We start from the raw sequence: 55,504 nt of genomic DNA on the forward strand, positions 1-55,504 counted from the left end.
GCCGCCTGGCGCGATCCCTGGCCCGTCAACGGGCTGGCGGCGGCGGGCCGGTTCCTGCTGGCCGATCAGGCCGGCCTGCGGCGCTGGCAGGGGCGGGTGCAGCGCTGGGTAGCCGGGGAGGGGGCCTGGCTGGCGGCCCGCCTGGCGGCGGTGCCGGGCCTGGAGCCCCTGCCTTCGGCCGCCAACTACCTGCTGGTGCGCAGCCGCCCGCCGGCCGCCTCGCTCCAGCCGCTGCGGCTGGAGCTGGAGCGCCGCCACCGGATCCTGGTGCGCGACTGCCGCTCCTTCGAGGGTCTGGGGGAAGACTGGCTGCGGATCGCCGTCCAGGACAGGGCCGGCAACCGGCGTCTGCTGGCGGCCCTGGAGCAGATCAGCCGCGGCCGATGAGCTGCTCCAGCACCTGCACCAGCCGGCGGTCGGCGTCCCGCACCGCCAGGGTTCCCATGCCGTCGCCCATGGCCACCAGGGGGTCGGCGGCGGCGGCGCTGCCCCGCAGGCGGGGCCCCAGCAGCCGCCAGACGGCCCGCTCCAGGGCGGGCTCCCCGGGGTCGTGCTGCCAGACGATCACCGCGGCACCCACGGCGGCGGCGGCGGCGGCGTTGGCGTCCTGATGGTGGTCGGCGGCCTGGGGGAAGGGCACCAGGATCGCCGGGGTGCCGCAGACCGCCAGTTCGCTGAGGCTGCCGGCGCCGGCGCGGCTGATGGCCAGGTCACAGTGCTGCAGCAGGCCCGGCAGCTCATCGCTGAAGGCCCGCTCGACCACCCCGTCGAGGCGCAGCTGGCCGGCGTCCGGATCCTGGCTGCCGGTGAGGTGGACGACGCGGCAGCCGCTGGCCGCCAGCAGGGGCAGCAGGGGCCGCACCATGCGGTTGAGGCGCAGGGCGCCCTGGCTGCCGCCCATCACCAGCAGCAGGGGGCCGGCGCCCCGGGGCACCCACGCCGGCAGGTCCGCGGGGGTGAGGAACGACCGCCGCACCGGCGTGCCGCACACCAGGGGACGGCAGCGGGGCAGCCGTTCGACCGCCTGGGGCAGGCCCACCGCCACGCGCGTGCACAGGGGCCCCAGCAGCCGGGTCACCCGGCCCGGGACGGCATTGCTCTCATGCAGCACCACCGGCACCCCGCACCAGCGGGCGGCGAGAATCGCCGGCGCGGCGATGTACCCGCCGCTGCTGAACACCGCGCTCACCCCCTCGCGCCGGATCAGGCGCCGCACCGGCATCACGGCCAGCAGCAGCTGGAGCAGGTTCCAGAGCTTGCGCAGTCCTTTCCCCTGCAGCCCGCCGGCCCGAACCGTGTGCAGGGGGTAGCGGCTGGGCACCAGCTCGGTCTCCAGCCGGTCCGGCACCCCCAGCCAGTGCACCTGCCAGTCGTCCGGCAGGGCCTCGGCCACCGCCAGGGCCGGGAACAGGTGGCCACCCGTACCGCTGGCGGCGATCAGCAGGGTCGGCATGGGCGGGTGGGACGAGCGCGCCTAACTTAAAAGCCGACTCCGGTCCGCCCACCGCCGCCCCGGATCCCTCCCCCTCCATGGCTCCGCCCTGCCCGCTGTACGCCCCCCTGCCCCCGGTCCGGACGCCGCAGCTGCTCGGTGCCTGTCTGGCCGGCCTGGCGGTGGTGGCCAGCGTTGGCGTGGCCCCCGCCCTGGCGGCACCGCCTTCGGCGGCCCAGCTGCAGGCCCTGGAGAGCGCCCTCAACAGCAGCTCCGACACGGCCCTGGCCGGCCTGCTGCAGGCCGGTCCCGGTCTGGATCCGGCCCAGCTGGAGAACCGTCGCCGCCTGCTGCGCCAGCAGTTCCCCGATGCCCGCTGGCAGCTGAGCTCCGGCAGCCAGCTGCGGGACGGCCAGCCCACGGTCACCCTGCGGGTGGAGGGCACCCGGCGCCAGGGCGGCACCACCTACCGGCTGGAGGCGGAGCAGCTGCTTGCCCTGCAGAGTGACGGCACCCGTATCAACGGCCAGACGGTGCTGCGGGAGAAGTCCCTGCTGCGCAGCGGTGACAAGCCCGTGCCGGTGAGCCTGCTGATCCCCGATGCGGTGCTGACCGGCCAGCGCTACGACGTCGACGTGATCTTCGACGAACCCCTCGACGGTGCCCTCGCCGCGGGCGGCATCGCGGCCATCACCCCCCAGCAGCAGGCGTCGATGGCCAGCCCCAGCATGGAGCTGGGCGCCCTCGGCGGTGGTGGCCTGTTCAAGATCGTCCAGGCCCCCCTGTCCCCCGGTTCCCAGACCTGGGCGGTGCTGCTGGTCCATCCCGACGGCATCGTCAGTGCCACCAAGCGGGTGCGGGTCGTCGCCGACCGCAAATCGCTCGAGCCCTGAGCCATGGGCCGACCGCATCGGATCTGGGTGGTGGATGACGATCCGGAGCTGCGCCAGCTGCTGGCCACCTATCTGGGCGAGCAGGGCTACGAGGTCCGTTGCATGGGGGATGGCGCCCAGCTGATGGCCCGGCTCGAGGGCCAGCGCCCCGATCTGCTGGTGCTCGACCTGATGCTCCCCGGCGACGACGGCCTCACCCTGCTGCGGCGTCTGCGGGACGGGGCCGATGACCTGCCGGTGCTGATGCTCACCGCCCGGGCCGATGCGGTGGATCGCATCATCGGCCTGGAGCAGGGGGCCGACGACTACCTGGCCAAGCCCTTCCTGCCCCGGGAGCTGACCGCCCGCATCGAGGCCGTGCTGCGTCGCCGCGGCACCCTGCCCGGTGGATTGCCCCAGCCCGACGGGGCCCGGATCGCCTTCAGCGACCTGGAGGTGGACCTGGCGGCCCGCACCCTGGAGCGCGACGGGGAGGCGCTGACGATCACCGGCGGTGAATTCGCCCTGCTGGCGGCCTTCGTTCAGCACCCCCACCGGCCCCTGTCGCGGGAGCGGCTGATCGAGCTGGCCCGGGGCCCGGGCAGCGACACCGACAGCCGCAGCATGGACGTGCAGGTGTCACGGCTGCGGCGGCTGATCGAACCGGAGCCGGCCCGGCCGCGCTACGTGCAGACGGTCTGGGGCTACGGCTACGTTTTCGTCCCCGATGGCAAGCCCCGTCAGTCCTGAGCGGGCCTGGCGGCCGCCGCTGGGTCGCACCCTGGGGTATCTGCTGGCGGGCACCGGTGCCGCCGCCTTCTGCCTGCTGCTGCTGCAGCTGCTGCTGGGTCGCCGGCTGGCCCAGCAGCAGCTGGTCCAGACCGGTTCGGAGGTGGCGGCGAACGTGGTGCTGGGGGAGGTGGCCCTGGAGCGCTTCAGCCCCGAGGTGCTGGGCCAGATCAGCGGCATGCAGCTGGTGGTGGGCCAGCAGCCGGAGCCGGGGGCCAGGCCTCGCCTCAGGGGGGACCGGCGGCTGCGCTGGCAGACCCTGCGGCTGCAGTCGGAGCTCTGCCACCGCCTGGCGCGCTGTCCGGCGGTGCGGCCGGCCTCCTCGCCGCGGCGGGGGGTATGGGTGGAGATGGCCTCCCCCCTGGAGCCGGTGTGGCTGTTCGTCTCCCTGCCCTCCCCCCGAGGCTGGCCGCCCGATCCCCTGCTGCTGACCCTGTCCGTCGGCCTGGGGGCCCTCGGGGCGGTGCTGCTCTATCTCACCCTGGAGATCCAGCGGCCCCTGACCCGCCTGCAGGAGGCCCTGGCCGACGTGGGCCTCGAGGCCCTGCCCAGGGCCCTGCCGGACCAGGGGGCCCCGGCGGTGCGCCAGCTGATGGCCCGCTTCAACGCCATGCTGCTGCGGCTGGAGGACGCCGGCCGGGAGCGCACCACGATGCTGGCCGGCATCGCCCACGACCTGCGCAGCCCCCTCACCCGGCTGCGCCTGCGCCTTGCTCTCGCCGCCGAGGGGCCGATGGCGCCGCAGGAGCTGGAGCGGGCCCAGGCCGACATCCGCTCGATCGAGCGGATCACCCGCCAGTTCATGATCTTCGCCGGCGCCGAAGCTGACGAGACACCGGTGCTCGTGCCCCTCGATGCCCTGGTGGCCGAGGCGGCGGCGGCGGTCGGAGACGTGCCCCTGGAGCTGGATCTGGAACCGCTGGTGCGGCGGGTACGCCCGACCGCCGTGGCACGGGCGGTGGGCAACCTGCTCGACAACGCCCTCACCTACGGCCGGCCGCCCCTGCGGGTGGTGCTGCGGCCCCTGGGGCCGGGGGAGGGTCGGCCCCACGAGGAGGCTGCGGCGGTGGAGAGCGGTTTCGAGATCCAGGTCTGGGACTGCGGCGAGGGCATCGACCCGCAGCAGTGGAGCAAGGCCATGACCCCTTTCCAGCGGCTCGACCGGGCCCGCGGCGGCGAGGGGCACTGCGGCCTCGGCCTGGCCATCGCCGCCAAGGTGGCCCGCGACCATGGCGGCGACCTGCGCCGGCTGGAGGCCACCGCGACCGCCGAGGCGCTGCCGGGGCGCTTCGCCGTGGCGCTGCGGGCCTGGCCCCTGGCCGGGGGGTGAGGGGGCTTCAGTTGCATCCGGTCACATCTCGCCGGTGGCCAGTCTGATCGCCGTCACACCTGCCGGTCACGATGGAGACGTTCATGAAAAGTCCTCCCATGCCCTTCCCCCTGCTCCAACCCCTACGCGCCGCCGTGCTGGCGATGGTCCTGGGGTCCACCGGTGCCGCCATGGCCCAGAGCGGGCCCACCCCGGCCGGCCGCCCCACGCCGGCCCAGATGCAGAAGATCTTCCCCGAACAGAAGCGGCTGGCGCTCAGCGATCAGCAGGCCCGCATCGCCATCCTTCAGCGCGGTGAGCGCTGCCTGTCGGCCGCCGGCAGCAGCGAGGCCCTGCGCACCTGCATGAAGGAACAGCGCAGCGCCAGCCAGGGCCAGCGGGAGCAGCACCGGGCGGCCATGAAGGCCCTGTTCGAGCGCAACGGCATCCCCCTGCCCCAGTGGGGCAAGGGGGACCGCAAAGGGGGCTGGGGAGAGGGCCGTGGCCCCGGCTCCAGCAGCCTCTGAGGCCGGCCAGAGCCGGCCCTGAAGACGGGGCCTCAGGCCTCGTCGAGGGCGGCCACGCCGGGCAGCACCTTGCCCTCCAGCAGCTCCAGACTGGCGCCGCCCCCGGTGGAGATGTGGCTCATCTTCTCGGCCACGCCCACCTTCTCCACCGCCGCCACGGAGTCACCGCCGCCGATGATCGTGCAGCAGCCCTTGGCGCTCAGATCGGCCAGGGTGTGGGCGATGGCGTTGGTGCCGGCGGCGAAGGCGTCGAACTCGAACACGCCCATGGGCCCGTTCCAGATCACGGTCTGGCAGTCGGCCAGGGCGTCCTGGAAGGTCTTCACCGAATCGGGGCCGATGTCGAGGCCCATCCAGCCATCGGGGATGGCGTCAATCGCCACGGTCTGGCTGTTGGCGTCGGGGGCGAAGTTGTCGGCCAGCACCACATCGGTGGGCAGCAGCAGCTGGACGCCCTTGGCGGCCGCCTTGGCTTCGAGTTCCTTGGCCAGTTCCAGCTTGTCCTCCTCCACCAGGGACTTGCCCACCGCCAGGCCGCGGGCCTTGTAGAAGGTGAAGATCATGCCGCCGCCGATCAGCACCTTGTCGCACTTGTCGATCAGCGACTCGAGCACGCCGATCTTGCTGCTGACCTTGGAGCCGCCCACGATCGCGGCCAGGGGACGCTTGGGCTCATCGATGGCCCCCTGCAGGTACTGGAGCTCCTTCTCCATCAGGAAGCCGGCCACGCTGGGGCTCAGATACTTCGTCACGCCCTCGGTGGAGGCGTGGGCCCGGTGGGCGGCCCCGAAGGCGTCATTCACATAGACGTCGGCCAGGGCGGCCAGCTTTTCGGCGAAGGCGGCGTCGTTCTTCTCCTCCTCGGCGAAGAAGCGCACGTTTTCCAGCAGCACCACGTCGCCATCGGCCATGGCGGCCACCTTGGCCTCGGCGTCGGGGCCGATGCAGCTGTCGGTCTTGGTCACGGGCTTGCCCAGCAGCTCGCTGAGGCGGGTCGCCACCGGGGTGAGACGCATGGCCTCGTTCACCTGGCCCTTGGGCCGGCCGAAGTGGGCGGCCAGCAGCACCCGGGCGCCGTGGTCGATCAGGTGGCGCACGGTGGGCAGGGCGGCCCGGATGCGGGTGTCGTCCGTGATCGCCCCGGCCTCATCGAGGGGCACGTTGAAGTCGACCCGAACCAGCACCCGCTTGCCGCGGAGATCGTCGGCACTGAGGCTGGAGAGGGATCGCTTCGCCATGATTACGGATAAGGAAAGGCGGGGGGAGATTAGCCTCCGGCGCCTCCCGCCCCGCCGCCGCCGCGATTCGGTTCTTCCCACCCCCGCTCCCTGGCGGCCGCAACGGTCAGCGCTAGGACAAGAGGGCCGGGCCTTCCGCCATGTTCGACACCGTCCTGTTCCCCATCGACCAGAGCCGCCAGACGATGGAAACGGCGGCCGTCGCCCTGCAGCTCGCCCAGCGCCACGGCAGCCGGGTGGTGCTGCTCTCGGTGGTGGAGGCCGAAGAAGGGGTGATGCACGATCCGGCCGATGTGGCCCGCCTGCTGGAGCAGGCCCGCGCCAGCTTCACCCAGGCCGGTGTGGCCTGCGAGGTGCTGGAGCGGGAGGGAAAGCCGGCCTTCGTCATCGGCGATGTCGCCGATGAGATCAACGCCGACGTGATCGTCATGGGCACCCGCGGCATCACCCTCGACGGCGACCACCAGAGCACCGCCGCCCGGGTGCTGCAGCTGGCGCCCTGTCCGGTTCTGGTGGTGCCCTGATGGCGGACGTCGGCGACACGGTCCGACTGAGCACCGCCGCCCCACCGATCCAGTGGTACCCGGGCCACATCGCCAAGGCGGAGAAGGCCCTCAGCGCCAACCTGGAGAAGGTGGACCTGGTGATCGAGGTGCGCGATGCCCGTATCCCCCTGGCCACCGGGCACCCGCGGCTGCAGCGCTGGATCCGGGGCAAGCAGCATCTGCTGGTGATCAACCGCCGCGACATGGTCAGCCCGGCGGCGCGCCTGGCCTGGGATGGCTGGTTCCGCCAGCGGGGGGAGGTGCCCTGGTGGTGCGACGCCAAGGTCGGCACCGGCGTCAAGCAACTGCAGCAGGCGGCGATCCGGGCCGGCGAGGCGCTCAACGCCCGCCGGGCCGGTCGGGGCATGAAACCGCGCCCCGTGCGGGCCCTGATGCTCGGCTTCCCCAACGTGGGCAAGTCGGCGCTGATCAACCGGCTGGTGCGCCAGAAGGTGGTGGAGAGCGCCCGTCGTGCCGGGGTCACCCGCAGCCTGCGTTGGGTGCGGCTGGGGCAGGACCTCGACCTGCTCGATGCCCCCGGCGTGCTGCCCCCCCGCCTCGATGACCAGCTGGCCGGGCTGCGGCTGGCCCTCTGCGATGACATCGGCCAGGCCTCCTACGACGGCGAGGCGGTGGCCCAGGCCTTCCTGCGCCTGCTGGCCCAGCTGGAGCCGGTGGCGGCGGCCGGGGTGGCGCCCGGACTGCTGGAGCGCCGCTACGGGGTGATGGTGCCGCCGTTGCCCGGATCGGACCCCGAGCGGCCGGTTCCGGATGCGGAAGCCTGGTTCGCCGCGGCCGCGGCCCGCCACACCAGCGGTGACACCGCCCGCATGGCCCAGCGCCTGCTCGATGATTTCCGCCGCTCCCTGCTGGGGCCGATCTCCCTGGAGCTGCCCGCGGCACACGCGGTGGACACGGTCAGCAGCCCCCAGGGCTGATCTGGAGCTTCCCGTAGGGCATTCCCCAAGGAAGACCTCTGCGGCGATAGGTCAGGCATAGGGGCGTGTCTTCTCGACGGGAAAAGGCCGCCATCGAGGCAATCTTCGGGGAGATCTTCACGTCATACATGGTTCCCATGGAGGGTGAAATAGCCCGATAAGCCATCCACGTTTCCAGCCACTCCTGGGAGACATGGATGGATCCAGTCACGTAGTGATAGCCGGCACTGCGGAGGGCCTGCCGCTGGATCAGCAACACTCCGATGCCAATGTAGGACACCAGGAGCATGCTCATCAACGGGGTGAGATGGTTGCGATGTCCAGATGGAATGATGGTCGCAGAAGGGGAGTGGAAGATGACTCTGTACCCCTGCTCTGCTGCGAGCATCAGTAGCAGAAATGGAAAAGCACTGTAGGGAACAGATGGCCTCAAGCCTGCCTCGCCGAAGAAGATGATCTGAAAGGCGATGACGCTGAGGCTGCCGCAGGCGGCCAGGCCTGTGATCAGATGGTTTCCGGGGGGATCCTCTGTCCCGTCCCGTCTGTGCCGCCAGACGCGTCGGGCTGCCAGGCACACCAAGCCCCCAAGGGCCACGAGTCCCAGTTCCAGGGACGGTACTTGCAGGAGCTTGATCGTGTTGCGTCCGAGAAGATTCAGAAACGGAAGTGGGTTGGTTCGGATGCGCTCAATGGCGATGTCCGTCTGCTTTCTCGAGAGGGCTTTCCCGCATCCCGTCAATCCGATCTCCTTGGTCTCCTGCATGCCTTCGCGCCAGGTCTGACCGGTGGACATTCCCATCAACGAACCGCCCGAATTGGCGCCGATCGATCCGCAGGCGGATTTGGCCAGGGAGCGCTCAAGGGCCAGCTGCCCTCCCGAAATCAGCATCCAGCCCAGAACCGCGAGGATCACGATGGAGACGGCACGGCGCCATCGCCATGGGGACCGCTTCCCCTGGAAGCCTCCGCTAGCGGCGGCAGCGGCCACCAGGACCGTCAGGGCCGGGAGCAGACCCAGAGTCCCCGGGCGTTCCTGAAGCGCCAGACACAGGAAAGCAAAGCCGGCCGTGTTTTGAAGGGCACTACTGCGGAAGCGGCCGGCGTCCAGAGCATCGACCCCCAGCACCAACCACGCGAGGGCCACATTCACGAAGATGAAGGCATTCAGCTCGGAGCCGTGGGTGTGGCCAAGGCCCTGACCGATGAGCTCATGGAGTGGCGATTCCCCCCACCTGGGCAGGGTGCTGAACAGGAGGACGCCGAGCCCTGCTGTGGAGACCAGGCTCAGGCGTGGCCGGAGTGCCGTCAGCAGGGTGGCGATGCTCGCCCAGGCCAGCAGTCGTTTGACCGTCAGGGCGCTCACCAGGGGATCCGGTCCGATCCGCTGCCCGAGCCAGAGAGAGGAAACATTGAACGGCAGATTCCAGGGTCTTCGGACCCCGTAGTCCGTCAGGTAGCCACTGGCTGCGTCCAGGGACGCCTTCAGCCAGTCAAAGCCGTCCGCGACTGGAAACCGCCCCCCGAGGAAGTCATGAAAACTGCTGTCGTTGCTGCTGACAGTCAGGCTGATCAGGGTCAGGACGCCGATGGCTGTCCAGAACAGAACCTCGGGCCTGCGGCCAGCCGATCGGCTCCGCCTTTCGTGACGCCACGATGGGAGGCTGCGAGGTTTCATGACGCTGGCCTGAGGGGTGGTGGGTCATCGAGACGGCGCGCGGCTCACCGCTGATCGGGGTTCGCCGGCCGCTGGGGCCACCCCATCCAAGCCCCGGACCGGTGTTGGGACAGGTGGCCATGAACCCTTCGATCAGGTCCCGGCCCCGCTGTCCCTACCGTCGTCCTGCGGCTCTTCATGGGGAGAGGCATTCCAATGGGGTTCTCATGGCTGGCTTCGGGGAAGGCGAAGGGGAGCTGCTGACGCTCCATTACCCGAAGCCGCTGCCGATGCGGCTGGATCGCTGGCTGGTGTCCCAGCGGCCCGAGCAGAGCCGGGCCCGCATCCAGAAGTTCATCGATGCGGGCTATGTGCGGGTCAATGGCGTCACGGGCCGGGCCAAGACGCCCCTGCGCACCGACGACACCGTCGAGCTGTGGATGCCGCCGCCGGAGCCCCTGCCCTACCTGGTCCCCCAGCCGATGGCGCTGGAGGTGCTGTTCGAGGACGAGCATCTGATCGTGATCAACAAGCCCGCCGGGCTCACGGTCCATCCGGCCCCCGGCAACAAGGACGGCACCCTGGTGAACGGCCTGCTGCACCACTGCCCCGACCTGCCGGGCATCGGCGGCGAGATGCGCCCCGGCATCGTGCACCGCCTCGACAAGGACACCACCGGCTGCATCGTCGTCGCCAAGAGCCAGGAGGCCCTGGTGAAGCTGCAGGTGCAGATCCAGAAACGCATCGCCTCGCGTGAGTACCTGGCGGTGGTGCACGGCCAGCCCGCGGCGGACAGCGGCACGATCGTGGGCGCCATCGGCCGCCATCCAGCCGATCGCAAGAAGTACGCCGTGGTGACCGACAGCACCGGCCGCCATGCCTGCACCCACTGGCGCCTGATCGAAACCCTGGGCGACTACGCCCTGCTGCGCTTCAAGCTCGACACGGGCCGCACCCACCAGATCCGGGTCCACTGCGCCCACACGGGCCACCCGATCGTGGGAGATGCCACCTATGGCCGCTGCCGCAAGCTGCCGGTGGCGCTGCCCGGCCAGGCCCTGCACGCGGTGCGGCTGGCCCTCGACCACCCGATCAGCGGCGAGCGGCTGGTGTGCGAGGCGCCCCTGCCGGAGGTGTTTGAGAAGCTCCTGCTGGCCCTGCGGCGGCGGTCGTCCTGAGGGCGTTGCTGCGGCAGACTTGAAACCCTGGATCCCGGTGTCATGGCCCCGCCGCCACGACGGCTGTTCGTCGACCAGTTCTTCGTCGGCTGGGTGTATGGCCCCTGGGTGGTGGCCGGCCTGCTGGTGATCCTGGCGCTGCGGCTCCTGCTGGCGGAGGACTTCAACCTGCACAGCCACGCCTGGGGGCTGTTCGGCAACGCCGCGATCTGCTTCTCGATCGGCTGCGTCTGCAAGCTCTCCTGGGCCATGGCGCGGGTCGGCGCCGTGCGCCAGCTGGAGCTGCAGCTGCGCCGGGAGCTGGGCCTGCGCTGATGGCGATGACCCGATCCCAGCTCGGCCTGGTCGTCACCCTGCCCTGGCTGGCCGCCGGAGTGGTGCTGCTGGCGATGACGCGCATCGAAGGGGAGACCAGGGAGGCGCAGCTGGGGCTGTTCGGCAGTGCCGCGATCTGCTTCTCGATCGGCTGCCTGGCCCGCACCAGCCTGGGTCTCCACGATCTGATGCAGGCCCGCAGCACGGGCGCCCCGCCGGAGGCACCCCCTGTCGCCCCGCCGGGGGCCTCCGGCGGGGCCCGACCGTCGTGATCCGGCGTCAGGTCCGACGCTGCCTGGCCCCGGTCCTGGGCCTGGCGCTGGCGGCACCGCTGGCCCAGGCCTGGGGCCAGGAGCTGATCGCCGCCCCCCGGCCCCGGCGCCTGCCGCCCCCCTCCCCGGCGCTGCTGCGCAGCCTCCAGGGGTTTCAGGAGGATCTCGAACGGCTCGACCGCACCCTGCTGCCCGCCGCGCCCGAGGCCGACGCCACCGGGGGGCCGGACGCCACCCTCCCCGGCCTGCCCGATCCGTCGCTGCCGGCGCCGGCGGCGACGGCCCTGCCCCAGGTGCCCGAGGCGGTGCGGATCGAGCGGCGCCAGCGGCTCAGCCTGGCCGAGGCCCTGGCTGTGGCCGTGCGCAACGATCCCGATCTGGCCGCCACCGTGCTCGGCGTGCGCGAGCAGCAGGACCTGGCCGGTTCGGCCCGGGGGCGCCGCTGGCCGGAGCTGGGCCTGAACCTGGCGGGTGGCTTCAGCCAGCAGCGCTCCTACAATCAGGTCTGGACCGACAACGCCGGCATCTATCCAGCGGGCTCCCCGTTTCTGGTCCGCAACCAGGGCTGGAATGTGGTCCAGTCCAACGTCGGGGCGGCCGCCGCCCGGGTGGAGCTGGCCTGGGAGCTGCTCAGCCCCTACCGCGCCGCCGCCATCGCCGAGGCCGACGACAGCCTCAAGGCCTCCCGCCAGCGCTACGCCGACCGGCTGCGCCAGCTGCAGCTGGATGTGAGCATCGCCTACTACGGCCTGCAGCTGGCCGACCAGCTGCTGCGGATCCGCCGGGCCGTCGTCGAGAGCGACACGGTGGTGCGCGACCAGGTGGAGGCGCTCCAGCAGGCGGGCCTGGTGCCGCGGCTCGACCGGCTCCGCGCCGAGGCCGCCCTGCAGCAGAGCCGCTATCGCTTCGAGCAGGCGGAGGCCCTGCAGCTGAGTCGCCAGCGCCAGCTCAGCAACCTGATCAACGTGCCCTTCGACGTCAGCCTGCGGGCCAGCGATGCGGTGCGGCTGCAGCCCCCCTGGCCCCTCGATCTGGAGCAGACGATCGTGCGCGGCTGGCAGGACAACCCCCAGCTGCGGGCCCTGCAGGCCGCCCGCGACGCCCTGCTGCGCCAGGCCGACCGCCGCGCCGCCGAACTGCTGCCCAGCCTGCGGCTGGTGGCCACCGGTGGCTACGGCCAGGGGCTGATCACCCAGCCCGTGATCCAGCTGGAGGGCTGCTGCAGCTCGGCCCTCATCCCCCAGCTGCTCAACCAGCGCGCCGACTGGGCGGCGGGCCTGCAGTTGCACTGGCGCTTCTTCGACGGCGGCGTCACCGCCGGCGCCGTGGCCGCCAGCCGCAGCGCCGCCGCCCGCACCGACCAGCAGCTGGCCCGGGAGCGCAACGCCATCCGCCAGCGCCTCGAGGCCGCCTTCTACGACCATCGGGCCGCCCTGCGCCAGATCGTGGCGGCCCGCGCCTCCTACAGCGCCTCCCGCGAGGCCTTCCGTGACGTGCGGGCCCGCTACCAGCTGGGGCTGGCGGACTACAGCGATGTGGCCGACACTGTCGCGACCCTGACCGGGGCGATGGAGGGGGTGGCCGAATCCACCACCCTGGCCAATGTCAGCTACGCCCAGCTGCTGCGCGAACTGCTGCCGGTGCCGGACCGGCCCGATCAGCCGGTGGCGCTGCCGCTGGTGCTGGGCGGCTCCTGAGCGTCGCCCTGGCGTTCCTGCAGCCGCTGCCAGCGGCGCTGACGCCAGGCGAAGGAGCGCCACAGCAGCAGCACCAGCAGGGCGGCGAACCAGAACCACACCTCCGGGGCATTGGCATGAAGGAGCACCACCAGCAGGGCCCCCTCCAGCACTAGCCAGGGAAGTTCGCGGGTCATGGCAGGGCGTCCCGCTGCCGCAGGGCCGGCTGGTCCTGGCGCTCCTGCTGGCGCAGGGTTCGGTAGCTGCCGGTGAGGTCGCGCAGCAGCGGCAGCAGGTAGCTGACCGGCGGGCGCCATTCGACGTAGCCGTGGGCCTTGAGGGTCAGCCCCTCGCGGATCGGAAAGACGCTGCTGCCGCGGCTGAGGGTCCAGCGGTAGCCGTCGCGGCCGGAGCCGCCGGCTGTGGGCAGCAGGGCGATCTCGGTGCGCATCACCGGCCCGTTGCGCACCAGGGCCTCCGCCAGCTGGGGGTTGCCCATGGTGGTGTTGACGTCCTCGCGGGTGGCGGGCAGCAGGTTGATGTTGCGCACACGCCCGCGGATGCCGCCGAAGCGGCCCCGCTCGTTCCAGTCCGGCACCACCTCCATGGCCAGGCCGGGGCGCAGGCGGCGGGCATCGGCCGGGGCGAAGTAGGCCACCGCCTGCAGGGCCTGGCCGCCGCCATCGGCGTTGCCGCGGTCCGCCCGGGGGCTCCCCAGGGTGCCGAGACGCTGCCCGGGCTTCACCGTCTGGCCCCGCACCACCTGCAGATCGAGCAGCCGCCCGTCCCGGGTGGCGGTGAGGGTGCCGTCGTAGGCCAGGCGGGTCTGGGTGACCCGGACGGCGCGGCGGGCGTCGTCGATGGCGAAACGCCGCCGCTGGGCTTCGGTGTCGATGGCGAGCCGGACCTTCTCCCAGGCGTCGATGGCCTCCCGCTGCCGGATGCCCAGCTCGGCGACGCTGTTGTCGAGCTGGATGGCCCGGTCCTCGCTGGCCACCACTTCCGCGGCCAGGGGGGCCACCACCTCGCGGCGGGCCAGATGGCGGAAATCGGCCACCTTCTGGTCGTAGACCCGACGCAGGGCGTCCAGGCGCTCGCGGTTGCCCTCCAGCTTGGCCAGGGCGGTGTCCCGCAGGCGCCGGGCCGAGGCCAGCCGCGCCCGGTCGCGGCGGTCGAGATCGGCGTTGATGCGGATCAGTTCGGCCAGGTCCTTCTCCTGGCGGCGCAGCTGCTGCTCCAGGGTGGGCAGGTAAAGGCGGATCAGGGTCTGGCCCCGGCTCACCCGCTGGCCCTCCCGCACCGGCAAGCTGAGGATCTGGCCCTCGGCCCGGGAATCGATCACCGTGGCGCCGCCGGGCACGATCACGACCCCCCGGCCGACCACCTCGGTGGGCACCGGCCAGAACAGGAACCAGCCGGCCGTCAGGGCCCAGGCGCTGCCCAGGGCCACCAGCACCCGCCGTTCCGCCGCTTCCTCCGACGCTTCCATGGCCACCCTCAGCCCCGCAGCCGTTCCACCAGGTGGGTGCCCACCCGCAGGGCATTGGCGATGGCGGTGAGGGAGGGGTTCACGGCGCCGATGGTGGGCATGAAGCTGGTGTCGACGACGTAGAGGTTGTCGAGCTCGTGGGCCTTGCAGTCGAGGTCGAGCACCGAGGTGGCCGGATCGCTGCCGAAGCGGCAGGTGCCGGCCTGGTGCCCCACGGCGGCGATGCCCATGCTGTTGGCGATGTAGAACTGGCGCTCCACCAGGTGGTTGCGGAGATAGAGGCGGTCCAGCAGGCCCTCCAGGCGGCTCACCAGGCGCGCCGAGGCGGTGAGGTTGTTGGGGGTGTAGCTGAGCTGGATCTGGCCCGAGCTGGTGACGGTCACCCGGTTGTTCGGATCGGGGAGATCCTCGCTGGAGATCCAGAAGTCGAGCGCATGTTCGGCGATCTTGTCCATGCTCCAGCCGGGCATCAGGAAGGTTTCCAGTGGCGCGTAGCCCTTCATGATCGTGCCGTTGGTCTTGCCCGTCATCTGGATGTTGCCCATCGGGTAATCGAAGTCGGCATCCCCGAGATACCAGTCGTTGATCGACACCGTTTTCTGGAAGATGGTGCGGTTCGGCTCATGGGCCAGGGCCACCATCGCCTTGCTGTTGTGGAACATGTAGTGGCGGCCCACCTGGTCGGAGCCGTTGGCCAGGCCCCGGGGATGGCGGTCGTTGGCCGACAGCAGCAGCAGCCGGGCGCTGTTGGCGGCGCCGCAGCTCACCACCACCACATCACCGCTCACCGTCAGCGGCTCCCCGTCCCGCTCCAGTTCCACCGCCTTCACCGTGCGGCCGGATTCATCGGTGATCAGGCGCTTCACCTGGGCCCGCGTCAGCAGGGACACGTTCGGCTGCGCCAGGGCCGGCCGGATGCCCAGCACCTCCGCGTCCGACTTGGCGTGCACCAGGCAGGGGAAGCCATCGCAGCAGTTGCACTTGCGGCAACGGCTGAAGGCCATGTGGGCTTCATCCAGCTGGACGCCGCTGGGGGCGTGGAAGGGATGGAGCCCGGCGGAGCGCAGGTCGTCAACCAGCTGCTGCATCCGCGGCTCATGGGCCACCGGTGGATGGGGATAGGGACCGCTGCAGGGGGGCTCGGTGGGATCCTCACCGCGCTGGCCGTGCACGTGGTACATCTCCTCGGCCTTCTGGTACCAGGGCTCGAAGTCGGCGTAGCGCAGGGGCCAGGCCGGCGAGGTGCCGTCGAAGTGGGCGAGCTCCTCGAAGTCCTGCTGGCGCAGGCGGAAATGGGCGGCGCCATACATCTTGGTGGCGCCGCCGACGAAGTAATGGCTGCCGGGCTGGAAGGGCTTGCCGTGCTTGTCGAGCCAGGGATCCTTCGACACGTAGCGGTTCTGCTGGAACACCGCTTCGGCGTCCCAGTTCTGGGGCTCCTGGGGCAGCCAGTCGCCCCGCTCCAGCACCAGCACCTTCAGGCCCGTGGGGGCCAGGTGGCGGGCCAGGGTGCCGCCGCCGGCGCCGCTGCCGATGATCACCACGTCGAAGTGGGCGCCGTGGCTCACCTGCAGCTGGGCCGCCTCCGGCAGGGGCGAGCTGTGCAGGCTCGGATCCGCGATGGCGGCGATGGCGGCGCTGGGGGACGGGGTGCTCATGGCTGGATGGGGTAGCGATTGAGCTGGTTGAGCATCTTGCAGACCATGGCGCTCCAGCCGGTCTGGTGGGAGGCACCGACGCCACGGCCATTGTCGCCGTGGAAGTATTCGTTGAACAGGATCAGATCGCGCCAGTGGGGATCGCTCTGGAACAGTTCCACGGCGCCATTGAAGGGGCGGCGGCCCTGTCCGTCGCGCCGGAACAGACCCACCAGCCGCTTCTCCAGCTCCAGGGAGGCCTCCCAGAGCGTCATCCAGTGGCCCGAGCGGGTGGGGAACTCCACCTTGAAGCTGTCCCCGTAGAAGTGGGCGAACTTCTGCAGCGATTCGATCAGCAGGAAGTTCATCGGCATCCACACCGGCCCGCGCCAGTTGGAGTTGCCCCCGAACATGGCCACCGGACTGTCGGCCGGGCTGTAGGCGAGCGTCTCACTCTCGCTGCCTTCGGTGTACGTGTAGGGGTGCTGCGCATACACCTTGGAGAGGGAGCGGATGCCGTAGGGGGAGAGAAACTCCTCCTCATCGAAGAGCCGCTCGCAGATGCGCTGCAGGCGCTCCCGGGGCACCAGGGTGAACAGCACCCGGTCGTTGTTCCAGATTCCCAGGTTCTCCACAATCCAGGAGGGCGTGGTGCGCTCATGGGTGAACCAGGCCAGGGTGTGGGTGACATCGAGCATCGGCAACCGTGCCACGGTGTCGATGTCGAAGCTCTGCACCGCCAGCAGGGGCACCAGGCCCGAGAGTGAACGGGTGCGCAGATAGTCGACGCTGCCGTTGGGCCGCTTGATCACGTCGTAGTAGAAGCCGTCCTCCTCGTCCCAGTTGAGGTAGTTGCGGCCGGCGGGATTGTTGAGGCCGATGGCCAGCTGCACGAAATCCACCACGAACCGCTCGCAGATGTCGGCGTACTCGGGTTCCTCGCGGCTCAGCTCCACGGCGATCTGCAGCAGGTTGAGACTGAGCGAGGCCATCCAGGCCGTGCCGTCGCACTGCTCGATGATGCTGCCGTCGGCCAGGGGGAAGCGCCGATCGAACACGCCGATGTTGTCGAGGCCCAGGAAGCCCCCCTCGAAGACGTTGTCGCCGGAGCGGTCGTTGCGGTTCGCCCACCAGCCGTACTCCAGGATCAGCTTGCGCAGGGCGGCGCGCAGGAAGGCCAGATCGGCGGCGTCGCTGTTCTTGCGATCGATCTGATAGATGCGCATCGCCGCCCAGGCGCCGATCGGCGGATTGGGATCGGACAGGGCCCACTCATAGGCGGGGGTCTGGGCGTTGGGGGCGGTGTACTGGGGCTTGCGCAGCAGCATGCACTGCTCCTTGGCCGTGGCCGGATCGAAGACGGCGAAGGCCACGGAGTGGAACATCAGATCCCACTGGCAGAAGTAGGGGTACTCCCAGCAGTCCGGCATCGAGATCACGTCGTGGGCGTGCAGCCGCTGCCAGAAGGCGTTCTGGGTGTGGCGCCGCTCGGCCGGCGGGGGTGTGCCGGTGGGGTCGCCCTCGAGCCAGCGCATCACGCTCCAGCCGTAGTACTTCTTGCACCAGAGCAGTCCGGCGGTGCCGGCCAGGTGGATGCGGCGGTCGTCCTCGGACAGCCCCGGCACCCGATGGTCGAAGTACTCCAGCCACTCCCGCTCGCGCTCGCTGAAGATCGCGCCAAACGCCTCCCCAAACGCCTCCCCGAACGCATCGCCTTGCTCGGTCGGGCCCGTTGCGGGGCCGTCGATCCGATGCAGGCGCAGCTCCACCAGCCACTCCTCGCCCGCGGCCAGGGTGCGCTGCAGCACGCGCCCCGCCTTGCTGCCCCGCAGGGCCGGATTCACCGCGCCGGCTTCGCCCTCGACCACATGGCGATGGAACCCGTCCTTCTGGAAGGGTGTGGCGTTGGGCTGGCCCCAGAGCCGCTCGCTGTTGGTTTCGTTGTCGGTGAAGATCCAGGTGCCGGGCTCCCGGCAGTCGAGCTGGTACACCCCCAGATGGGGCAGGGCATCGGTGACGATCGAAGGGCCGCCGGCGTCACCCGCAGAGCCATCACCGGCGCCGGCGAGCGGGCGGATCCCGTGCTCGACTTCGTCGGGATAGCCCCAGCGCCAGGTGTTGCGCAGCCACAGGCTGGGCAGCAGGGTGAGGGGGGCGGGATCGGGGCCGCGGTTGGTGGCCCGGATCCGGATCAGCAGGTCCTCCGGTCCGGCCTTGGCGTACTCGATGAGGACATCGAAGTAGCGGCTGTCGTCGAAGATGCCCGTGTCGACGAGTTCGTACTCGGGCTGGTCCCGGCCGCGGCGGCCGTTCTCCACCAGCAGATCGGCGTAGGGGAAGGCCCGCTGCGGGTACTTGTACAGCCCCCGCATGAAGCTGTGGGTCGGGGTGTTGGCGAGATGGAAGAAGTAGTCCTTGAGGTCCTCGCCGTGGTTGCCTTCGGGGTTGCCGAGGCCGAAGGGCCGTTCCTTGAGGATCGGGTCCACGCCGTTCCAGAGGGCCAGGGAGAAGCAGAGGCGGCACTGGTCGTCGCAGAGGCCCAGCAGGCCGTCCTCGCCCCAGCGGTAGACGCGGGAACGGGCGTGGTCGTGGGGGAAGGAGGTCCAGGCGTCGCCGTCGGCGGAGTAGTCCTCCCGCACCGTGCCCCACTGGCGCTCGCTCAGGTAGCTGCCCCAGAGGCTCCAGGGGGCGAGGCCGTGGTCGCGCTCGGCCATGCGCCGGGTTTCCGACGGGGTGATGGCGTCGATGGCGGCGCGGCTGGGGACGCTGGCCGTCATAGGGAGGCCTTCAGGGCGGCGCCGATGCGCAGGGCATTGGCGATCACCGTGAGTCCCACCCCCACCGACGGACAGGAGGGCAGCACGCTGGCATCGGCGATCCAGAGGTTGGCCAGCTCGTGGCTGCGGCCGTCGAGGTTCACCACCGAGGTGGCCGGATCCGAGCCCATGCGGCAGGTGCCGCAGGCGCCGCCGATCACCGGCAGGGGCGCCTCGCCGCGGGGGTGGGTGGGGGCGGCCTTGGCCACCAGGGTCAGGGGGTCGGCCTCGACGGCCTTGAGGCAGTCGATCCAGCGGTAGACGAGGCGGTCGTGGGCCTCCCGGTTGTTGGCCGTGTAGTGGACCTGCAGCTGCTGGCCCCGCAGGGCGACCCGGTTGTGGGGATCGGGCCGCACGGCGCTCATCGCCCACCAGGTGATCGAGCGGGCGGCCAGCTGTTCGAGGCCGAAGTCCGGCAGCAGGCGGGTCACCAGGGAGAGCACCGGCGGTGACTCGGCGAACAGGGCGTCCTGCAGCACCCCGCCGCCGCTCTGGATCGAACCGAGGGGGAAGTCGACGTTCTTGTCGCCCCAGTAGAAGTCGGTGATGCCATGGCCCCGGCCGTAGCGGCCCGAGTTGGGGGCGGCCGCCAGCTGCAGGATCGAGGTGAGCTGGGGCTTCATCAGGTTGCGGCCCACCTGGTCGGAGCCGTTGGCCAGGCCGCGGGCGTGGTGGTCGGTGGCGGAACGCAGCAGGATCTCCGGCGTGCCGATGGCCCCGGCGGCCAGCACCACCTGGTGGCTGCGGAACAGCCAGCGCTGGTGGTCGATCTCCACCTCGACGCCGCGCACCTCCTGGCCCGACGGGTTGACGTGCAGCTGCAGCACCCGGGCGTTCTCCCGCACCGTCACGGTGCTGGAGCCCCGCGCCGGATCCACCCCGAACAGCTCCGCATCGCCGGTGGGATCGACCGCCGAGTCGGACCAGCTCAGGGGCAGGTCGTAGGGATGGAGCCCCTGGCGCTCCAGGGCGGCCCGCAGTTCCACCAGGAACGGTTCCACCGGCCGCGGCGCGGCGGGATAGGCGCCCTGCATCGCCGGGGCGGTGGGGTCGGCACCGGCCACGCCGTGGACGCGATAGAGCGCTTCGGCCCGCTCGTACCAGGGGGCCAGGTCGTCGTAGCGCAGTTCCCAGTCCGGGGACGGACCCTCCTGGAGCGCCACGCCGGTGAACTCCGCTTCCCGCATGCGTTCCAGCACGCCCCCCCAGATCTTGGTGTTGCCGCCGATGGCATGCACCATCTGGGGGGAGAAGGGATCACCGTCGGTGCCGAACCACTTCTCCTCGGGGTGGTAGCGGGGCTTGCGGAACAGCCCCACCTCGGCCACGTTCTGATCCGCCTGGGGCATCACGCCCCCCCGCTCCAGCAGCAGCACCGTGTGGCCCCCATCGGCGAGGGCGGCGGCCAGGGTGCCGCCAGCGGCGCCGCTGCCGATCAGGATCACGTCGTAGTGGGTGTCGTCGATGATCATGGTTCAGGCTCTCCAGACGTAGAGCAGCACGAACAGGATGATCCAGATCACATCCACGAAGTGCCAGAACAGGGACGTGGCGATGACGCCTTCTTCACCCCGGTCGTAGTTGCCGGGGATGAAGGATTTAGCCAGCATCAGGCCCATCAGCAGGATGCCGGTGAGCACATGCAGGCCATGGAAGCCGGTGAGCAGATAGAAGGTGCCGCCGAAGGTGCCGGAGGTGAAGCCGAAGCTGAGGCCGCGCCACTCCACCGCCTGGCCGTAGAGGAAATAGGTCCCCATGGCCATGGTCAGCAGCCAGAAGCCCCGGAAAAGCCAGATCTTCCCCTTGCCCTTGAAATGCTCGGCCACCACCATCGTGAAGGAGCTGGAGACCAGCACCACCGTGTTGATCAGCGGCAGGCGCCATTCGAGGCCGTCCACGCCGGCGGGCAGCCAGTCGAGGGCGGAGAGCCGCAGCAGGGCGTAACCGCTGAAGAACGCCAGGAAGATGACGCTTTCGGAGCACAGGAAGATGATGAAGCCGGTGAGGTTGTGGTTGGCGTGCTGGCCTGCGCCGTGGCCGTGGGTCGCGGCCGCGTCGCCGGGGGTGGCGGGGGTGCTGCTCATCAGTTGGCCTCCTGAAGGGTGAGGGCGCGTTCGATCTCGGCCTGGTGCTCCACCAGCGGCTCCCCGGTGCCGTAGCCGTAGGGGCGGCTGATCACGGTGGGAACGTGCTCACCGAAGTTGTCCTCCGCCGGGGGTGACGGCAGCAGCCACTCCAGGCCGATGGCGTTCCAGGGGTTGTGCGGCGCCCTTGGCCCCCGGGCCCAGGAGCTGATCATGTTGAGCAGGAAGGGGATGATCGAGACCCCCAGCAGGAAGGCCCCCAGGCTGGCCAGCACGTTCCAGAAGGCGAACTCCGGGTCGTAGGAGGAGACCCGCCGGGGCATGCCCATCAGGCCGAGGGGGTGCATGGGCAGGAAGTTGAGGTTGGCGCCGATGAAGGTGAGCACGAAGTGCAGCTTGCCGAGGCCCTCGTAGGGCATGCGGCCGGTGAACTTGGGGAACCAGTGGTAGATGGCGGCGAACACGCCCATGACGGCGGCGCCATAGATCACGTAGTGGAAGTGACCCACCACGAAGTAGGTGTTGCTGACGTGAATGTCGATCGGCACGGTGGCCAGCATGATGCCGGTGATGCCGGCGAAGACGAAGTTGAACAGGCCACCCAGGCAGAACAGCATCGGGGTGGTGAGCCGGATCTTGCCCCGCCATAGGGTGCCCAGCCAGGCGAACACCTTCACACCGGTGGGCACGGCGATCAGCATCGTGGTGACCATGAACAGGTTGCGCATCCACTGGGTGACGCCACTGGGGAACATGTGGTGCACCCAGACGATCAGCCCCAGGCCGACGATGATGAAGGAGGCCAGGCAAACATAGACGTAGCCGAACAGGGGCTTGCGGGAATAGACGGGAAACAGCTCCGAGAAGATGCCGAACACCGGCAGGATGATCACATACACCGCCGGGTGCGAATAGAACCAGAAGAAGTGCTGATACAGCACCGGATCGCCGCCCCCTTCCGGCCGGTAGAACGAGGTGCCGACGCTGAGATCCAGCAGCAGCATCACGGCGCCGCCGGTGAGGGCGGGCAGGCCGATCAGCTGCAGGGTCTGGGCCGCCAGGGCCGTCCAGCAGAACACGGGCATGCGGAAGAAACCCATCCCCGGCGCCCGCATGCGCAGGATCGTGGTGACGAAGTTCACCGCGCCCATGATCGAGGAGATGCCGGAGAGGGCCACCGCCAGCACCCAGAGGAACTCGCCGTTGATCAGGTGGCCGAGGGGGTTCTGGAGACTCACCGGCGGATAGGACCACCAGCCGGAGGTGGCCGGGCCGCTGGGCACGAAGAAGCTGGCGATCAGCAGGATGCCGAACACCGGCACCAGCCAGAAGGCGGCGGTGTTGAGCCGGGGGAAGGCCATGTCGGGGGCACCGATCATGGTAGGGATCAACAGGTTGTTGAGCCCGTTGAGCACTGGAAAGATGAACAGGAACAGCATGATCGTTCCGTGCATCGTGTAGAGACCGTTGTACACGGTGCGATCCACCAGATCGGCCTCCGGTGTGATCAGTTCGCCCCGCATGATCATGGCCAGCAGGCCACCCACCAGGAAGAAGAAGAAGGCCACCACGATGTACTGGATGCCGATCACCTTGGCATCGGTGCTGAAGCCGAAGTAACGCCGCCAGGAGGCGGGCGGTTCGGGGGAGAGGGCGGTGCTGGTCATGGCCTCAGGCGTCGTGGGGAAGGGAGCTGGAACCGGGAGCGTTCACCTGGGGCGGGGGGGCCGGCACCACCGTGGGCCAGCCGCCGCGGGGATTGGTCTGACGGTCGGCGTACTCGTCGGCCGCGACGCTGAGGCCGCGCTGCAGGGGGGCGGCGGCGGCCTGCTTCAGCCAGGTGGCATGGTCTTCGGCGGTCTCGACCACCACATCGGCCTGGTTGGCGGCGAACCAGGTGCCGCTGAACTGGGAATCGCGCAGGCGGTAGCGCCCGATGCGGGTGGGGGTGAGGCTGAAGTCGATCGCCCGGCCCGGGATCACATCCTGTTTGAGCCGGAAGGCCGGGATGAAGAAGCCGTGCAGCACATCCTCGGAGACCAGGCGGAAGGTGACTGGCCGATCCAGCTCAAGGTGCAGCTCGGTGCTGGAGACCTGCTCGCCGGGGTAGCGGAACTCCCAGGACCACTGCCGGGCGATCACCTCCACCTGCTCCGCCGGCAGCCGGTCGCCGGGGTACCCCCCCTGCTGCTCCTGGGGACTGCGCAGGTGGATGTGCTCCATCGGCCCGAGCACGCCGAGCTCGGTGTTCACCTGGATGGCGTACCAGGCGATGGCCATCACCAGCACCAGGGGGATGGCGGTCCAGATCACCTCGAGACGGGTGTTGCCCTCGATCGGCTCGGCGTCGCTTTCGTCGTACTTCTCGGCGCGGTGCACGAGCATCACCCAGGCCATCACCGAGATCACCCCCAGGAACACGAAGGTGCCGACCCCGGTTTCGAAGCTGAACAGCCCATCCACCAGCGGGGCGGCATTGGAGGCCTGCACCGGCAACCAGCGGAGGGAGGCGCCGGCTACCCAGTAGCTGATCAGGGCCAGCAGGCCGATCCAGACGGCCAGGGCCGCCAGGGCGATGGGGCCGGGGCCGCGTGGGGTGGAGGAGGTCATGGGGAGGGGGCCCTAGGGAAGGGCGTCGCGGAGATCGGCTCCGCTGGCCAGGAGCTGGTCGGCGGTGATGTGGACGCCGAATTCGGCCGCCAGTTCGGCCCCGAGGGTGCCGTGCAGGCCGATCACCAGGAACAGGGCCAGGCCCACCAGCAGGTAGAGCCACTGCACCTGGCGCCCCATGTCCCGGCGCCAGAGGAAGCGCTGGTAGCCGCGCCAGACGGTCATGGCGATGATCGCCAGCAGGATCGCCACCCCGCCGACGCCATGCCAGAGCATGGTTTCCATGCTCTGCAGGCCGATGCTGCTGGTGACGCCGGGAATCGGCACCGCCAGCAGCATCTCGAAGAAGCCCGTCGCCACGGTGAAGAAACTGACGATGGCGCAGGCGAGCAGGTTGTACCAGCCCACGTCGTGGAAGCCGGCCCGGGTGATCGGCAGGGCCAGGAAGCGGAACACCCGCTTCTCGATCGGATAGAGGGCGCCGACGACGTCGAAGGCGATGGCGATCACGAACAGGCCGATCGTGAAGTGGACCAGATTCGGGTGGATCGGCAGGCTGTAGGGCAGGTCGTTGGGCCCCAGCCAGTCGCCCAGCTGCTGGATCGGGGCCTCGGCCGGGAGCATGGAGAGGGCCATCAGATCAACCCGGCCCGTCCGGCGGCCACCACCGGCACCGTGTGCAGGCCATATACCCAGATCAGCTGGTTGCCCAGGGTGACCTGCACCACCACCAGCGCGGCCAGCACCCCGCCGGCGGCCAGGAAGGGCAGCGGCAGGGTCTCGGGGTCCCGGTTGCGCAACACGTAGCGCCAGCCGGTGAGCACCGAGAGGATGCCGGCCAGGGACCAGCCCAGGGTGCTGTGCAGGTTGAGGATTGCCCGGGAGGCGCCGTACGGATCAGCGAGGCCCGCCTCCACCTGGCCGAAGATGATCGCCACGAAGATGGCCCCGGTGGCGAACAGCAGATTCCAGAAGCTGACTTCAAACAGATTCGGCCGCCGCAGCACGACACCGATCAGATCGAAGACCACGCTGATCACCGCCATGGCGATGACGAAGTGGACCACGATCGGATGGAGGGTGTCCATCCAGGGCAGGTTGTGGTCATTGAGGGCTGGCAGCAGTTGCTGCATGGGCACCGGCCACGCTGTGCCCCTTCACCATGGCCGGACCCCGAGAGCTGTCCTGGCTCTGTGATCTTTTGCTACAGCCCTGTGGCGATACCCCCACCTGGCGCCGAAGACCCGCGCCAGGGAGGCTTCCCGGTGGGGCCGTGCCCGCCGGGCGAGGGATTGCCCCTACCTTTCAGACATCCCGCGGACCGCATCGATGGCGAAGGAACGCTTCTTCCTCGAGCTGGAGCCGAGCGAAGCCGTGATGAAGAGTTGGCCCCATGTGGTGATCGTGGGCGGCGGTTTCGCCGGCCTCAAGGCGGCCCACCGGCTGGCCGGCCAGCCGGTGCGGGTGACCCTGGTGGACAAGCGAAATTTCAATCTTTTCCAGCCGCTGCTGTATCAGGTGGCCTCCGGCCTGGTGTCCGAGGGCGATGTGGCGACGCCCCTGCGGCTGCTGCTCGCCAAGGCGGCCAACGTGCAGGTGCTGCTGGGAGAAGTGGTCGATCTGGATGCCGCCTCCCGGGAGGTGGTCTTCAACGATCGCCGCCTGCGTTACGACAGCCTGATCCTGGCCACCGGCTCCGGCAGCACCTACTTCGGCCATGAGGAGTGGCGGGAACTGGCGCCGCCGATGAAGATCCTCGAGCACGCCGATGAGATCCGGCGGCGGGTGCTGACGGCCCTGGAGGAGGCCGAGCAGACCCCGGATCCGGAACGCTGCCGCTTTCTGCAGTCGGTGGTGGTGGTCGGCGGCGGCCCCTCCGGCTGCGAACTGGCCGGATCGATCAACGAGCTGATGCGCCACGCGGCCCAGCGCGACTTCCGCCAGCTGGACCCCGGGCTCTGCCGCGTCGTGCTCGTCGACCCCGGCGATCGGCTGCTGCGGGCCATGGACCCGTCGCTGTCCAAAGCGGCCGGCGATTACCTCACGTCCTGCGGTGTCGAGCTGGTGCTGGGAGGGCGGGTCCAGAGCATCGAGGCGGGCCGGCTCACGGTGGCCTTCAAGGCACCGGCGCCGGGAACGCCCAGCGAGCGGGTGCTGGAGGCGGCCACCATCTGCTGGAGCGCGGGGGTGCGGGCCTCCCATCTCGGCAAGCTGCTGGCGGAGCGCACCGGTTGCACGGTCGACCGCGGCGGGCGGGTGGTGGTCGAGCCGGACTTCTCGATCGCCGGCCATCCCGAGATCCGGGTGGTGGGCGACCTCTGCTCCTATTCCCACACGGCCGACGGCAAGCCCCTGCCGGGCATGGCCGGCCCGGCGGTGCAGATGGGGGGCTGGGTCGCCCAGGACCTGCTGGCCCAGCTGGCGGGTCGGCGCCAGGCCACGTTCCGCTGGTTCGACTTCGGCAGCATGGCCGTGATCGGTCCCCTCTGCGCCGTCGCCGATCTGCGGGGCCTGAAGTTCACCGGGCCTGTGGGCTGGCTGCTCTGGGGCCTGGCCCACCTCGCCTTCATGCCCGCCAACGAGAACCGCCTCACCCTGCTGACCAAGTGGCTGTGGGTGATCGCCACCCAGCAGCGGGCCAGCCTGCTGATCACCGGCCGGCCCGACCAGCACCTGGGGGTGGAGGTGGGGCTGGAACGGGCCGAACGGGCGGAGGATCCTGCGCCGGCCTGAAGGGGGGCGCCTCAGAGGCCGGGGCTGCTGTGCATCAGGCCCCCATCGGCGAAGATCGTGGTGGCGGTGATGTAGCTGGCGGCGTCGCTGGCCAGGAAGCCCACCACCTTGGCGATCTCCTCCGGCTGGGCCATGCGGCCCATCGGGATGGCGGCGTTGAGCTTGGCCAGCAGCTCGGGATTGTTCATGGTGGAGTCGTTGATCGGCGTGGCCACGGCTCCCGGGCCCACATTGACGATGGTGATGCCGTGGGGCGCCAGCTCCAGGGCCGCGGTGCGGGTGAGCATGCGCACGCCGCCCTTGGCACAGCAGTAGGGGGTGTTGTCGGGCATCGGCCAGTCCTCGTGCACCGAGGAGATGTTGATGATGCGGCCGCCGCCGCCCTGGGCGATCATCTGCTTGGCGGCGAACTGGGTGGCGAAGAAGACGCCCCGCAGGTTGACATCCAGAACCTTGTCGAAGTTGTCCGGGGTGGTGGTGAGGATCGAGGTGCGGGTTTCGATGCCGGCATTGTTGATCATCACATCGAGCCGACCGTATTTCTCCACGGTGGTGTCCACCAGGCGCTGCAGGTCATCGAGCTTGCCCACATCGGCCTGAACCCCGAAGCTGCTACCGCCATAGGCGCCGATTTCACGCTCGAGCTCTTCGGTGGCTTCGGGATGGGAGCGGTAATCGATCACCACCTTGGCGCCGAGTTCGGCCAGATACTCCACGATCGATTTGCCGATGCCGCTGTTGCCACCGGTGACGATGGCGACCTTGCCCTGCAGCAGGGTGGAGAGGGCCTTGCCGGCCAGGGGGTTGGAGCTCGTCATCGGGTGGGGCCGGGAAAGGAATGGGGAGGGATCTCCACGCTTTCATCCTAGGGACGGCCACCGAAACGGCCCAGTGAATTGTTGCTGTCAGCATCGGCAACTCAGCGCCGGGATGCGGTGACCGTGGCGCCACTCCTGATGGCCCCTAGTCTGTGGCGAAAGCGAGTGGAACCAGCCCGATGGACGGCGAGGCGTTGCAGGGGCCGGACAGCAACGGGAACCGGAACGGGTCGGTCCGCCCTTCGGTGACCCGGGGCGCGGCCCTGCTGGTGGCAGCCTTCCTGGCCAACACGTTGCAGAGCGCGTTTGCGCGGGCGGTGGGCAGCGGCATGGATGCCCTGATGTTCACCTGGCTGACGTTCATTCTGGCGCTGCTCCTGCTGATTCCCCTGCTGGTCGTGCGCGGCGGCCGCGATCTGCCGACGCGTGTGTTCCCCCTTCACCTGCTGCGTGGCGGCATGGGCATGGGCGGTTTTCTGCTGTTCATGTCGGCGGCCCAGCTGGTGAATCTTGTCAATGCCAACGTGTTGCTGAACACGACGCCGATGTTCATCCCGTTGCTGGCCTGGCTGGTGCTCAGGCAGCGCATTCCTGCCAGCCTCTGGAAGGCCCTGGCGGTGGGATTTGCCGGGATGGTGATCGTCGTTCAGCCCAATGCCAGTCTCCTGGACAAACCCGGTGATCTGCTTGGCCTGGCGGCCGGATTTGTCTGCGCCATTGAGTTTCTGGCGGTGAAGGCCCTGGGCAGGAGCGAGTCGGCGTTGACGCAGCTCATCTACTTTCTGACCATCGGCGGTCTGGTCTCCAGCCTGATGATGGTGGGGCGATTCCACGCCATCACGCCGGATCAGTTCCTGTGGGTGCTGGCTTCGGCCCTCTGCCTGCTGAGCTTCCAGTTTCTGCTGATCCGCGCCTACAGCTATGCCGATCCCAGTGCGATCGGGGCGTTTCAGTATGCCTCCGTGGTCTTCGCCGGCCTGATCGGCTGGATCTGGTTCGGCCAGATCCCGAACGCCGGTGTGGTGGTGGGAACGGTGCTGATCTGTGTCGGTGGGGTGCTCAGCCTGGTGGGGCAGAACCCGCCCCCAACGGTCCCATGACTCTGGCTGCCCCATGACTCTGGCTGTCCAATGACACTGACCCTTCCCCACATCGACAGCCTCGGTTTCACCACGGCCGATGCCGAGGCCAGCGCCGCCTTCTTCGAGACCTGCCTGGGCTTCCGGCGCCTGGGGGAGGCCGTGGTGCTGGAGGGCGGCCCCTACGCCCGGTTGGTGGGCCTGCCCGGAGCCCGCCTCCGGGTGCTGCGGCTGGCGATCGGCGCGGAGGTGCTGGAGCTCACCGAGGTGCTGGCGCCGGGGCCCGGTGCCCGTCCGGGGCGGCCGATCCCGGCCGGATCCCGCAGCAACGACCGCTGGTTCCAGCACGCCTGCCTGGTGGTCAACAGCATGGAGGCGGCCCTGGCGGCCCTGCAGCCGGCCTTCGCCGCCGGCCGGATCACGGCGATCTCCTCGGCGCCCCAGCGGCTGCCGGACTGGAATGCGGCCGCCGCCGGCATCGTCGCCTTCAAGTTCCGTGATCCGGACGGCCATCCCCTGGAGCTGCTGCAGTTCCCGCCGGACAAGGGGGAGGCCCGCTGGCATGGCGACGCCCCCGGGCCGGTGCTGGGCATCGACCACAGCGCCATCGGCATCGCCGACACGGTCGCCAGCGTCCGCTTCTACCGAGCCCTGCTGGGCCTGGCCGCCGGCGGCGACGGCGTCAACAGCGGCCCGGAGCAGGACGGCCTCGATGGCCTGGCGGGCACCCGGGTGCGCATCACCGGCCACCGCTGCCCCAGCGGCGCCGGTGTCGAGTGCCTCGACTACCGCGAACCCAACGGTGGCAGGCCGATGCCCGCCGACCAGGGCCTCCAGGACCTGGCCCACTGGCAGCTGCGCCTGCGGGTGGCCGACCTGGAGACCGTCGCCGACCGGGCCGTGGCCCTGGGCGGGCGTCCGATCTCCCCAGGGATCATCACGCTGGGGGATCAGGCGGAGTGGTTCGGGGCTGGTCGGGCCCTGCAGCTGGCGGATCCGGATGGCCATCGCCTGCAGCTGCTGCAGAACTGAGACCCACCACCAGCACCACGATCGAGCGGGGGCCCAGGGTGTAGGTGTCCGCCTCCAGGGATGGCGCGCTGATCCAGGGCACGATGTCCTCCGGGCTGGGCCGGGAGGTGTCGATCCAGCGGCGCCAGCTCGGCTGGTCGCCCTCGGCGGCGGGCAGCCGGAAGCGCAGCGGCTCCCACCAGGCGTTGACCATGGCGTGCCAGCGGAAACGGTGGTCGACGCTGGTGATCGTCGTGGCGAAGGAGCGGGAGCTCTCGCTCCAGTCGGGCTGGTCGGGCTCGACGCCATGCCAGCGGACGTGATGGCGCCGCACCAGCTCGCCGAGGCTGAGGTTGCGGGCGTTGATCACCACGTCGCGGCGCTGGCGGTAGGCGAGCAGCTCCCGCACGAAGCGGTGCAGGTCGGCGTTGCGCCCCAGCAGCGACCAGTCGAGCCAGCTGATCGGGTTGTCCTGGGCGTAGGCGTTGTTGTTGCCCTGCTGGCTGCGGCCGAGCTCATCGCCCATGGCCAGCATCGGCGTGCCCACCGCCAGCAGCAGCATGGTCAGCAGGTTGCGGCTCTGGCGGGCGCGCAGGGCCAGGACCTCGGCGTCGCTGGTGTCCCCCTCGATGCCGCAGTTCCAGCTGGCGTTGTCGTCGCTGCCGTCGCGGTTGCCCTCGCCGTTGGCCCCGTTGTGCTTGGCGTTGTAGCTGACCAGGTCGGCCAGGGTGAAGCCGTCATGGCAGGTGATGAAGTTGACGCTCGCCTCGGCCTCCCGCTGCTTGTGGCCGTAGATGTCGGGGCTGCCCATCAGCCGCTGGCCGACGCTGGCCGCCAGGCCCCCGTCCCCCTTGATGAAGCGGCGCACATCGTCGCGGAAGCGGCCGTTCCACTCCTGCCAGTTGTCGCCGACGAAGCTGCCCACCTGATAAAGCCCGGCGGCATCCCAGGCCTCGGCGATCAGCTTGGTCCCGGCCAGCACCGGATCGGTGTCGATGTCCCAGAGGACCGGCGAGAGGGGGGTGGGTCGGCCGGTCTGGTCCCGGTCCAGCACCGAGGCCAGATCGAAGCGGAAGCCATCGACATGCAGGTGCTGCACCCAGTGGCGCAGGCTTTCGCGGATCAGGCGCCGCACCACCGGGTGGTTGGCGTTGAAGGTGTTGCCGCAGCCGGTGACATCGATGTAGGTGCCGTCCCCGTTCTGCAGGTAGTAGTCGCCGTCCGCCAGGCCCCGGAAGCAGAACGCCGGCCCTTCGGCGTCCCCTTCGGCGGTGTGGTTGAACACCACATCCAGGATCACCTCGATGCCGGCGCGGTGCAGCGCCTTGACCAGGTCGCGGAATTCGTCGATCACCGCCAGGGGATCGGTGCTGCAGGCGTAGCCCGGATGGGGCGCGAAGAAGGAGACCGGCTGGTAGCCCCAGTAATTGAGCAGGCCGGCGGGGGCCGCCAGGGGATCGAAGGCGAACACCGGCAGCAGTTCCACCGCCGTGATGCCCAGGTCCTGGAGGTAGGGGATCTTGCTGATCAGGCCCCGGTAGGTGCCCGCCTGCTCCGGCGGCAGGTCGGCGCTGGGGTGGGCGGTGAAGCCGCGCACGTGCAGCTCGTAGATCACCGTCTCGCGGGAGGGCCGGTGCAGGGGCCGATCCCCTTCCCAGTCGTAGGCGTGCGGGTCGGCCACGACGCTCTTCATGGCGGTGCCCCAGTCGCCGGAGCTGCTGCGGCCGGGGGCGCGGCCGTAGCCCGGCGGCATCGCCAGGGCCAGCCCATGGGGATCGAGCAGCAGGTTGGCCGGATCGAAGCGCAGCCCCAGCTGCGGCAGCCGGGGTCCCTCGACGCTCCAGCCGTAGGGCTGGCCCGGCCCGATCCCCTCCAGCCGGCAGTGCCAGTAGTCGCCGGTGCGGTGCCGGTCGGGATCGAGGCGGAGGCGCTGGCTGGGCACGGCATCGTCGACGCGCGCGAACAGGCACAGCTCCACCGCCGTCGCCCGCCGGGCATAGAGGCTGAAGTTGACCCCGCCCTCGCTGACCGAGGCGCCCAGGGGGGCACTGCTGCCCGGGGACGGCAGGGCCGCCGTGCATGAGGTCATGGCGTCGGCAGGGGTGGAGGGGACAGGGGGCCCGCCCACCGCATGATGGCCAGGACCCCCGGTTTCGCCCGGCCCCGCCGCGGCGCCGTCCGTCGACCCTGCTTACGGTGAGCCGGCAAGCCCTCCAGCTGGTGCGCCCGCCGATGGATCTCGAGATCGTCACCCTGCTCGTGCCCACCGGCCCTTCGCTGGCGGCCGGCGCCGCGCTGCTGGTGCTGCGGCTGTTCGTGGGGGTGGCCTTCATCCGCCACGGCTGGCCGAAGCTGCGCAACCTGCGCACCTGGTCCACGGCGATGAAGACGCCGGAATGGCTCTGCTTCCTCTCGGCGGCCTCGATGTGGGGCGCCGGGATCGCCCTGATCCCTGGCCTGCTCACCCCCCTGGCGGCCCTGGCGATCCTGGTGTCGATGGCCTACGCCATGGTGCTGGAGCTGGTCTCCGGGTTCCCGTTCATCGCCCCGGATCCCTATCAGATTCCCGAGGGTGACTACGCCGGACCGATGGGTGTGGGCGAGCCGCCCAGCTGGGAGAAGGCGGCCATGTATGTGGTGATGTGCCTGGTGCTGATCACCTCCGGCGGCGGCCTCCTCTCCCTCGACAACCTGCTGATCGCCGACCTGCTGGGCGCGATTCTCTGAGGGATCACTCGCGCTCAGGCGCTGCCGCGGGGTGATGGTCCTCCCGCTCGCCGCCCCAGTACTTGAAGGCCAGCAGGGCCAGGGTCACCACGGCCATGCCGGCGCCGGCCAGGAAGATGTCAGAGCCGGCGACGGAGTGGGCAAGGTCCTCGGCGTCGAAGCTGTTGAGCAGCTCGAGGAAGGAGATCGCCATCGCCAGGATGATGAAGTTGGCGAACATGCCCTTCACTTCGTGGAAGTTCCGGAAGCTGAGGGTCTTCGGCAGTTTCAGCTCGCTGATGAACAGCGAGTACATGCCGATCGCCAGGGCCAGACAGCCCGTTCCCACCAGCAGCAGGTCGATCCCTTCGAGGATGTCCATCTCGAAGCGGTTGAGGTCCACCAGGTCGGTGATGCTGACCAGGGCCAGCCGCAACTGCTCCAGGATCAGCCGGCTGCCGCGGATGAACAGGGCCAGGCAGCTGGCCAGCAGCGCCAGGATCGGCACCAGGGTGAGGTAGCGGGCGCGGACGAGCAGGCGGCGCAGCATGGCGGGCAGGAGTGGAAGGGGTGTCAGGGCAGGGGCGGCAGGCGCGGACAGGCCTCCACCAGGGTGCGGGTGATGGCGGCCTGGGGATGGGCCAGCAGCTCGGCCCCGGCCCCCTGCTCGACGACGCGGCCGCCGTCGAGCACAAGGACGCGGTGGCAGAAGCCGCCGGCCACCGAAAGGTCGTGGGTGATGAACAGCATGCCCAGGCCGAGCTGGCCCTGCAGGCGGCGCAGCAGGGCCAGCACGTCGGCCTGGACCTCGGCGTCGAGCATGCTGACGCTCTCGTCGCAGAGCAGCACCTGGGGGCCGAGGATCAGGGCGCGGGCGATGGCCACCCGCTGCTGCTGGCCGCCTGAGAGCTGGCGGGGCAGGCGGTTTTCGAAGGATTCGGGCGGATTCAGCCCCACCAGGGCCAGCTGCTCCCTGGCGCGGCGGCGGGCCTCCTGCCGGCCGGCCAGCCCATGGATCAGCAGGGGATCGGCCACCGCCTCCCCCACGGTCATCTGGGGGTTGAGGCAGGCCAGGGGATCCTGGAAGACCATCTGCAGCCGGCGCCGGGCCCGCCGCAGGGGCCGTCCCCCCAGGCGCCGCAGGTCGACCCCCTGGAGCCGCACCGCCCCGCCCCGCACCGGCGCCAGCCCCATCAGGGCGCGGCAGAGGCTGCTCTTGCCGCAGCCCGACGCCCCGACCACGCCGATGGTTTCCCCCTCGTGCAGGGTCAGGCTCACCCCGTCGACCGCCTTGATCCAGCGCGGCTGCCAGGGCAGGGAGGGCAGCGGGTGCCAGCTGCGCAGTTCCTCCACCTCCAGCAGCACCGGTGCGGCGGCGGGGGCCTCGCTGCGCCCGCCCTCCCGCTCCCGGGCGGCGCCCACCAGCCGCTGGGCCAGGGGCGAGGCCGGGGCCGTGAGCAGCCGGTGGCTGGGGGCCTCCTCCACCAGCCGGCCCTGATCGAGCACGGCGATGCGGTCGCACCAGCGGCCGGCCATGGCCAGGTCGTGGCTGATCAGCAGCAGGGCACTGCCGGTTTCGGTGCAGAGCTCGCTCAGCTGGGCCATCACCTGTCCGGCCACGGCCACATCCAGGCTGGTGGTGGGTTCGTCGGCGATCACCAGGGGCGGCTGCAGGGCCAGGGCCAGGGCGATGGCCAGGCGCTGGCGCATGCCGCCGCTGAACTCATGGGGGAAGCTGCCGTAGCGCTCCGGGGCGATCCCCACCCGGGCCAGCAGCTCGCGGGCCCGCTCCCGCCCCCCGCCGCGGTGGGCGGCCAGGGTGTCGCGCAGGTGCTCGCCGATGGTGAGCAGGGGGTTGAGCCGGGTCATCGGGTCCTGGAACACCAGGCCCACCGCCTCGCCCCGCAGCCGCCTGAGGGCGCCGCGCCTGAGCCGCCGGGGGTCCTGGCCCGCCAGCAGCAGCTCGCCGTCGCAGCTGCTTCCCGGGGGCAGCAACTGCAGCACGGCCCGGGCCACGGTGCTCTTGCCACAGCCCGAGGGGCCCACCAGGGCCAGCCGTTCCCCGGCGCTGAGGGTCAGATCGAGCCCATCGAGGGTGGGCCGCTCACTGCCCGGGTAGCGCACCTGCAGACCACCGATCCGCAGCACCGGGGCCGCAGGCTGGGACGGGGCGGGCAGGGCCATGGACGACACCGGCGGCGCCCAGTCTGGATGGCCGAATGCGCAAATCCCCTGGTTCGTGACGATTGCCCCATACCATGGGTGGACCCTGAAGGGTGTGATGCTGAGGGTGGCGCCGGATCAAGGTTCCTCTCCGCTGGCTTACGCCTCGGCCGTAACTCCTGGTGCAGAGGGGATCCAGGAGGTGCAAGCCACCGCCGCCCCCGAGCGCGACTACGGCGTCCCCCTGCCGGCCTGGCTGCGCCAGAGCCTTCAGCAGTTCCCGCCCGCCGGCGAGGAGGCGCGCCCCGTCGACCCGGAGGCCCTGGTGGCCACGGCCTTCGACTTCGCCTACCAGCTCCACGACGGCCAGTTCCGGGCCAGCGGCGAGCCCTACATCGTCCATCCGATCGCCGTCGCCGGCCTGCTGCGCGACATCGGCGCCAGCGCGGCGGTGATCGCCGCCGGCTTCCTGCACGACGTGGTGGAGGACACCCAGGTCACCCCTGAGGAGATCGAAGCCCGGTTCGGTGAGGAGGTGCGCGCCCTGGTGGAGGGGGTCACCAAGCTGGGCGGCATCCATTTCACCAACCGCACCGAGGCCCAGGCGGAGAACCTGCGCCGCATGTTCCTGGCCATGGCCAGCGACATCCGGGTGGTGCTGGTCAAGCTGGCCGACCGGCTGCACAACATGCGCACCCTCGGCGCCCTCAAGCCCGAGAAGCAGCAGCGCATCGCCCGGGAGACCCGCGACATCTACGCCCCCCTGGCCAACCGCCTCGGCATCGGCCGCTTCAAGTGGGAGCTGGAGGACCTGGCCTTCAAGGTGCTGGAGCCCGAGTCCTACCGCGATGTGCAGCAGCAGGTCGCCACCAAGCGGAGCGAACGGGAGGAGCGGCTGGGGACCACGGTGCAGCTGCTGCGCGACCGGCTGGTGGCGGCGGGGCTGCAGGAGTGCGAGGTGAGCGGCCGGCCCAAGCACCTCTACGGCATCTGGAGCAAGATGCAGCGCCAGCAGAAGGCCTTCCACGAGATCTACGACGTGGCGGCCCTGCGGATCCTCTGCCCGAGCGTGGAGAGCTGTTACCGGGCCCTGGCGGTGGTGCACGACATCTTCCGGCCGATCCCCGGTCGCTTCAAGGACTACATCGGCCTGCCCAAGCCCAACGGCTACCAGTCGCTGCACACGGCGGTGATCGGCCGGCACCGGCCGATCGAGGTCCAGATCCGCACCACCGACATGCACCAGGTGGCGGAATACGGCATCGCCGCCCACTGGAAGTACAAGGAGGGGGGCTCGCCGGCCGCCGGCGACACGGAGCGCTTCAACTGGCTGCGGCAGCTGGTCGACTGGCAGAAGGACGACGGCGGCGAGGACAGCAGCGACTTCCTGGCCTCGATCAAGGAGGACCTCTTCGACGAGGAGGTGTTCGTGTTCACCCCCAAGGGGGATGTGGTGGGGCTGCGCAAGGGCTCCACCGCCGTCGACTTCGCCTTCCGCATCCACTCGGAGGTGGGCAACCACTGCCAGGGCGTGCGCATCAACGACCGTCTCTGTCCCCTGGCCACGCCGTTGCAGAACGGCGACTTCGTGCAGGTGATCACCGCCAAGAACGCCCACCCGAGCCTCGACTGGCTCAACTTCGTGGCCACCCCCACGGCCCGCAACCGCATCCGGGGCTGGTACAAGCGCAGCCACCGCGACGACAACATCCAGCGCGGCACGGAGATGCTGGAACGGGAGCTGGGCCGTGACGGCTTCGACGCCCTGCTCAATGGGGAGGCGATCGCCCGGGTGGCGAAGCGCTGCAACCTGGTGGGCACCGAGGACCTGCTGGCGGCCCTGGGGTTCGGCGGCGTCACCCTGCAGCAGGTGCTCAACCGCCTGCGGGAGGAGGTGCGCCTCAGCACCGCCGCCGCCGCCCCCACCCCCACCAACGAGGAGGTGGCCGCCGGGGTGGCCGCAGCCCAGCCGCGCCACGCCCCCCACGGGCACCCGTCGAACAGCCCGATTCTGGGCCTTGAAGGACTCGAGTACCGCCTGGGCGGCTGCTGCAGCCCCCTGCCCGGGGAGGGGATCGTGGGCACCGTGGCCCTGGGCAACCACGGCATCACCATCCACCGCCAGGACTGCGCCAACGTGCCCCAGGTGCCGGTGGAGCGGCGCCTGCCGGTGCGCTGGAACCCGCTCGGCGAGGCCCAGCAGCGGCGCTACCCGGTGCGGCTGCGCATCGAGGTGCTCGACCGGGTGGGGGTGCTGAAGGACATCCTGATGCGCCTCTCCGACCACCGCATCAACGTCAGCGATGCCCGGGTGCGCACCAGCGCCGGCAAGCCGGCCCCCATCGACCTGCGGGTCGAGCTGCTCAGCGCCGCCCAGCTGCGCACCACCATGGACCAGATCCGCTCGATGGCCGACGTGCTCGACCTCTGCCGCACCGGCATCGGCTGAACCACCGGGAGCCCAGCCGGGCTAGGTGGCGGCCCGGCGGGTGCCCAGCAGAACCTGTTTCACGCTGCCGTTGGCCTGGAGGGACAGCACCAGCAGATAGGCCGCCAGAAACAGAATCCCGCCCACCGCGGCCAGCAGGCCAAGGCCCAGTCCCTTGGCGGAGAAGTCATCTCTCCAGGCCACCCAGAGGCCCGTGAGCAGCAGCATGCCGAGGAAATCCAGATCGAACTGCCCGGGCCAGCCCATCGCCCGAACGTCCGCGATGAAGACACGCACCAGGTCGATGCCGTGGTGCGGCACCACCACCAGCGTGTAACCGGCCACGGCCAGCCACAGCAGCACGAGAGCGGCACGAAAGGCGGTCATGGTGGAAGGGTCCAGCGGAGCAATCCTCCAGTCTGGAGCGATCCGCCGAATTTCTCGGCTCTCCCGATGACATGTCGGGGTGACGGGGCCATGCGGCCTGGCCGTCACTTCATGATCAGCACATCCACCCCCGGGGTCCGGCTGCGCACCAGGACGCCCACGTCGTGGTCGCCGCGGTGGAACTGCAGGTTGATCTCCTCGTCCCCCAGGCGCAGTCCGTTGAAGTCGAGGACGTTCAGCCCCATCGGCAGGGTGGGGTTGCGCAGACGCACCTGCACACGGCCGCTGCCCTGGTCGCGCTCGATCGACATCCCGGTGATCGCCTCCAGCAGGCCGAACACGCTGGCGCTGGCCCAGGCCTGGGGGCTGCAGGCCACCGGGTAGGAGGTGGGCCCCTCCTCTTCCCGGCGCTGGAAGCCGCAGAACAGCTCCGGCAGGCGGTACATCGGCAGGGCACAGGCGGTCTCGAACATCCCCGTGAGGATCTGCAGCGCTTCGGAGCGATGGCCGTAACGGGCCAGGCCCATGGCGATCAGGGCGTTGTCATGGGGCCAGACGGAGCCGTTGTGGTAGCTCATCGGGTTGTAGCGACGCTCCCGTTCATCGAGGGTGCGGATGCCCCAGCCGTTGAAGCTGGAGGGGGCCATCAGGCGCCGGGCGATCGCCGCCGCCGCCTGGGGACTGGCGATGCCGGTCAGGAGGCAATGGCCGGCATTCGAGGCGCGCACCTGGCAGGGCTCACCTGAACCATCCAGGGCCAGGGCATAGGAATCGATCGACGGCGTCCAGAAGGCCTGATGGAACCGTCGCTTCAGCGCGGCGGCCTCCTCCAGGAGCCCATGGGCCTCGCTGGTCCGGTCCAGGCGCTCCAGGATCGAGGCGTACGCCCGACGCGCCCCGTAGACATAGGCCTGCACTTCACAGAGGGCGATCGAGCCTTCCGCCAGACGGCCATCGGCGTGGTGGATGGCGTCGTCGGAATCCTTCCACCCCTGGTTGCGCAGTCCCCCCTGGGAAGCCCGCCTGTAGTGGACGAACCCATCCGCACTGGAGGCCTCGGCCCGGCGGATCCAGGCCATCGCCGCCTCCAGCTCCGGCAGCAGCCCGGCGATGAAATCGCGATCATCACTGCGGCGCAGATAGTCGCCCGCCAGCATCAGAAACAGGGGCGTGGAGTCGACGGCACCGTAATAACTGGCGAACGGCACTTCTCCGAGGGCCGCCATCTCGCCGAGCCGCGCTTCGTGCAGGATCTTGCCGGGCTCCTCGTCGTGCGCCGGATCCTCCACGAGGGCCTGGTTGCTGGCCAGATAGCCCAGCACCCCCCGTGCCAGGCGGGGCTCCACCATCAGCATCTGGCGCGCCGTGATCAGGCCGTCCCGGCCGAACGGACAGCTGAACCAGGGAATCCCGGCGTACGGGTAGAGCCCATCCTCCACCCGGCTGGCCAGCAGGTGCACATCCGAGAAGGAACGCATCAGCCAGCTGTTGAAGGCCGGGCTATCGGTGATCACGGAGGCCGCGCTGCGGCGGGCGTCGCGGAACCACTCGATCGTGGCGGTCATGGCGGCGCTGTAGTGCTGCTCCGCGCCCAGGGGCTGATCCGTGGGCTGGAAATCCAGCACCAGGTAGAGCCGGCGGGTCTGGCGCGGCTCCAGGGTGAGCACCAGAGCGACGTGATCCCCATCGACGTCCTGGACCGGATCGCTGAGCCGCAGGACCGTGAGTCGATCCTCCCCGTCCAGGCCCCTGTACGTGAGCGCGAGCGTGCCAGGCCCGCCCTGGACAATGCGGCCGCGCTGCAGGCGCTTGTAGCCCCTCACCTCGAAGATGTCCCGGAAGTCGGCATCCAGCCGCACGCTCAGCGGGATCTGGATGGGCTTCTCCTCATAGCTGGTGAAGCAGAACTGCTGCAGGAACGCCGTCGCCGTCAGGACCGTGCTGCGCTCCAGATGCAGGGTCATGGCGGCGGAGCCACCGGCCCCGTCCTCGTTGTTGCTGAGATGGCTGACCAGCACGCCCACCGCCCCACGCTCGGTGGCGCCCAGCACCACTGGCGGCCGGTTCCAGAGCAGAACCTGCAGCCGGCTCACATGGCGGGTGCCGCGGAAATAGATGCCGGTGTCGTGCTGCAGTTCCGGGCAGATCTCGCCGCGGGAATCCAGGATCGCGAAGGTTTCCTCGTTCTTGAGAACGTAAGGAGGCAGCGGATCAGGCATGCACCGGGATCCGGTGGACGTTGTTGTGGCAGCGACTGGCCTGGATCAGGTGCCGGTAGAGCTGCTCATAGTCCTCGGCCTGACGACTGACCGAGAAACAGACTTCGAAGTGGCTGCGGACCCGGGCGCGGTCCAGCTGCTCCAGCCGGCCGATCGCGGCAATGGCCTCCTCGATCGAATCCACCAGGAAGCCGTTGATCCCATCGAGAATCACCTCGGGGGTCGAGCCGTTGCGCCAGGCGATCACGGGCGTGCCGCAGGCGTTGGCCTCGATCATCACCAGGCCGAAGGGCTCCGGCCAGTCGATCGGGAACAGCAGGGCCAGGGCATCCGCCAGCAACTCCTGCTTGCCGTCATCGTTGACCTCGCCGATGAATTCCACCAGCGGATTGTTGAGCATCAGTGGTTCGATCTGCTCATGGAAGTAGGTACGATCCACAGGGTCGATCTTGGCCGCCACCTTCAGTGGCAGCCCCACCGCCGTGGCGATCGCGATGGCGCGATCGAGCCGTTTCTCCGGTGAGATGCGACCGACGAAGGCCAGGTAGGGGGAAGGGGAATCCTGGTAGCGATAGAGGTCGGTGGGCAGCCCGTGGTAGACGGTTCCCAGCCAGTTGGCCTGGGGTACGGGCAGGCGCTGGAACTCCGAGATGGAGACCAGCGGCATCTGATGGAAATGGCTGTACAGCTTCGTCTGCTCGGGGGCATGCAGGGGGCCGTGCACCGTGCTCAGGTGGGGCACCCCGAGCAGTGACGCCAGGGGGAAATGGCCATGGCCGTTGTGAAAGTGGAGGATGTCGAAGTCATCGTGCCTCTTCACCACATGATCAAGCTGAATGGCCTCATGAACGCTGGGATCACCGCCGTTTCCGCTCTGCCGCAGGGACTGCGGGACACAGGGGAACAGCTCCGCACTGGTGAGGGAGTCGCCGCTGGCAAACAGCACCACCTCATGGCCGCGGCGGACCAGTTCCTCGGTGAGGTAATGAACGACCCGCTCCGTTCCCCCATAGCCGATCGGCGGAACTCTCTCATGGAGCGTTGAAATCTGCGCGATTCTCATCATCACCCCTTCCTGCGTCAGGACTTTCACTCCCTTTAACCTTATGCAGGAATCCCCTGACGGATGCTGACAGTGCAGATCTGCTGCAGTCCGGCCGGTTGCTTTGCTCAGATCAAGGGAATGCGCTGCAGCGAGAGGCTGGAGAGCAGCACGACGGCTGCCCACAGATCGGAGGCCATGGCGATCGTTTCCTTCCCGTTGCGCTCGGCGCGGAACGTGTGTTGGACGCCCGCCAAGGCATAGAACACACCGCCGGCCAGGGCCGCGGCGGAGCTCCACGATGGCTGGATCAGGCTGGCCAGGCCAATCAGTCCGATCGACAGATTGGCAAAGCCGAGTTCCCTGACAAGCACCAGAGAATCCTCTGATTTGAGAGAAAGAATCACCTCGGCCGTATAGCGGGGCTGCAGAATCTGGCGCAGGCCCGCCATCCCCAGGCGAACGCCCACGGACCAGAACACGAACCACTTGCCGACCAGGGCCGGCGTGAAGGCGGCCTGGCCCGCCAGCACCTCCACGCTGATGCCGGCCACCGGCAGAACGAGCATGAGGGCGAAGACGATGACGAAGTACATGCCGGCGGCCCCTGGGGCGGCTCCTGACGGTACCCAGATCCGGCCTACTCGGCGCGCTTCTGCTCGAGGACCCTGCCGGTCGCGGCATCGATGGTGATCTCCATCCGTCCGCCCGGACCGGCGACCTTGGCATCCCACACCCTGCGGCCGTTCTCCGTATCCAGATCGATCGCGATCACCCGGCCCCCGGGGACGGCGGCCGCGGCGGTCTGGATCGCCTGCTGGACGGTGACCGCCGGTCCGGGTCCCATGGCTTCACGGGGGATCGACTCCCGTTCCTGCCGGAGGACCGCCCCTGTGGTGGCGTTGAGGTAGATCTCGCTGCCGGTGTTGTCGGGCCTGCGGACCAGCACCTCCCACACCGCCCGGCCGCCTTCGAGGCCGGGATCGATGTCGACGACGGTGCCTCCGGGGACCCGCTGCAGGGCAATGGCGGCCGCCCGGGCGGCGGTGATTCCGGCGCTGTTGCCGGTGGCGCTGGCCAGCGCCTGAGGGGCGCCCAACCCCACGCCCACGGCAAGGGCGAGGGTGGGGATGGAGAGGCTGATCCGACGAGCCATCGCACCGGTCCGCAAGGCAGTCATCCGCGAGGCCATCAACGTAACGCTGCCGTCCGCGCCCCGCTCCCTAGGGTCGGCCACCGGCCCCGCCACCGCGCCACCCCCGCGCCAGTCACCGATGTCCGCCCGGCCCAACCCCCTGCTGGGGCTGCCCTTCGTGGGCGCCCTTGAGGATCTCGGGCCGGAGTACTGGGATGTGGTGGAGGCGGCGGCGTTTCCGCTCACGCGCCTGCGGTTCCGCAACGACCCCGTGCTCCACCTGCTGGGTCTCGACCCAGCCCGTGTCAGCGACGACGACATCGAGGCGGCCTACGGGCGATTCGAGGGCCGCATGCCCCTGCTGGCCCTCCGCTACCACGGCCATCAGTTCGGCACCTACAACCCCCTGCTGGGGGACGGCCGCGGCTTCCTCTACGGCCAGCTGCGCGATCGCCACGGCCAGCTGCAGGACCTGGGCACCAAGGGGTCCGGCACCACCCCCTGGAGCCGGGGCGGTGACGGCCGCCTCACCCTCAAGGGCGGGGTGCGGGAGGTGATCGCCGCCGAGGCCCTGCACCGCCTCGGCGTCACCACCAGCCGCACCCTGTCGCTGATCGAGACCGGTGAAGACCTCTGGCGCAGCGATGAGCCCTCCCCCACCCGCAGTGCGGTGATGGTGCGCCTGGCCCGCACCCACCTGCGCTTCGGTACCTGCGAACGACTGCTCTTCCGTCGTCAGCCGGCCCAGCTGGAGCGGCTGCTGCGCCACGTGGTTGCCGTCCACTACCCGCACCTGGCGGCGATCCACAGCGACGGCGAGCAGCTGCTGGTGGGTTTCTACGCCGAGCTGGTGCAGCGGCTGGCGCGGCTGGCGGCCGAATGGATGGCGGCGGGCTTCATCCATGGGGTGCTCAACACCGACAACATGTCGCTGGCCGGCGAGAGCTTCGACTACGGCCCCTTCGCCTTCCTCCAGACCTGGGATCCGGGCTTCACCGCCGCCTACTTCGACCACGACGGCCTCTACGCCTACGGCCGCCAGCCGCTCGTCTGCCAGCACAACCTGCGGCTGCTGCAGGAGCCCCTGGCGATGCTGCTGCCCCGGGCTCCCCTGGAGGCGGCGCTGGAGCCGTTCGGCGAGGTCTACGACGCCCACTACCGCCGCTGCCTGCTCCGCCGCCTCGGATTCGACGCCGCCCTCCTCCCTGCCGGGGGGCTGGCTGATCTCCCCGATCCGGTGCCCCCCACCCTGCGGCTGCTGGCCGGTTGGCCCGTGGCCTACGGCGCGTTCTTCGCAGGCCTGGCCCAACGCATCCGGACCGGCGGGCTGCCGGCTACGGCCGAGGACCTGGAGCCTTTCGTGGCGGAGGCTCCGGCGCCACCAAGGGCCGAATGGCTCGCCTGGCGGGACAGCTGGTGGCACTGGAGCCAGGCCGTGGCCGCCCCGGAGGGCACCACCGCCGAGGCCGCCATCAGCGCCTGCCTGCAGCGCTGGAACCTGCCGGAGACGCCGGTGCGGCCGGTGATCGAACGGATCTGGGCGGCGATCGATGAACAGGACGACTGGAGTCCCCTGCAGCAATGGCTGGCGCGGACGGTGTGATCGGTGCGGGTCCGCCGACGGTGGAGACGGCCCGTGTCAGGGGCTACAGCCGACCCAGGCGGCGTCTTCTACAACACCTCGAAGCTCAGGCTTTCTCCATCGCAGCGATGCCATGACTTCCGAACAGGCCGCCCAGCTCATCGACAACACGCTCGATCTGGTGCATCAGCGCCTGCTGGATCTGGAGTCGCAATCCCTCGACCATGAGCACAGGGCCCTGGCGGCGGAATTCCGTGAGTGGCGTCAACCTTCCGGCGGCCACATCGACCTGATGGTGTTTCCCGGACTGGCCGAATCCTGAGGCTTCAGCCTCCATCAGGGAGCGGCTTTTCCCAGAACTGGGCCCGGCCCATGGCGGGGTCCAGCTGATAGGGACGGAACCCGGCACTCCTGTAGGCGCCCTGGGCCGCCCCGTTCCCCTCCAGCACCTCCAGGGTGAGCTTGCAGCAGCCGAGCCGCCGGGCGATCAGCTCCGCCCGCTGCAGCAGTCGCCGCCCCACCCCCTGGCGGCGGAAGTTGCTGTCCACCACCAGATCGTGCACGTTCAGCAGGGGCCGGCAGGCGAAGGTGGAGAAGCCTTCCAGGCAGATGGCCAGCCCGGCCTGCTCCTCCCCCGCGAAGGCCAGGATCCCGTGGGCCGAAGGCCGGCGGGCCAGGGCGTCGACCAGATTCGCCCGGGTGAAGCCGGACAGGCCCTGGCCACCGCCCATGGGGTCGCGGGCATAGGCCTCCATCAGGCTCAGAACTGCAGCGGCGTGGGCCGGGTTGGCGAAGTCGGCCTCGAGAATATCGATCACCGCAGACACCCTGCTCAGGAGGCCCGCTGGCGGCGCTCCAGCCACCGCAGGCAGAGGAAACCGCTGAGCGTGGCCGCCACGACCCCCACCACCGCCGAGCCCAGCAGCAGGCGGGAGGTGAAGTCCCAGCCCAGCTGGCGCAGGGTCTCGTGATGCAGGGTCAGGCGTCCCGGCCAGCCCTTGCCCGGGCCCAGCAGCAGGCTGCCCAGCTGGTAGTTGAACCAGATCAGGGGGATGTCGGTGATCGGATTGCTGATCCAGGTCCCGGCGGCGGCCAGCAGGTGGTTGCCCCGCACCAGGCTGGCCAGGCCCACCCCCAGCAGGGTCTGGAAGCCGAAGATCGGGAAGCAGCCCATGAACACCCCGGCCGCCAGCCCCCGGGCCCGCTGGCCGTGGCTGCCCTCCTGGCGCCAGACCCATTCGATGGCCTGGCGGAAGCGACGTTTCAGGGTTCGCAGGGCCAGAAGTGGAGGTCCGGGCGCGGAGGGTGGGGCATCCGGCCAGCCGCGGAGGGCCGTGGCGAACGCCGCAAAAACGTTAAGGGAGGGAATCCCCCGCTGCCCGGCGGCCAGCCCGGGCGTGGCTGTGGCTGTGGCGGGACGTCCCGCCTAGCGTCCCTGAGTGATTGGATGGGCCGTGCGGCACGCCTCGCTCCTGCTGCCGCTCCGGGGCCTGGCGGGGTTGGTCACCCTGGTGGTGCCACTGCCGGGGGCCATCGCGGCCGAGGCGCTCCCCGCCAGCTGCCAGATCCTGGAGCCCTCCGGTGCGCCGCAGATCTCGCCGGCGGCGATCGATTTTCTGGAGCAGTGCCTGGGCCGTTTCGCCCCGGTCAGCAGTCCTGAAACGGAGCGGCAGCGCATCATCGCGGCAACGCAGAAGGAGGCCGTCTGTGTGTCGGACCGGTCACCGATCGCGATCCTCACCGGCGGCCCCCCTGGGGCGGGGAAATCCACCGGGCTCCGCACCCATGCACCGCTGGCCCTGGCACCGGGCACGCTGCGCATCGATGCCGATGCGTTGCGGGCCCAGCTGCCGGCCTACCGCGGTTGGAATGCGGATCTCACCCAGGCCGAGAGCGGTGTGCTGGTGGATCGCCTGCTGGCCGGCATCGGCCGGCCCTGCCGTTTCGACCTTCTCTACGATGGAACCATGAGCCGGGCCGATCGCTACCGACGCCTGATTCCCGAGCTCAGGGCGATGGGATACAGGGTGTTTCTGCTGCATGTGAGCGTGCCCGAATCCCTCAGCCGCAGGAGGGTGCTGGAGCGTTATCAGGCCATGGGCCGCTATGTCTCGCGGGCGGCGATTGGACGCTATTTCGCCACTGGCCCTGCCACCTTCGAGGTGCTGTCCGGCTGGGCGGACGGCTATCTGCGGGTCGATGGCCTCACGGGCCGCGTGCTGCAGCAGGGGGGTGAGCCCTTCCCCACCGGGCCCCAGCCCTTCCCGCCCGGCGCCGCCTCGCCGCGATGACGGCGCTCGTCCTGATCGCCTACAGCGTCGTTTCGGGCCTGCGCAGCACGGTGCTCAAGGGGCTGCAGTTGCAGGGGGCGGCCCATGCCATCGCCGGTGAGAATCCGATCAGCTTCTGCAATGTCTTTTTTATCTCGCAGCTGATGATCGGCCTGGCCTTGCTGATCGCCGAGCCCGTGGATGTGGGACGGGAGATCGATGGCCTCCGTCCCAGGGTCCGTCTCGCCATCGCCGCCGATGCCTTCCTCGGCTGCTTTCTGGCCCCGCTCGCCTTCTACATGGCCCTCGACCAGCTGGCGGTGATCACCCAGACCCTGCTGTTCTCCCTCACCCTGCCGGCCTCGGCCCTGCTGGCGCTGTGGTGGCTGAAGGAACGGCTGCCGGAGCGCTTTGCCCTCAGCCTGGCCCTGATCCTGGCGGGCCTGGTGGTCGGCAGGGTCTTCGGTTCCGGCCTCGGCATGGGGATGGATCAGCTGCCGGGACTGCTGTGGGCGCTGCTGGCGGTGATCGCCACGGCCACGCGCAACTGCCTGCGCCGCCAACTGGCGGCCCAGCACCTGTCCCGCGGCCTCACCGGCGGTGTCACCAACCTGGCGGGCGCCCTGGTGTTCGGACTGATCGCCCTGCTGGTCTATGGCCCCCAGCACTTTTTCCTGCTGCAGCTCTGGTGGGTGATCGGTGTGATCGTCATCTACGGCCTCACCCTCAGCCTGGGGACAGAGATCCTGCGCCAGCTGAGCACCGCCCGCTTCAGCGTCACCCAGGTGGCCTTCGCCGGCAGCGCCAGTGTGGTGGTCACGGTGCTCACGGCCGCGGTCTTCCTGCACGAACCGCTCACGCCCGGCGTTCTCGCCAGCCTCGGGCTGATCCTGCTGGGTGTCCTCCAGCGCCACCTGAGCGGCCCCAGCCCCTCCCCGTCTTGATTCCCCCCACCCCCCCGCTCCCGGGCGACACCATCGCCGCCATCGCCACCGCCGTCGCGGCCGGGGCCGGCAGCGTGGCGATCGTGCGCCTCTCGGGGCCGCAGGCCGAGGCGATCGGCCGGCGCCTGTTCGAGGCCCCGGGCGCCCAGGCCTGGGAGAGCCACCGGGTGCTCTACGGCCATGTGGTGGATCCGGCCGATGGCCGGCGGGTGGATGAGGCCCTGCTGCTGCTGATGCGGGCCCCCCGGAGCTTCACCCGTGAGGACGTGGTGGAGTTTCACTGCCACGGGGGGCTGATCGCCGTGCGGCGGGTGCTGGAGCTGGTGCTGGCGGCCGGCGCCCGCCTGGCCGGCCCGGGGGAGTTCAGCCAGCGGGCCTTCCTCAATGGCCGCCTCGACCTCACCCGCGCCGAGGCGATCGCCGAGATGGTCGCCGCCCGCAGCCGCCGGGCGGCCGACCTGGCCATGGCCGGCATCGACGGCGGTCTGCAGCGCCGCATCGGCGGCCTGCGGGAGCGCCTGCTGGATCAGCTCGCCGAGCTGGAGGCCAGGGTCGACTTCGAGGAGGACCTGCCCCCCCTCGATGGCCGGGCGGTGCAGGCCGAACTGGAGGCGGTACGGGGCGAGCTGGAGGGGCTGGTGGCCGAGTCCCGCCAGGGGGAACTGCTGCGCGAGGGGCTGCGGGTGGCCATCGTCGGCCGGCCCAACGTGGGCAAGTCGAGCCTGCTCAACCTGCTCAGCCGCCGCGAGCGGGCCATCGTCACCGACCTGCCCGGCACCACCCGCGACCTGCTGGAAAGCGACCTGGTGCTCGATGGGGTGCCCCTCACCCTGCTCGACACCGCCGGAATCCGGCCCACGGACGACCGGGTGGAGCTGCTGGGCATCGAACGCAGCCGCCAGGCCCTGGCCGGCGCCGATGCGGTGCTGCTGCTCTTCGACCTGCTAGCCGGCTGGACCGCCGCCGACCAGGAACTGCGGGCGCTGGTGCCCGAGGGGGTGCCCCTGCTGCTGGTTGGCAACAAGCTCGATGCCCTGCCGGCTGGGGCGGCCGCCGCCGCCGTCCCGTCCGTGCCGCCCGAGGCGCCCCTGGTTCGCATCAGCGCCCTCACCGGCGCGGGCCGCGACGGCCTGGTGGCGGCCCTGCTGGGCCTCTGCGGCGCCGCCGAGATCCAGGGGCTGCAGGTGGCCCTCAACGGCCGGCAGCGGGAGCTGGCGGCGGCGGCGGCCACCAGCCTGGAGCGGTCGCTCGAGACCGCCGCGCTGGGTCTGCCCTGGGACTTCTGGACCATCGACCTGCGCGGCGCCATCGCCGGCCTCGGGGCGATCACCGGCGAGGAGGTGAGCGAGGCGGTGCTGGAGCGGATCTTCGCCCGCTTCTGCATCGGCAAGTAGCCCCCCCGACGGTCCGCCGGCCGCCATCACGAAACGCTCACCCCTGTTGACCGCTTAACCTCCAGCCCCAATGCTTTGGGAAGCGATTCCCAGCGGCGAATGCAAACGGTCGACTGGCTCTGGATCCTGCACCCCGCCCTGGCGGTGGTGCTCATCTATCCCCTGATCGGCATGGTGGTGCGGCTGGGCGTCCAGGCCCGGGAGCGCCGGGTTGAGAAGGCCAAGCTGCCCCCCACCACCGGCCGCGACCACGCCGACCTGGGCCAGTGGCTCTCGGCGGGCGTGGTCCTGCTGGTGCTCGTGGCCCTGACCGTGGTGATCGTCACCAAGCAGCCGGCGGAGGGCTTCACGGGCGGCCCCGGCCGTGCCCTGCAGCTGTTGCTGGTGCTGGTGGGCACGGTGGTGTCCCTGCTCGCCCTCTGGCGGGTGAAGGCCAAGGGCTACCGGCTCGTCTTCGCCCTGCTCACCTGGGCCGGGGTGCTCGGCCTCGGCGCCCAGCCGGAGGTGTGGCGCCTCAGCGACAACCCGCTGAGCCCCGCGTTCTGGCAGTCCCACTACTGGGCCGGGGTGGCCGTGGTGGGCCTGATGATCTTCTCGATGGCCGCCCGCCCGGAGATCCTCAAGGAGCTGCGCTGGCGCCGGATCCACCTGAGCGCCTCCATCCTGGCGGCGGTGCTGTTCGTGGCGCAGGGGATCACCGGCAGCCGCGATCTGCTGGAGATCCCCCTGGCCTGGCAGAAACCCACCATCTATGCCTGTGATCCGGTGAAGCGGGTCTGCCCGCCCTTCGCCCCACCCCCGGTGCCCGCCCCCCCCGTCGGCGCCGCCGGCAGCTGAGGCGGCCTGTGATCTCACCCGGTGGGGCCCAGGCCCCGGTGCTGTCTTTCTCCCCGGCCCTGGAGGCGCAGCTGCGCCAGTGGCTGGATGAGGACATCGGCCGCGGCGATCTGACGGCTCCAGCCCTGGTCGGCCGCACCGGCCGGGCCCACTGGGTCACCCGGGCCGACGGTGTGTTCTGCGGCGGAGTGCTGGTGGCGCCGCTGCTGGCGATCCTCGATCCCCGGGCCTCGGTGCGGTTGCTGGTGGGCGACGGCGAGCCGGTGCTGGCCGGCCAGCGGCTGCTGGAGCTGGAGGGGCCGGCGGCCGCCCTGGTGGCGGCGGAGCGCACGGCCCTCAACCTGGCCATGCGCCTCTCGGGCATCGCCAGCGCCACCGCCGCCCTGGTGCAGGTGCTGGCGGGCACCGGTGTCCGGCTGGCCGACACCCGCAAGACCACCCCGGGCCTGCGGGTGCTGGAGAAGTACGCGGTGCGCTGCGGCGGCGGCAGCAATCACCGCCTCGGCCTCGACGATGCCGCCATGCTCAAGGAGAACCACCTGGCCTGGTCCGGCGGTGTGGCGGCGGCGATCGCGGCGGTGCGGGCCTCGGCCCCCTGGCCGGCGCGGCTGATCGTGGAGGCCGAGACCGCCGCCGAAGCCGAAGCCGCCGTGCGGGCGGGGGCCGATGCGGTGCTGCTCGACGACTTCAGCCCCGCGGCGCTGGCGGCCCTGGTGCCCCGGCTGCGGGCCCTGGCGCCGGCGGTGGTGCTGGAGGCCTCCGGGGTGCGGCCCGAGCAGCTGGCCGCCTACGCCGCCACCGGCATCGATCTGATCTCCACCAGTGCCCCGGTCACCCGCAGCCCCTGGCTGGATCTGAGCATGCGCTTCGCGGCGACCCTGGCCTGAGCCGTGGCCTGAGCCCGGCCGGCGCCATGGTGAAGAACCGCCTCACTCCCCTGGCCGCCGTGGCTTCGCCGCCGATCGGTTGTCAGAGTGAGCCTCAATGCCCCCCAGCGCCGACCCGCGTGCCGCAGCGACCCTTCCCGCTTCCAAAGCTTCCGCAGCCCACACCCCGACGCAAGGCCGTCCCGAGCGCCGCCGCCTGGGCGCGGCGCTGCGCCGTGGCAGGGCCCTCCCTGGTGCTGGCGCTGGTGGCGGCGCTGGGCAGCCCCACGGCTGCCAGGGCCGAATCGGTGCTCGAGCAGGCGGCGCGCACCGGCGAGATCACCATGGCCGGCCCCACCGACATGGTGCCCTTCGCCTACCGCGATGCCAGCAAAACGCTGGTGGGCTACAGCCTGGATGTGGCCCGGTTGATCGAGGCGGAGGTCTCCACCTATCTCAACCGGCCGGTGAAGATCGTCTACACCGCCAACGCGGATCCGCTGGCGGTGTTCCGTGACGTGAGCCGCGGTGATGTGGACCTGGCCTGTGGGGTTCAGTTCACCTGGGAGCGGGAGATGTTCGTCGACTTCTCCATGCCCTTCGCCCTCTCCGGGATCCGCGTTCTCACCCGGCAGGGTGGGCTCGATGGCTCAGCGGCTTCGATGGCGGCCAAGCGGATCGGCGTGGTGAAGGACTCCCTGGGCAGCGCCACCATCGCGGCCGTGCAGCCGACGGCGGTGCGGGTCCCGTTCGCCGGAATCGAGCCGGCGGTGCGGGCGCTGCTGGCCGGCCAGGTGGATGGCGTGGGGGGTGATTCCCTGCTGCTCGCCGGTGCCCTCCAGAGCCTCGGGGGCAAGGGTTACAGCCTGGTGCCCGCGGAGCCCTTCTCCCGCTTTGCGGTGGGTTGCATTCTTCCGGAGGACAACTCCACCTTCCGCAACCTGGTCAATCTGGCCATCGCCCGGCTGGTGCAGGGCTACCTCGACGATGAGCCGGCGGCCGTGGCCAGCGTCAACCGCTGGCTGGGTCCGAAGGGAGTCCTGGAGCTGCCCCCCGAGGTGATCAAGGCCTATTTCCAGTCCGTTCTGCTCAACTACGAACGGGTCCGGCCCCTGTCGGCCACGACCCCATCGGCGGTCGCCCCCACCTCCCCTGCTCGCTAAGCGGATTCCTCCCATGTCCATCACCTCCCGCGCGGCCCTGCTCGGTTTCTCCCTGGCCCTGGCGGCCCTGACCGCACCCGGCGCCGCTCAGGCGGCCCTGCTGCCCTCCCCGGCCAGCGGAGCCTCCATTGAGCAACGGCTGCAGCGCATCACCGCGGCGTTCCGCGCCCAGGGTGACCTGAGCGGTGCTGACGGCGCCGCCGCCGGCGATCAGCGGCTGGCCTACGGCTTCGCCAACGCCGGCCGGGGCGGATGGGGCAATGTGGCCGGCGGCGGCGGCTTCGTCAATGGTCACCCCTATTACGGCGGCGGCGCCGGCTTCCGCAACGGGGGCGGCGGTTTCGTCAATGCCAGGGGCGGGGGCGGCTTCGTGAATGGGGGCGGCGTGCGCGGTGGGGCCTTCCGCAACTGGTAGGCCCCCTTCAGGGACGGCACCGGAGCCTGCGTTTCAAGCCCGGAAGCTTCCGTGGGCAAGCCAGCGAACCGCCCCTAAGGTGCAGCACGTTGACGAATCGGCGAATGGATTCTCCCGCTGCGGTGGCCCCCGGTTCCCTCCGATCCCGCCGCGCCAGGGCCCTGGCCCTGGGATCGGTGGCCTGTCTCTGTTCCCTGGGGGCCGCCCTCCCGGCCCACGCCGCCGACGCCGTGCTGGAGCAGGCGGCCAAATCCGGTGAGGTGCTGATGGTGGGTCCCGCCGACAGCCCGCCCCTGATCCGGATGGGGTCGAAGGGGGAGCCGGAGGGCTACGCCATCGACCTGGCCCGCCGCATCGATCGCCAGCTCAAGGCGGAACTCGGTGAGTCGGTGCGGATCCGCTTCGCCCCCGTCGACAACACCGGCGTCACGGTGGAGGCCGTCGCCAGTGGCAAGGCAGGCCTCGCCTGTGGGGTGCCCTTCAGCTGGGAGCGGGAGAAACTGGTGGACTTCTCCCTGCCCATCGGTCTCTCCGGCCTGAGGCTGCTCACCCGCAGCGGCGGCCCCGACGGGTCCCCCGCCTCCCTCGCCGGCCAGCCGATCGCGGTGGTGGAGGGGTCGCTCGGGGCCGGCTTCCTCGGTTCCCTCCAGCCCGGTGCCAAGGCGGTCAGCTTCCCCACCCTGCCCCAGGCCGTCACGGCCCTCGAGCAGAAGAAGGTGGCGGGGGTGCTGGGCGATGCCAACGTGCTGGCCGGCCTGCGGCACGAGCGCAAGCTCTCCGGCGTGGCCCTGGTGCCTGAGCAGCCCTACGTGAGCTACGGCGTCGGCTGCATCGTGCCGGAGAACAACTCCCGGCTGCTGAATGTGGTCAACCTGGCCATCGCCAGCCTCTTCCAGGGCTACCTGGAGGGTCGTCCCGATGCCGTGGCCAGCGTCGCCCCCTGGTTCGGCCCCACCGGTGTGCTGGCGCTCCCCGCCGACCGGGTGCGGGCCTTCTTCGAATCGGTGCTGATCACCCGCGAAGGCCTCCTGCTGGCGGCCCCCGCCCCGGCGCCCCGCCCCTGAGCCCCCCCGTTCCGCCCCACTCTTCCGCCTCCCCTTCCTTCCTGGCAGCAACCCGATGACGAACCACCCCCGTTCCGGTCTGTTCGGTTTCCTGCTGTTGCTGGCCGCCCTGGCGCCGGCCGGCGCCGCGGCCAGGGCTGTCATCGACGCACCGTCCTCCCCCCCCCTGGCGGCGGCGCCCGGTTCCATCGACGCCCGGCTGCGGCGCATCTCGGAGGCCATGGGACAGACCGCCGGCCAGCAGGCGGGGGCAGAGGGCCGGGCCAAGGCCCCTGACGGCCGCCTCGCCTACATCTTCGTGAACGGCGGCGGGCCCCGCTTCGGCTGGGGCAACGGCGGCTTCCGCAATGGTGGCTGGGGCAACGGCGGCTTCCGCAATGGTGGCTGGGGCAACGGCGGCTTCCGCAATGGTGGCTGGGGCAACGGCGGCTTCCGCAACGGCGGCTTCCGCAACTTCTGGTGACCGCCACCGGTACCCCGCCACCGGGCAACCCGGAAGGGTTCGGGCCGTTGCAGCTGCTGGTGGTCCAGCCCACGCCCTACTGCAACCTCGACTGCGACTACTGCTATCTGCCCAACCGTGACGACCGGCAGCGGTTGTCGCTGGAGCTGCTGGAGGCGGCCCTGGCGCGGGTGCTGGAGAGCCCCTACGTGGGCGGTGACTTCACCCTGCTCTGGCACGCCGGCGAACCGCTCACCGTGCCGATCGCCTTCTATGACGCCGCCACGGCGTGTGTGCGGCGGGCGCTGGAGGGCTGGCAGGGGGAGCCCCTGACGATCCACCAGTCGGTGCAGACCAACGCCACCCTGATCAACGAGGCCTGGTGCGACTGCTTCGAGCGCAACGGCATCGCCGTGGGCGTGAGCATGGACGGGCCGGCCTTTCTCCACGACGTCCACCGCCGCACCCGCACCGGCCTGGGCACCCATGCCGCCACGCTGCGCGGTATCGAGCACCTGCGCCGCCGCGGCATCCCCTTCCAGGTGATCGCCGTGATCACCGAGGAGTCGCTAGGCCACGCCGATGAGCTCTACGCCTTCTTCGTGGAGAACGGCATCACCGATGTGGCCTTCAACATGGAGGAGACCGAAGGGGAGAACCGCGTCTCCACCCTCAGCCGCCCCCGGGCCGAGGCCGCCTATCGCCGTTTTCTGGAGCGGTTCTGGGCGCTGTGGCAGGAGCGGCCTGAGGTGATGCGGGTGCGGGAGTTCGAGGGCATCTGCAGCCTGGCCCAGGCCGATGCCCGGCTGGCCTGCACCGACATGAACAACCCGTTCGCGATCGTCAACGTGGATGCGAGGGGTTCGATCTCCACCTTCGATCCCGAGCTGCTGGCGGTGCACACCGACACCTACGGCGACTTCGTCCTCGGCCACGTCCAGACCGACAGCCTCGTCTCGATCGCCGAAAGCCCCAAGTTCCGGCGCATCCTGGCGGACATGCGCGCCGGAACCGACCGCTGCCGGGACGAGTGCGCCTATTTCGGCCTCTGTGGCGGCGGCGCCGGCAGCAACAAGTACTGGGAGCACGGCACCTTCGCCTGCAGCGAAACCCAGGCCTGCCGCTACCGGATCAAGATCACCGCCGATGTGGTGCTCGCCGGCCTCGAGGAGGCCCTGGGGCTGGCGTCCTGATCCCGCTGAGGGCCCATGCAGAAGAGCCGCTGCGGTGAGGCAGCGGCTCTTGGATCGATCAGCCGTGAAACGCCGGCGCGTGGGCGAGGGGTCAAAGCAGGGGCTGGGTGTCGACCAGCCAGGGGGTGGTCGCTGTGGCGCCGAAGCCGGCGGCCGGGAACGGCGAGGTCAGGGGATCGGTGGCAAGGGGTTGGCTGCCGCCGAGGGAGGCGAGCTCCGTCAGGGCCATGATCGGCTCGCTGCCGAGCAGCGGATCGGTGGTCAGGGCGTCGCCGAAGGCCATCGGGGCACTGGCGATGTCGTCGCTGCCGGCCGGGGCGAGGCTGGTGCCGCCGCCGATGATCGGGTCGACCGTCTCAATGGTGGCCAACTGGGGCGTGCTGACCAGGGGCGCGCCGGTGGCAGTGACCGTGAACTGTTGCTGGAGCTGCAGGCCGGTGGAACTAGTGGGAGAGACGATGGGTCCGGCGGAGACGTAGTTCCAGTTGCTGTCGAGCGACCAGAAGTGGAAGCGGCCCGTGGACACTTCCTTCCAGAGAATCTGGTTCTGGTTGGTGCCGACGGTTTCGGCGGCGAGGATCTGCCAACCGCTGAACTGACCGGCCCTGATCTGGGAGCCGCTCCTGCGGACGGCGGACGTGATGCCGTTCATCTGAACGGAGACCAGGTCGGTGCTGGTGTCCCGCAGTAGCCGGACCGCGCCGTTGGGATCGATCACCTGAAGCGCGCTGCTGGTTGTTGTGGTGGTTGTTGTGGTGGTGGTTGGGGGTTGGCTGGTCAGGGGCGTGCCGGTGGCATTGACCATGAACTGTTGCTGAAGCTGCAGGCCGGTGGAACTTGTGGGAGAGACGATGGGTCCGGCGGAGGCGTAGTTCCAGTTGCCGTCGAGCGACCAGAAGTGGAAGCGGCCCGTGGACACTTCCTTCCAGAGAATCTGGTTCTGGTTGGTGCCGACGGTTTCGGCGGCGAGGATCTGCCAACCGCTGAACTGACCGGCCCTGATCTGGGAGCCACTCCTGCGGACCGCTGACGTGACGCCGTTGATCCGGACGGAGACCAGGTCGGTGGTGGCGTCTCGCAGCAGTTGGACGGCGCCGTTGGGATCCAGAACCTGAAGGGTGGTCGTGGTGGGGGGCGGCGTTGTCGTGGTGGGGGGCGGCGGGGTGCTGCCGGTGGGCTGGACGGTGCCGCTCACCATGTACTGGCCGAGGCTGGCGTAATCGGTGTAGCCGTTGGGGATGGGGGCCAGGGGGTTGCCGACGCCGACGCCGTCGATGCCGAGGAAATAGGTGCCGGCGTCGAGGTTGAGGGAGAAGCTGGCCGTGGTCAGATCGGCCGGGTTGAAGGTCTGGACGACGCTGCCGTTAGCCCGGTAGAGGGTCGCGGCGATGTCCAGGTTGGGGCCGCGGGAGGCGAGGTACTGGGTGGTGAAGCTGCCGGCGCTGCCGACGAAGGCCCTGGAGGCGTTGACGATGTTGAAGGACACCAGACCGGCGCCGGTGTCAAACCGGAACATGTCGATGTCGGTGTTGCGCTCGATGACGCCGAAGCTGCTGAAGGTCAGCCCGGTGAGCGCCGTGGCGGTGCTGAGGGTGCTGCCGTGGTCATCGACGTTGTAGGTGAAGCCGTTGCCGTTGGTGATCGTGGCGAGGTCGTCCTGGGTGTTGTTGGCGCCGAGGTACTGGGCGTTGCTCCACTGGGTGACGTTCTCGTCGTTGCCCAGCCAGGACGCCCCCATGATGGTGCCCCAGCTGGTGGCACCGGCGCCGCCGTGGCCGCCGTAGTACTCCGTGGTGGTGCCGGCGCCGTCGTGGGTGAGGCCGAGGGTGTGGCCGACTTCGTGGCTGGCCGTCTCGGCGGCGGTGTATTCACCCCGGTTGAACACCAGGGCCACGTCGTCGGTGCTCCAGTTGAAGCTGTTGTAGTAGGCGGTACCGCCACCACCGGCATTCGTGATCGCCTTGCCGGTGAGCAGGTTGAGGTTGCTGGTGAAGGCCACCCGGATGCCCCAGCGGTCATCGCCAGTGCCGAACTTGCGCAGGGCTTCGGTGCCCGGGTCCTGGGTGGTGACGTTGACGTTGAAGGGGGCGAAGTCTTCGGCCACCCGTTGCCAGATGCGCTGGATTTCCGTGAGCGCGGTGGAATCGAGGGTGCTGTAGAAGCCCTTCAGGCTCAGGTTGCCGCCGTTCTCCCAGGGGGAGTTGTTGATCTGATAGCCGTCGAAGTCGAGAA

General features: G+C 70.1%; 52 protein-coding genes and 1 pseudogene (1 of these 53 cut by a window edge). 28 read left to right on the top strand and 25 right to left on the bottom strand.

Features of this window, described 5'->3' with window-relative positions:
- Positions 1-387 (top strand): annotated as a pseudogene (locus tag CJZ86_RS09590) (threonine-phosphate decarboxylase); the annotation flags it as partial.
- Here CJZ86_RS09590 and CJZ86_RS09595 read toward each other — a convergent pair.
- Positions 371-1,453, bottom strand: a complete 1,083-nt coding sequence (locus tag CJZ86_RS09595) for a UDP-N-acetylglucosamine--N-acetylmuramyl-(pentapeptide) pyrophosphoryl-undecaprenol N-acetylglucosamine transferase (RefSeq protein ID WP_094585733.1) — start codon at positions 1,451-1,453, stop codon at positions 371-373. The pseudogene CJZ86_RS09590 and the gene CJZ86_RS09595 sit on opposite strands and share 17 nt — an antisense overlap.
- 77 nt (positions 1,454-1,530) lie before the next feature.
- On the opposite strand from CJZ86_RS09595, the gene CJZ86_RS09600 reads away from it, so the two are divergent.
- The 4 genes from CJZ86_RS09600 to CJZ86_RS09615 all read left to right on the top strand — a co-directional run bounded on the left by CJZ86_RS09600 (position 1,531) and on the right by CJZ86_RS09615 (position 4,929).
- Complete coding sequence (locus tag CJZ86_RS09600) at positions 1,531-2,325, top strand: DUF8623 domain-containing protein (protein ID WP_094585734.1); 795 nt, start codon at positions 1,531-1,533, stop codon at positions 2,323-2,325.
- Positions 2,326-2,328: 3 nt separating this feature from the next.
- A complete protein-coding gene (locus CJZ86_RS09605; protein WP_094585735.1) occupies positions 2,329-3,054 on the top strand; it encodes a response regulator in 726 nt (241 codons plus the stop codon).
- Entirely contained in the window at positions 3,032-4,423 is a 1,392-nt protein-coding gene (locus CJZ86_RS09610; protein ID WP_094585736.1) for a sensor histidine kinase, read from the top strand. Before CJZ86_RS09605 ends, CJZ86_RS09610 begins: the two co-directional genes overlap by 23 nt.
- Positions 4,424-4,506: 83 nt before the next feature.
- A complete protein-coding gene (locus CJZ86_RS09615; protein ID WP_233133947.1) occupies positions 4,507-4,929 on the top strand; it encodes a hypothetical protein in 423 nt (140 codons plus the stop codon).
- 32 nt (positions 4,930-4,961) lie between these two features.
- Here CJZ86_RS09615 and CJZ86_RS09620 read toward each other — a convergent pair whose 3' ends face one another.
- A complete protein-coding gene (locus CJZ86_RS09620) occupies positions 4,962-6,167 on the bottom strand; it encodes a phosphoglycerate kinase (protein ID WP_094585738.1) in 1,206 nt (401 codons plus the stop codon).
- Positions 6,168-6,307: 140 nt separating this feature from the next.
- On the opposite strand from CJZ86_RS09620, the gene CJZ86_RS09625 reads away from it, so the two are divergent.
- On the top strand, positions 6,308-6,691 hold the full coding sequence (locus tag CJZ86_RS09625) for a universal stress protein (protein WP_094585739.1): 384 nt from the start codon (positions 6,308-6,310) through the stop codon (positions 6,689-6,691).
- Entirely contained in the window at positions 6,691-7,650 is a 960-nt protein-coding gene (gene ylqF / locus CJZ86_RS09630) for a ribosome biogenesis GTPase YlqF (protein WP_094585740.1), read from the top strand. The genes CJZ86_RS09625 and ylqF overlap by 1 nt, the downstream gene beginning before the upstream one ends.
- Here ylqF and CJZ86_RS09635 read toward each other — a convergent pair.
- Positions 7,631-9,325, bottom strand: a complete 1,695-nt coding sequence (locus CJZ86_RS09635) for a hypothetical protein (protein WP_094585741.1) — start codon at positions 9,323-9,325, stop codon at positions 7,631-7,633. The two genes, ylqF and CJZ86_RS09635, sit on opposite strands and share 20 nt — an antisense overlap.
- 206 nt (positions 9,326-9,531) lie before the next feature.
- Between CJZ86_RS09635 and CJZ86_RS09640 the strand changes: the two genes are divergently transcribed.
- The 4 genes from CJZ86_RS09640 to CJZ86_RS09655 are packed head-to-tail and all read left to right on the top strand — an operon-like array spanning position 9,532 to position 12,766.
- Complete coding sequence (locus CJZ86_RS09640) at positions 9,532-10,482, top strand: RluA family pseudouridine synthase (RefSeq protein ID WP_094585742.1); 951 nt, start codon at positions 9,532-9,534, stop codon at positions 10,480-10,482.
- Positions 10,483-10,524: 42 nt separating this feature from the next.
- Positions 10,525-10,797 (top strand): hypothetical protein, encoded by a 273-nt coding sequence (locus CJZ86_RS09645; protein WP_094585743.1) that lies wholly within the window; start codon positions 10,525-10,527, stop codon positions 10,795-10,797.
- A 5-nt stretch (positions 10,798-10,802) separates the two neighbouring features.
- Positions 10,803-11,069, top strand: a complete 267-nt coding sequence (locus tag CJZ86_RS09650; RefSeq protein WP_198960112.1) for a hypothetical protein — start codon at positions 10,803-10,805, stop codon at positions 11,067-11,069.
- Positions 11,066-12,766, top strand: a complete 1,701-nt coding sequence (locus tag CJZ86_RS09655; protein ID WP_094585744.1) for a TolC family protein — start codon at positions 11,066-11,068, stop codon at positions 12,764-12,766. The genes CJZ86_RS09650 and CJZ86_RS09655 overlap by 4 nt, the downstream gene beginning before the upstream one ends.
- Here CJZ86_RS09655 and CJZ86_RS09660 read toward each other — a convergent pair.
- Genes CJZ86_RS09660 through CJZ86_RS09705 form a run of 10 tightly spaced genes read right to left on the bottom strand, consistent with a single transcriptional unit; the run spans position 12,727 to position 24,514 of the window.
- Positions 12,727-12,942, bottom strand: a complete 216-nt coding sequence (locus CJZ86_RS09660) for a hypothetical protein (RefSeq protein WP_094585745.1) — start codon at positions 12,940-12,942, stop codon at positions 12,727-12,729. The genes CJZ86_RS09655 and CJZ86_RS09660 overlap by 40 nt on opposite strands.
- Positions 12,939-14,234, bottom strand: a complete 1,296-nt coding sequence (locus CJZ86_RS09665) for an NHLP bacteriocin system secretion protein (RefSeq protein WP_094585746.1) — start codon at positions 14,232-14,234, stop codon at positions 12,939-12,941. The genes CJZ86_RS09660 and CJZ86_RS09665 overlap by 4 nt, the downstream gene beginning before the upstream one ends.
- A gap of 8 nt (positions 14,235-14,242) precedes the next feature.
- A complete protein-coding gene (locus CJZ86_RS09670) occupies positions 14,243-15,892 on the bottom strand; it encodes a GMC family oxidoreductase (RefSeq protein ID WP_233133948.1) in 1,650 nt (549 codons plus the stop codon).
- A complete protein-coding gene (locus CJZ86_RS09675) occupies positions 15,889-18,648 on the bottom strand; it encodes an MGH1-like glycoside hydrolase domain-containing protein (RefSeq protein WP_094585747.1) in 2,760 nt (919 codons plus the stop codon). Before CJZ86_RS09675 ends, CJZ86_RS09670 begins: the two co-directional genes overlap by 4 nt.
- Positions 18,645-20,159, bottom strand: a complete 1,515-nt coding sequence (locus CJZ86_RS09680; protein ID WP_094585748.1) for a GMC oxidoreductase — start codon at positions 20,157-20,159, stop codon at positions 18,645-18,647. Before CJZ86_RS09680 ends, CJZ86_RS09675 begins: the two co-directional genes overlap by 4 nt.
- A 3-nt stretch (positions 20,160-20,162) precedes the next feature.
- Entirely contained in the window at positions 20,163-20,771 is a 609-nt protein-coding gene (locus CJZ86_RS09685; protein ID WP_094585749.1) for a cytochrome c oxidase subunit 3, read from the bottom strand.
- Entirely contained in the window at positions 20,771-22,438 is a 1,668-nt protein-coding gene (locus CJZ86_RS09690) for a cytochrome c oxidase subunit I (protein ID WP_094585750.1), read from the bottom strand. Before CJZ86_RS09690 ends, CJZ86_RS09685 begins: the two co-directional genes overlap by 1 nt.
- A gap of 4 nt (positions 22,439-22,442) precedes the next feature.
- Positions 22,443-23,381 (bottom strand): cytochrome c oxidase subunit II, encoded by a 939-nt coding sequence (locus tag CJZ86_RS09695; protein ID WP_094585751.1) that lies wholly within the window; start codon positions 23,379-23,381, stop codon positions 22,443-22,445.
- 12 nt (positions 23,382-23,393) lie between these two features.
- Positions 23,394-24,017, bottom strand: a complete 624-nt coding sequence (locus CJZ86_RS09700) for a DUF2231 domain-containing protein (RefSeq protein ID WP_094585752.1) — start codon at positions 24,015-24,017, stop codon at positions 23,394-23,396.
- Positions 24,017-24,514 carry a DUF2231 domain-containing protein gene (locus CJZ86_RS09705; protein ID WP_015110318.1) on the bottom strand — a complete coding sequence of 166 codons (498 nt, stop codon included), beginning with the start codon at positions 24,512-24,514 and terminating at the stop codon, positions 24,017-24,019. The genes CJZ86_RS09700 and CJZ86_RS09705 overlap by 1 nt, the downstream gene beginning before the upstream one ends.
- A 196-nt stretch (positions 24,515-24,710) precedes the next feature.
- Here CJZ86_RS09705 and CJZ86_RS09710 point away from each other — a divergent pair, with 196 nt between their 5' ends.
- A complete protein-coding gene (locus CJZ86_RS09710) occupies positions 24,711-26,114 on the top strand; it encodes an NAD(P)/FAD-dependent oxidoreductase (protein WP_094585753.1) in 1,404 nt (467 codons plus the stop codon).
- Positions 26,115-26,125: 11 nt separating this feature from the next.
- Here CJZ86_RS09710 and CJZ86_RS09715 read toward each other — a convergent pair whose 3' ends face one another.
- Entirely contained in the window at positions 26,126-26,932 is an 807-nt protein-coding gene (locus tag CJZ86_RS09715; RefSeq protein ID WP_094585754.1) for an SDR family NAD(P)-dependent oxidoreductase, read from the bottom strand.
- A 245-nt stretch (positions 26,933-27,177) separates the two neighbouring features.
- Here CJZ86_RS09715 and CJZ86_RS09720 point away from each other — a divergent pair, with 245 nt between their 5' ends.
- Positions 27,178-28,032, top strand: coding sequence for a DMT family transporter (locus tag CJZ86_RS09720; RefSeq protein ID WP_158219540.1), 855 nt, complete (start codon positions 27,178-27,180; stop codon positions 28,030-28,032).
- Between the two features lie 30 nt (positions 28,033-28,062).
- Positions 28,063-29,043 carry a VOC family protein gene (locus CJZ86_RS09725; protein ID WP_233133949.1) on the top strand — a complete coding sequence of 327 codons (981 nt, stop codon included), beginning with the start codon at positions 28,063-28,065 and terminating at the stop codon, positions 29,041-29,043.
- Here CJZ86_RS09725 and glgX read toward each other — a convergent pair.
- Positions 28,949-31,111 (bottom strand): glycogen debranching protein GlgX, encoded by a 2,163-nt coding sequence (gene glgX / locus CJZ86_RS09730; RefSeq protein ID WP_094585756.1) that lies wholly within the window; start codon positions 31,109-31,111, stop codon positions 28,949-28,951. The genes CJZ86_RS09725 and glgX overlap by 95 nt on opposite strands.
- 143 nt (positions 31,112-31,254) lie before the next feature.
- Between glgX and CJZ86_RS09735 the strand changes: the two genes are divergently transcribed.
- On the top strand, positions 31,255-31,749 hold the full coding sequence (locus CJZ86_RS09735) for a DoxX family protein (RefSeq protein ID WP_094585757.1): 495 nt from the start codon (positions 31,255-31,257) through the stop codon (positions 31,747-31,749).
- A 4-nt stretch (positions 31,750-31,753) separates the two neighbouring features.
- On the opposite strand, the gene CJZ86_RS09740 is transcribed toward CJZ86_RS09735, so the two are convergent.
- Entirely contained in the window at positions 31,754-32,278 is a 525-nt protein-coding gene (locus CJZ86_RS09740; protein WP_094585758.1) for a YqhA family protein, read from the bottom strand.
- 23 nt (positions 32,279-32,301) lie between these two features.
- Entirely contained in the window at positions 32,302-33,912 is a 1,611-nt protein-coding gene (locus CJZ86_RS09745; RefSeq protein ID WP_094585759.1) for an ABC transporter ATP-binding protein, read from the bottom strand.
- 97 nt (positions 33,913-34,009) lie between these two features.
- Between CJZ86_RS09745 and CJZ86_RS09750 the strand changes: the two genes are divergently transcribed.
- Positions 34,010-36,340, top strand: a complete 2,331-nt coding sequence (locus CJZ86_RS09750) for a RelA/SpoT family protein (RefSeq protein WP_094585760.1) — start codon at positions 34,010-34,012, stop codon at positions 36,338-36,340.
- 21 nt (positions 36,341-36,361) lie between these two features.
- Here CJZ86_RS09750 and CJZ86_RS09755 read toward each other — a convergent pair whose 3' ends face one another.
- The 5 genes from CJZ86_RS09755 to CJZ86_RS09775 form a co-directional block, all read right to left on the bottom strand.
- Positions 36,362-36,706 (bottom strand): hypothetical protein, encoded by a 345-nt coding sequence (locus CJZ86_RS09755; RefSeq protein ID WP_094585761.1) that lies wholly within the window; start codon positions 36,704-36,706, stop codon positions 36,362-36,364.
- 104 nt (positions 36,707-36,810) lie between these two features.
- Positions 36,811-38,925 (bottom strand): amylo-alpha-1,6-glucosidase, encoded by a 2,115-nt coding sequence (locus tag CJZ86_RS09760; protein WP_094585762.1) that lies wholly within the window; start codon positions 38,923-38,925, stop codon positions 36,811-36,813.
- Complete coding sequence (locus CJZ86_RS09765; protein ID WP_233133950.1) at positions 38,918-39,991, bottom strand: glycosyltransferase family 4 protein; 1,074 nt, start codon at positions 39,989-39,991, stop codon at positions 38,918-38,920. The genes CJZ86_RS09760 and CJZ86_RS09765 overlap by 8 nt, the downstream gene beginning before the upstream one ends.
- 104 nt (positions 39,992-40,095) lie before the next feature.
- Positions 40,096-40,563, bottom strand: coding sequence for a DUF6790 family protein (locus CJZ86_RS09770; protein WP_094585763.1), 468 nt, complete (start codon positions 40,561-40,563; stop codon positions 40,096-40,098).
- A gap of 44 nt (positions 40,564-40,607) precedes the next feature.
- On the bottom strand, positions 40,608-41,123 hold the full coding sequence (locus CJZ86_RS09775) for a PepSY domain-containing protein (protein WP_158219541.1): 516 nt from the start codon (positions 41,121-41,123) through the stop codon (positions 40,608-40,610).
- A gap of 118 nt (positions 41,124-41,241) precedes the next feature.
- Between CJZ86_RS09775 and CJZ86_RS09780 the strand changes: the two genes are divergently transcribed.
- Together CJZ86_RS09780 and CJZ86_RS09785 are read left to right on the top strand one after the other, a co-directional pair.
- Positions 41,242-42,705, top strand: coding sequence for a protein adenylyltransferase SelO (locus CJZ86_RS09780; RefSeq protein ID WP_094585765.1), 1,464 nt, complete (start codon positions 41,242-41,244; stop codon positions 42,703-42,705).
- 112 nt (positions 42,706-42,817) lie between these two features.
- Positions 42,818-43,006 (top strand): hypothetical protein, encoded by a 189-nt coding sequence (locus CJZ86_RS09785; RefSeq protein ID WP_094585766.1) that lies wholly within the window; start codon positions 42,818-42,820, stop codon positions 43,004-43,006.
- A gap of 4 nt (positions 43,007-43,010) precedes the next feature.
- Here CJZ86_RS09785 and CJZ86_RS09790 read toward each other — a convergent pair whose 3' ends face one another.
- Together CJZ86_RS09790 and CJZ86_RS09795 are read right to left on the bottom strand one after the other, a co-directional pair.
- Complete coding sequence (locus CJZ86_RS09790; RefSeq protein WP_094585767.1) at positions 43,011-43,502, bottom strand: GNAT family N-acetyltransferase; 492 nt, start codon at positions 43,500-43,502, stop codon at positions 43,011-43,013.
- Positions 43,503-43,516: 14 nt separating this feature from the next.
- On the bottom strand, positions 43,517-44,074 hold the full coding sequence (locus tag CJZ86_RS09795; RefSeq protein WP_353615221.1) for a DUF2062 domain-containing protein: 558 nt from the start codon (positions 44,072-44,074) through the stop codon (positions 43,517-43,519).
- Between the two features lie 64 nt (positions 44,075-44,138).
- Here CJZ86_RS09795 and CJZ86_RS09800 point away from each other — a divergent pair, with 64 nt between their 5' ends.
- The 10 genes from CJZ86_RS09800 to grrM all read left to right on the top strand — a co-directional run bounded on the left by CJZ86_RS09800 (position 44,139) and on the right by grrM (position 53,272).
- Positions 44,139-44,975, top strand: coding sequence for a zeta toxin family protein (locus CJZ86_RS09800; protein ID WP_158219542.1), 837 nt, complete (start codon positions 44,139-44,141; stop codon positions 44,973-44,975).
- Entirely contained in the window at positions 44,972-45,898 is a 927-nt protein-coding gene (locus CJZ86_RS09805) for a DMT family transporter (protein ID WP_094585770.1), read from the top strand. Before CJZ86_RS09800 ends, CJZ86_RS09805 begins: the two co-directional genes overlap by 4 nt.
- Positions 45,895-47,292 (top strand): tRNA uridine-5-carboxymethylaminomethyl(34) synthesis GTPase MnmE, encoded by a 1,398-nt coding sequence (mnmE, locus tag CJZ86_RS09810; protein ID WP_233133951.1) that lies wholly within the window; start codon positions 45,895-45,897, stop codon positions 47,290-47,292. Before CJZ86_RS09805 ends, mnmE begins: the two co-directional genes overlap by 4 nt.
- A 99-nt stretch (positions 47,293-47,391) precedes the next feature.
- A complete protein-coding gene (locus CJZ86_RS09815) occupies positions 47,392-48,129 on the top strand; it encodes a DUF4079 domain-containing protein (RefSeq protein ID WP_094585771.1) in 738 nt (245 codons plus the stop codon).
- 38 nt (positions 48,130-48,167) lie between these two features.
- Positions 48,168-49,016, top strand: a complete 849-nt coding sequence (gene nadC / locus CJZ86_RS09820) for a carboxylating nicotinate-nucleotide diphosphorylase (RefSeq protein ID WP_233133952.1) — start codon at positions 48,168-48,170, stop codon at positions 49,014-49,016.
- A gap of 215 nt (positions 49,017-49,231) precedes the next feature.
- Complete coding sequence (grrP, locus tag CJZ86_RS09825; RefSeq protein WP_233133953.1) at positions 49,232-50,158, top strand: extracellular substrate binding-like orphan protein GrrP; 927 nt, start codon at positions 49,232-49,234, stop codon at positions 50,156-50,158.
- Between the two features lie 13 nt (positions 50,159-50,171).
- The gene (gene grrA / locus CJZ86_RS09830) at positions 50,172-50,573 is read left to right on the top strand and encodes a GrrA/OscA1 family cyclophane-containing rSAM-modified RiPP (protein WP_094585773.1); all 402 of its coding nucleotides are present in this window, start codon (positions 50,172-50,174) and stop codon (positions 50,571-50,573) included.
- A gap of 104 nt (positions 50,574-50,677) precedes the next feature.
- Positions 50,678-51,637: an extracellular substrate binding-like orphan protein GrrP gene (gene grrP / locus CJZ86_RS09835; protein ID WP_094585774.1), complete on the top strand. Its 960-nt coding sequence runs from the start codon at positions 50,678-50,680 to the stop codon at positions 51,635-51,637.
- Positions 51,638-51,692: 55 nt separating this feature from the next.
- Positions 51,693-52,100 carry a GrrA/OscA1 family cyclophane-containing rSAM-modified RiPP gene (gene grrA, locus CJZ86_RS09840; protein ID WP_094585775.1) on the top strand — a complete coding sequence of 136 codons (408 nt, stop codon included), beginning with the start codon at positions 51,693-51,695 and terminating at the stop codon, positions 52,098-52,100.
- Positions 52,097-53,272 carry a cyclophane-forming radical SAM/SPASM peptide maturase GrrM/OscB gene (grrM, locus tag CJZ86_RS09845; protein WP_094585776.1) on the top strand — a complete coding sequence of 392 codons (1,176 nt, stop codon included), beginning with the start codon at positions 52,097-52,099 and terminating at the stop codon, positions 53,270-53,272. Before grrA (CJZ86_RS09840) ends, grrM begins: the two co-directional genes overlap by 4 nt.
- A gap of 91 nt (positions 53,273-53,363) precedes the next feature.
- Here the strand turns inward: grrM and CJZ86_RS09850 are convergent, their stop codons facing one another.
- A protein-coding gene (locus CJZ86_RS09850) for a zinc-dependent metalloprotease family protein (protein WP_094585777.1) crosses the window boundary here: on the bottom strand, positions 53,364-55,504 show its 3' portion. The gene runs 466 nt beyond the window's last position; only the last 2,141 of its 2,607 coding nucleotides appear in the window; its start codon lies off the right edge, out of view; the stop codon is at positions 53,364-53,366.

It is taken from the genome of Synechococcus sp. BO 8801 (assembly GCF_002252675.1).
Taxonomy (GTDB): Bacteria; Cyanobacteriota; Cyanobacteriia; order PCC-6307; family Cyanobiaceae; genus Cyanobium.

Bases quoted from the DNA above. Each gene is read 5' to 3' on its own strand.
- CJZ86_RS09595 (WP_094585733.1), bottom strand. From the start codon at position 1,453: ATGCCGACCCTGCTGATCGCCGCCAGCGGTACGGGTGGCCACCTGTTC.
- CJZ86_RS09600 (WP_094585734.1), top strand. From the start codon at position 1,531: ATGGCTCCGCCCTGCCCGCTGTACGCCCCCCTGCCCCCGGTCCGGACG.
- CJZ86_RS09605 (WP_094585735.1), top strand. From the start codon at position 2,329: ATGGGCCGACCGCATCGGATCTGGGTGGTGGATGACGATCCGGAGCTG.
- CJZ86_RS09610 (WP_094585736.1), top strand. From the start codon at position 3,032: ATGGCAAGCCCCGTCAGTCCTGAGCGGGCCTGGCGGCCGCCGCTGGGT.
- CJZ86_RS09615 (WP_233133947.1), top strand. From the start codon at position 4,507: ATGAAAAGTCCTCCCATGCCCTTCCCCCTGCTCCAACCCCTACGCGCC.
- CJZ86_RS09620 (WP_094585738.1), bottom strand. From the start codon at position 6,167: ATGGCGAAGCGATCCCTCTCCAGCCTCAGTGCCGACGATCTCCGCGGC.
- CJZ86_RS09625 (WP_094585739.1), top strand. From the start codon at position 6,308: ATGTTCGACACCGTCCTGTTCCCCATCGACCAGAGCCGCCAGACGATG.
- ylqF (WP_094585740.1), top strand. From the start codon at position 6,691: ATGGCGGACGTCGGCGACACGGTCCGACTGAGCACCGCCGCCCCACCG.
- CJZ86_RS09635 (WP_094585741.1), bottom strand. From the start codon at position 9,325: ATGAAACCTCGCAGCCTCCCATCGTGGCGTCACGAAAGGCGGAGCCGA.
- CJZ86_RS09640 (WP_094585742.1), top strand. From the start codon at position 9,532: ATGGCTGGCTTCGGGGAAGGCGAAGGGGAGCTGCTGACGCTCCATTAC.
- CJZ86_RS09645 (WP_094585743.1), top strand. From the start codon at position 10,525: ATGGCCCCGCCGCCACGACGGCTGTTCGTCGACCAGTTCTTCGTCGGC.
- CJZ86_RS09650 (WP_198960112.1), top strand. From the start codon at position 10,803: ATGACCCGATCCCAGCTCGGCCTGGTCGTCACCCTGCCCTGGCTGGCC.
- CJZ86_RS09660 (WP_094585745.1), bottom strand. From the start codon at position 12,942: ATGACCCGCGAACTTCCCTGGCTAGTGCTGGAGGGGGCCCTGCTGGTG.
- CJZ86_RS09665 (WP_094585746.1), bottom strand. From the start codon at position 14,234: ATGGAAGCGTCGGAGGAAGCGGCGGAACGGCGGGTGCTGGTGGCCCTG.
- CJZ86_RS09670 (WP_233133948.1), bottom strand. From the start codon at position 15,892: ATGAGCACCCCGTCCCCCAGCGCCGCCATCGCCGCCATCGCGGATCCG.
- CJZ86_RS09675 (WP_094585747.1), bottom strand. From the start codon at position 18,648: ATGACGGCCAGCGTCCCCAGCCGCGCCGCCATCGACGCCATCACCCCG.
- CJZ86_RS09680 (WP_094585748.1), bottom strand. From the start codon at position 20,159: ATGATCATCGACGACACCCACTACGACGTGATCCTGATCGGCAGCGGC.
- CJZ86_RS09685 (WP_094585749.1), bottom strand. From the start codon at position 20,771: ATGAGCAGCACCCCCGCCACCCCCGGCGACGCGGCCGCGACCCACGGC.
- CJZ86_RS09690 (WP_094585750.1), bottom strand. From the start codon at position 22,438: ATGACCAGCACCGCCCTCTCCCCCGAACCGCCCGCCTCCTGGCGGCGT.
- CJZ86_RS09695 (WP_094585751.1), bottom strand. From the start codon at position 23,381: ATGACCTCCTCCACCCCACGCGGCCCCGGCCCCATCGCCCTGGCGGCC.
- CJZ86_RS09700 (WP_094585752.1), bottom strand. From the start codon at position 24,017: ATGGCCCTCTCCATGCTCCCGGCCGAGGCCCCGATCCAGCAGCTGGGC.
- CJZ86_RS09705 (WP_015110318.1), bottom strand. From the start codon at position 24,514: ATGCAGCAACTGCTGCCAGCCCTCAATGACCACAACCTGCCCTGGATG.
- CJZ86_RS09710 (WP_094585753.1), top strand. From the start codon at position 24,711: ATGGCGAAGGAACGCTTCTTCCTCGAGCTGGAGCCGAGCGAAGCCGTG.
- CJZ86_RS09715 (WP_094585754.1), bottom strand. From the start codon at position 26,932: ATGACGAGCTCCAACCCCCTGGCCGGCAAGGCCCTCTCCACCCTGCTG.
- CJZ86_RS09725 (WP_233133949.1), top strand. From the start codon at position 28,063: ATGACACTGACCCTTCCCCACATCGACAGCCTCGGTTTCACCACGGCC.
- glgX (WP_094585756.1), bottom strand. From the start codon at position 31,111: ATGACCTCATGCACGGCGGCCCTGCCGTCCCCGGGCAGCAGTGCCCCC.
- CJZ86_RS09735 (WP_094585757.1), top strand. From the start codon at position 31,255: ATGGATCTCGAGATCGTCACCCTGCTCGTGCCCACCGGCCCTTCGCTG.
- CJZ86_RS09740 (WP_094585758.1), bottom strand. From the start codon at position 32,278: ATGCTGCGCCGCCTGCTCGTCCGCGCCCGCTACCTCACCCTGGTGCCG.
- CJZ86_RS09745 (WP_094585759.1), bottom strand. From the start codon at position 33,912: ATGGCCCTGCCCGCCCCGTCCCAGCCTGCGGCCCCGGTGCTGCGGATC.
- CJZ86_RS09750 (WP_094585760.1), top strand. From the start codon at position 34,010: ATGCTGAGGGTGGCGCCGGATCAAGGTTCCTCTCCGCTGGCTTACGCC.
- CJZ86_RS09755 (WP_094585761.1), bottom strand. From the start codon at position 36,706: ATGACCGCCTTTCGTGCCGCTCTCGTGCTGCTGTGGCTGGCCGTGGCC.
- CJZ86_RS09760 (WP_094585762.1), bottom strand. From the start codon at position 38,925: ATGCCTGATCCGCTGCCTCCTTACGTTCTCAAGAACGAGGAAACCTTC.
- CJZ86_RS09765 (WP_233133950.1), bottom strand. From the start codon at position 39,991: ATGATGAGAATCGCGCAGATTTCAACGCTCCATGAGAGAGTTCCGCCG.
- CJZ86_RS09770 (WP_094585763.1), bottom strand. From the start codon at position 40,563: ATGTACTTCGTCATCGTCTTCGCCCTCATGCTCGTTCTGCCGGTGGCC.
- CJZ86_RS09775 (WP_158219541.1), bottom strand. From the start codon at position 41,123: ATGGCTCGTCGGATCAGCCTCTCCATCCCCACCCTCGCCCTTGCCGTG.
- CJZ86_RS09780 (WP_094585765.1), top strand. From the start codon at position 41,242: ATGTCCGCCCGGCCCAACCCCCTGCTGGGGCTGCCCTTCGTGGGCGCC.
- CJZ86_RS09785 (WP_094585766.1), top strand. From the start codon at position 42,818: ATGACTTCCGAACAGGCCGCCCAGCTCATCGACAACACGCTCGATCTG.
- CJZ86_RS09805 (WP_094585770.1), top strand. From the start codon at position 44,972: ATGACGGCGCTCGTCCTGATCGCCTACAGCGTCGTTTCGGGCCTGCGC.
- CJZ86_RS09815 (WP_094585771.1), top strand. From the start codon at position 47,392: ATGCAAACGGTCGACTGGCTCTGGATCCTGCACCCCGCCCTGGCGGTG.
- grrA (WP_094585773.1), top strand. From the start codon at position 50,172: ATGTCCATCACCTCCCGCGCGGCCCTGCTCGGTTTCTCCCTGGCCCTG.
- grrP (WP_094585774.1), top strand. From the start codon at position 50,678: ATGGATTCTCCCGCTGCGGTGGCCCCCGGTTCCCTCCGATCCCGCCGC.
- grrA (WP_094585775.1), top strand. From the start codon at position 51,693: ATGACGAACCACCCCCGTTCCGGTCTGTTCGGTTTCCTGCTGTTGCTG.